The organism is Streptomyces sp. B93 (assembly GCF_018070565.1).
Lineage (GTDB): Bacteria > Actinomycetota > Actinomycetes > Streptomycetales > Streptomycetaceae > Streptomyces.
The window spans coordinates 115,344-170,165 of the sequence record NZ_JAGPXL010000005.1; the positions used below are offsets into that span (position 1 = coordinate 115,344).

At 73.7% G+C, this 54,822-nt stretch carries 58 protein-coding genes and 1 pseudogene (2 of these 59 running past the window's edge); 24 read left to right on the plus strand and 35 right to left on the minus strand.

All coding sequences use genetic code 11. The features are described from left to right. The 8 genes in view from KBY47_RS06855 to KBY47_RS06890 are tightly spaced (at most 19 nt apart) and all read right to left on the minus strand, a layout consistent with a single transcriptional unit that may run on beyond the window. On the minus strand, positions 1–816 hold the 5' portion of the coding sequence (locus KBY47_RS06855; RefSeq protein WP_247694324.1) for an NADH-quinone oxidoreductase subunit N. The gene continues 603 nt to the left of window position 1, outside the view; the window shows 816 of its 1,419 coding nt (coding positions 1–816); it begins with the start codon at positions 814–816; its stop codon lies off the left edge, out of view. Further along, a complete protein-coding gene (locus KBY47_RS06860; protein WP_210920185.1) occupies positions 813–2,321 on the minus strand; it encodes a NuoM family protein in 1,509 nt (502 codons plus the stop codon). Before KBY47_RS06860 ends, KBY47_RS06855 begins: the two co-directional genes overlap by 4 nt. 5 nt (positions 2,322–2,326) lie before the next feature. After that, the gene (locus tag KBY47_RS06865) at positions 2,327–4,264 is read right to left on the minus strand and encodes a proton-conducting transporter membrane subunit (RefSeq protein ID WP_210920042.1); all 1,938 of its coding nucleotides are present in this window, start codon (positions 4,262–4,264) and stop codon (positions 2,327–2,329) included. 7 nt (positions 4,265–4,271) lie between these two features. Further along, positions 4,272–4,577 (minus strand): NADH-quinone oxidoreductase subunit K, encoded by a 306-nt coding sequence (locus tag KBY47_RS06870; RefSeq protein WP_210920043.1) that lies wholly within the window; start codon positions 4,575–4,577, stop codon positions 4,272–4,274. Beyond that, on the minus strand, positions 4,574–5,137 hold the full coding sequence (locus KBY47_RS06875) for an NADH-quinone oxidoreductase subunit J (RefSeq protein ID WP_210920044.1): 564 nt from the start codon (positions 5,135–5,137) through the stop codon (positions 4,574–4,576). Before KBY47_RS06875 ends, KBY47_RS06870 begins: the two co-directional genes overlap by 4 nt. A 19-nt stretch (positions 5,138–5,156) precedes the next feature. Next, on the minus strand, positions 5,157–6,107 hold the full coding sequence (locus KBY47_RS06880) for an NADH-quinone oxidoreductase subunit H (protein WP_210920045.1): 951 nt from the start codon (positions 6,105–6,107) through the stop codon (positions 5,157–5,159). Then, positions 6,100–7,236 carry a hypothetical protein gene (locus KBY47_RS06885; protein WP_210920046.1) on the minus strand — a complete coding sequence of 379 codons (1,137 nt, stop codon included), beginning with the start codon at positions 7,234–7,236 and terminating at the stop codon, positions 6,100–6,102. Before KBY47_RS06885 ends, KBY47_RS06880 begins: the two co-directional genes overlap by 8 nt. Beyond that, on the minus strand, positions 7,227–7,577 hold the full coding sequence (locus KBY47_RS06890; RefSeq protein WP_210920047.1) for an NADH-quinone oxidoreductase subunit A: 351 nt from the start codon (positions 7,575–7,577) through the stop codon (positions 7,227–7,229). The genes KBY47_RS06885 and KBY47_RS06890 overlap by 10 nt, the downstream gene beginning before the upstream one ends. A 160-nt stretch (positions 7,578–7,737) precedes the next feature. Here KBY47_RS06890 and KBY47_RS06895 point away from each other — a divergent pair, with 160 nt between their 5' ends. After that, entirely contained in the window at positions 7,738–8,610 is an 873-nt protein-coding gene (locus KBY47_RS06895) for a trypsin-like serine protease (protein ID WP_210920048.1), read from the plus strand. Between the two features lie 272 nt (positions 8,611–8,882). After that, positions 8,883–9,980, plus strand: coding sequence for a serine/threonine-protein kinase (locus KBY47_RS06900; RefSeq protein ID WP_308405069.1), 1,098 nt, complete (start codon positions 8,883–8,885; stop codon positions 9,978–9,980). Positions 9,981–10,008: 28 nt separating this feature from the next. Here the strand turns inward: KBY47_RS06900 and KBY47_RS06905 are convergent, their stop codons facing one another. Both KBY47_RS06905 and KBY47_RS06910 read right to left on the minus strand, forming a co-directional pair. Then, the gene (locus KBY47_RS06905) at positions 10,009–10,704 is read right to left on the minus strand and encodes a type 1 glutamine amidotransferase domain-containing protein (protein WP_210920049.1); all 696 of its coding nucleotides are present in this window, start codon (positions 10,702–10,704) and stop codon (positions 10,009–10,011) included. A 194-nt stretch (positions 10,705–10,898) separates the two neighbouring features. Next, positions 10,899–11,219: a DUF2795 domain-containing protein gene (locus KBY47_RS06910; protein WP_210920050.1), complete on the minus strand. Its 321-nt coding sequence runs from the start codon at positions 11,217–11,219 to the stop codon at positions 10,899–10,901. A 176-nt stretch (positions 11,220–11,395) separates the two neighbouring features. Here KBY47_RS06910 and KBY47_RS06915 point away from each other — a divergent pair, with 176 nt between their 5' ends. Then, positions 11,396–11,797, plus strand: a complete 402-nt coding sequence (locus KBY47_RS06915; protein WP_210920051.1) for an SseB family protein — start codon at positions 11,396–11,398, stop codon at positions 11,795–11,797. A 7-nt stretch (positions 11,798–11,804) separates the two neighbouring features. Here the strand turns inward: KBY47_RS06915 and KBY47_RS06920 are convergent, their stop codons facing one another. The 6 genes from KBY47_RS06920 to KBY47_RS06945 form a co-directional block, all read right to left on the minus strand. After that, a complete protein-coding gene (locus KBY47_RS06920; RefSeq protein ID WP_210920052.1) occupies positions 11,805–12,194 on the minus strand; it encodes a MarR family winged helix-turn-helix transcriptional regulator in 390 nt (129 codons plus the stop codon). A 66-nt stretch (positions 12,195–12,260) separates the two neighbouring features. After that, positions 12,261–12,620: a VOC family protein gene (locus KBY47_RS06925; protein WP_210920053.1), complete on the minus strand. Its 360-nt coding sequence runs from the start codon at positions 12,618–12,620 to the stop codon at positions 12,261–12,263. A 118-nt stretch (positions 12,621–12,738) separates the two neighbouring features. After that, positions 12,739–13,773, minus strand: coding sequence for a LacI family DNA-binding transcriptional regulator (locus tag KBY47_RS06930; protein WP_210920054.1), 1,035 nt, complete (start codon positions 13,771–13,773; stop codon positions 12,739–12,741). Then, positions 13,770–14,675 carry a carbohydrate ABC transporter permease gene (locus tag KBY47_RS06935; protein WP_210920055.1) on the minus strand — a complete coding sequence of 302 codons (906 nt, stop codon included), beginning with the start codon at positions 14,673–14,675 and terminating at the stop codon, positions 13,770–13,772. The genes KBY47_RS06930 and KBY47_RS06935 overlap by 4 nt, the downstream gene beginning before the upstream one ends. Next, positions 14,672–15,598, minus strand: coding sequence for a carbohydrate ABC transporter permease (locus KBY47_RS06940; RefSeq protein ID WP_210920056.1), 927 nt, complete (start codon positions 15,596–15,598; stop codon positions 14,672–14,674). Before KBY47_RS06940 ends, KBY47_RS06935 begins: the two co-directional genes overlap by 4 nt. Beyond that, positions 15,595–16,911, minus strand: a complete 1,317-nt coding sequence (locus tag KBY47_RS06945) for an ABC transporter substrate-binding protein (RefSeq protein ID WP_210920057.1) — start codon at positions 16,909–16,911, stop codon at positions 15,595–15,597. Before KBY47_RS06945 ends, KBY47_RS06940 begins: the two co-directional genes overlap by 4 nt. A 184-nt stretch (positions 16,912–17,095) precedes the next feature. Here KBY47_RS06945 and KBY47_RS06950 point away from each other — a divergent pair, with 184 nt between their 5' ends. From KBY47_RS06950 to KBY47_RS06985, 8 genes are all read left to right on the plus strand, one after another. Beyond that, positions 17,096–19,114, plus strand: coding sequence for a beta-galactosidase (locus tag KBY47_RS06950; RefSeq protein ID WP_210920058.1), 2,019 nt, complete (start codon positions 17,096–17,098; stop codon positions 19,112–19,114). Positions 19,115–19,217: 103 nt separating this feature from the next. Further along, complete coding sequence (locus tag KBY47_RS06955; protein WP_210920059.1) at positions 19,218–20,777, plus strand: arabinogalactan endo-1,4-beta-galactosidase; 1,560 nt, start codon at positions 19,218–19,220, stop codon at positions 20,775–20,777. Positions 20,778–21,006: 229 nt separating this feature from the next. After that, entirely contained in the window at positions 21,007–21,294 is a 288-nt protein-coding gene (locus KBY47_RS06960) for a helix-turn-helix domain-containing protein (RefSeq protein ID WP_210920060.1), read from the plus strand. A gap of 190 nt (positions 21,295–21,484) precedes the next feature. After that, positions 21,485–21,946, plus strand: a complete 462-nt coding sequence (crcB, locus tag KBY47_RS06965; RefSeq protein WP_210920061.1) for a fluoride efflux transporter CrcB — start codon at positions 21,485–21,487, stop codon at positions 21,944–21,946. A gap of 31 nt (positions 21,947–21,977) precedes the next feature. Next, positions 21,978–22,325, plus strand: coding sequence for a DUF190 domain-containing protein (locus KBY47_RS06970; RefSeq protein ID WP_210920062.1), 348 nt, complete (start codon positions 21,978–21,980; stop codon positions 22,323–22,325). Next, on the plus strand, positions 22,322–22,696 hold the full coding sequence (crcB, locus tag KBY47_RS06975) for a fluoride efflux transporter CrcB (RefSeq protein ID WP_210920063.1): 375 nt from the start codon (positions 22,322–22,324) through the stop codon (positions 22,694–22,696). Before KBY47_RS06970 ends, crcB (KBY47_RS06975) begins: the two co-directional genes overlap by 4 nt. 137 nt (positions 22,697–22,833) lie before the next feature. Then, entirely contained in the window at positions 22,834–23,508 is a 675-nt protein-coding gene (locus KBY47_RS06980; RefSeq protein ID WP_210920188.1) for a FadR/GntR family transcriptional regulator, read from the plus strand. Continuing rightward, a complete protein-coding gene (locus tag KBY47_RS06985; RefSeq protein WP_210920189.1) occupies positions 23,508–24,527 on the plus strand; it encodes an asparaginase in 1,020 nt (339 codons plus the stop codon). Before KBY47_RS06980 ends, KBY47_RS06985 begins: the two co-directional genes overlap by 1 nt. Before the next feature lie 204 nt (positions 24,528–24,731). Here KBY47_RS06985 and KBY47_RS06990 read toward each other — a convergent pair whose 3' ends face one another. Both KBY47_RS06990 and KBY47_RS06995 read right to left on the minus strand, forming a co-directional pair. After that, positions 24,732–25,175: a PRC-barrel domain-containing protein gene (locus tag KBY47_RS06990; protein WP_210920064.1), complete on the minus strand. Its 444-nt coding sequence runs from the start codon at positions 25,173–25,175 to the stop codon at positions 24,732–24,734. Between the two features lie 5 nt (positions 25,176–25,180). Then, positions 25,181–25,750, minus strand: coding sequence for a PRC-barrel domain-containing protein (locus KBY47_RS06995; protein WP_210920065.1), 570 nt, complete (start codon positions 25,748–25,750; stop codon positions 25,181–25,183). 443 nt (positions 25,751–26,193) lie between these two features. On the opposite strand from KBY47_RS06995, the gene KBY47_RS07000 reads away from it, so the two are divergent. The 4 genes from KBY47_RS07000 to KBY47_RS07015 all read left to right on the plus strand — a co-directional run bounded on the left by KBY47_RS07000 (position 26,194) and on the right by KBY47_RS07015 (position 30,949). Continuing rightward, positions 26,194–26,613: a PRC-barrel domain-containing protein gene (locus KBY47_RS07000; RefSeq protein ID WP_210920066.1), complete on the plus strand. Its 420-nt coding sequence runs from the start codon at positions 26,194–26,196 to the stop codon at positions 26,611–26,613. A gap of 157 nt (positions 26,614–26,770) precedes the next feature. Beyond that, positions 26,771–27,790 (plus strand): AI-2E family transporter, encoded by a 1,020-nt coding sequence (locus KBY47_RS07005; protein ID WP_308405071.1) that lies wholly within the window; start codon positions 26,771–26,773, stop codon positions 27,788–27,790. 388 nt (positions 27,791–28,178) lie between these two features. Then, positions 28,179–29,573, plus strand: a complete 1,395-nt coding sequence (gene mptB, locus KBY47_RS07010; RefSeq protein WP_210920068.1) for a polyprenol phosphomannose-dependent alpha 1,6 mannosyltransferase MptB — start codon at positions 28,179–28,181, stop codon at positions 29,571–29,573. Further along, positions 29,570–30,949 carry a glycosyltransferase 87 family protein gene (locus tag KBY47_RS07015; RefSeq protein ID WP_210920069.1) on the plus strand — a complete coding sequence of 460 codons (1,380 nt, stop codon included), beginning with the start codon at positions 29,570–29,572 and terminating at the stop codon, positions 30,947–30,949. The genes mptB and KBY47_RS07015 overlap by 4 nt, the downstream gene beginning before the upstream one ends. A gap of 83 nt (positions 30,950–31,032) precedes the next feature. On the opposite strand, the pseudogene KBY47_RS36340 reads toward KBY47_RS07015, so the two are convergent. The 3 genes and pseudogenes from KBY47_RS36340 to KBY47_RS07025 form a co-directional block, all read right to left on the minus strand. Next, positions 31,033–31,869 (minus strand): annotated as a pseudogene (locus tag KBY47_RS36340) (D-alanyl-D-alanine carboxypeptidase family protein); the annotation flags it as partial. 93 nt (positions 31,870–31,962) lie between these two features. Then, positions 31,963–33,105, minus strand: a complete 1,143-nt coding sequence (gene rho, locus KBY47_RS07020; protein WP_210920070.1) for a transcription termination factor Rho — start codon at positions 33,103–33,105, stop codon at positions 31,963–31,965. A 302-nt stretch (positions 33,106–33,407) separates the two neighbouring features. Then, positions 33,408–34,235 carry a bifunctional 2-polyprenyl-6-hydroxyphenol methylase/3-demethylubiquinol 3-O-methyltransferase UbiG gene (locus KBY47_RS07025; RefSeq protein ID WP_210920071.1) on the minus strand — a complete coding sequence of 276 codons (828 nt, stop codon included), beginning with the start codon at positions 34,233–34,235 and terminating at the stop codon, positions 33,408–33,410. 113 nt (positions 34,236–34,348) lie between these two features. Between KBY47_RS07025 and KBY47_RS07030 the strand changes: the two genes are divergently transcribed. Continuing rightward, complete coding sequence (locus KBY47_RS07030) at positions 34,349–34,876, plus strand: GNAT family N-acetyltransferase (protein WP_247694325.1); 528 nt, start codon at positions 34,349–34,351, stop codon at positions 34,874–34,876. A 10-nt stretch (positions 34,877–34,886) separates the two neighbouring features. Here the strand turns inward: KBY47_RS07030 and KBY47_RS07035 are convergent, their stop codons facing one another. After that, entirely contained in the window at positions 34,887–35,276 is a 390-nt protein-coding gene (locus KBY47_RS07035) for a nuclear transport factor 2 family protein (RefSeq protein WP_210920073.1), read from the minus strand. A 91-nt stretch (positions 35,277–35,367) separates the two neighbouring features. Here KBY47_RS07035 and KBY47_RS07040 point away from each other — a divergent pair, with 91 nt between their 5' ends. Beyond that, on the plus strand, positions 35,368–36,120 hold the full coding sequence (locus KBY47_RS07040) for a class I SAM-dependent methyltransferase (protein ID WP_210920074.1): 753 nt from the start codon (positions 35,368–35,370) through the stop codon (positions 36,118–36,120). Here KBY47_RS07040 and KBY47_RS07045 read toward each other — a convergent pair. From KBY47_RS07045 to KBY47_RS07070, 6 genes are all read right to left on the minus strand, one after another. Next, positions 36,098–36,823, minus strand: a complete 726-nt coding sequence (locus tag KBY47_RS07045) for a GntR family transcriptional regulator (RefSeq protein WP_210920075.1) — start codon at positions 36,821–36,823, stop codon at positions 36,098–36,100. The genes KBY47_RS07040 and KBY47_RS07045 overlap by 23 nt on opposite strands. A gap of 129 nt (positions 36,824–36,952) precedes the next feature. After that, positions 36,953–38,122, minus strand: coding sequence for a serine hydrolase (locus KBY47_RS07050; protein WP_210920076.1), 1,170 nt, complete (start codon positions 38,120–38,122; stop codon positions 36,953–36,955). A gap of 121 nt (positions 38,123–38,243) precedes the next feature. Beyond that, the gene (locus KBY47_RS07055) at positions 38,244–39,215 is read right to left on the minus strand and encodes an acetylxylan esterase (protein ID WP_210920077.1); all 972 of its coding nucleotides are present in this window, start codon (positions 39,213–39,215) and stop codon (positions 38,244–38,246) included. Positions 39,216–39,647: 432 nt separating this feature from the next. Beyond that, positions 39,648–40,235: a hypothetical protein gene (locus KBY47_RS07060; RefSeq protein WP_210920078.1), complete on the minus strand. Its 588-nt coding sequence runs from the start codon at positions 40,233–40,235 to the stop codon at positions 39,648–39,650. Positions 40,236–40,333: 98 nt separating this feature from the next. Continuing rightward, complete coding sequence (locus KBY47_RS07065) at positions 40,334–41,098, minus strand: ferredoxin reductase (protein ID WP_210920079.1); 765 nt, start codon at positions 41,096–41,098, stop codon at positions 40,334–40,336. Then, entirely contained in the window at positions 41,085–41,690 is a 606-nt protein-coding gene (locus KBY47_RS07070) for a sulfite oxidase-like oxidoreductase (protein ID WP_210920080.1), read from the minus strand. Before KBY47_RS07070 ends, KBY47_RS07065 begins: the two co-directional genes overlap by 14 nt. Positions 41,691–41,933: 243 nt before the next feature. On the opposite strand from KBY47_RS07070, the gene KBY47_RS07075 reads away from it, so the two are divergent. Then, on the plus strand, positions 41,934–42,740 hold the full coding sequence (locus KBY47_RS07075) for a putative protein N(5)-glutamine methyltransferase (RefSeq protein ID WP_210920081.1): 807 nt from the start codon (positions 41,934–41,936) through the stop codon (positions 42,738–42,740). On the opposite strand, the gene KBY47_RS07080 is transcribed toward KBY47_RS07075, so the two are convergent. Continuing rightward, positions 42,712–44,790, minus strand: coding sequence for a SpoIIE family protein phosphatase (locus KBY47_RS07080; protein ID WP_210920082.1), 2,079 nt, complete (start codon positions 44,788–44,790; stop codon positions 42,712–42,714). The genes KBY47_RS07075 and KBY47_RS07080 overlap by 29 nt on opposite strands. A gap of 236 nt (positions 44,791–45,026) precedes the next feature. Between KBY47_RS07080 and KBY47_RS07085 the strand changes: the two genes are divergently transcribed. The 4 genes from KBY47_RS07085 to KBY47_RS07100 all read left to right on the plus strand — a co-directional run bounded on the left by KBY47_RS07085 (position 45,027) and on the right by KBY47_RS07100 (position 49,098). Then, positions 45,027–45,905 (plus strand): hypothetical protein, encoded by an 879-nt coding sequence (locus tag KBY47_RS07085; protein WP_210920083.1) that lies wholly within the window; start codon positions 45,027–45,029, stop codon positions 45,903–45,905. Between the two features lie 124 nt (positions 45,906–46,029). Beyond that, a complete protein-coding gene (locus KBY47_RS07090; RefSeq protein ID WP_247694326.1) occupies positions 46,030–46,428 on the plus strand; it encodes a hypothetical protein in 399 nt (132 codons plus the stop codon). A gap of 89 nt (positions 46,429–46,517) precedes the next feature. Continuing rightward, complete coding sequence (locus KBY47_RS07095; RefSeq protein ID WP_210920084.1) at positions 46,518–48,533, plus strand: NADPH-dependent 2,4-dienoyl-CoA reductase; 2,016 nt, start codon at positions 46,518–46,520, stop codon at positions 48,531–48,533. Between the two features lie 22 nt (positions 48,534–48,555). After that, entirely contained in the window at positions 48,556–49,098 is a 543-nt protein-coding gene (locus tag KBY47_RS07100; protein WP_210920085.1) for a PadR family transcriptional regulator, read from the plus strand. A gap of 9 nt (positions 49,099–49,107) precedes the next feature. Here the strand turns inward: KBY47_RS07100 and KBY47_RS07105 are convergent, their stop codons facing one another. Then, complete coding sequence (locus KBY47_RS07105; RefSeq protein WP_210920086.1) at positions 49,108–49,656, minus strand: hypothetical protein; 549 nt, start codon at positions 49,654–49,656, stop codon at positions 49,108–49,110. Positions 49,657–49,848: 192 nt separating this feature from the next. Beyond that, on the minus strand, positions 49,849–50,826 hold the full coding sequence (locus KBY47_RS07110; protein WP_308405073.1) for a fibronectin type III domain-containing protein: 978 nt from the start codon (positions 50,824–50,826) through the stop codon (positions 49,849–49,851). Positions 50,827–51,197: 371 nt separating this feature from the next. Here KBY47_RS07110 and KBY47_RS07115 point away from each other — a divergent pair, with 371 nt between their 5' ends. Next, positions 51,198–51,977, plus strand: a complete 780-nt coding sequence (locus KBY47_RS07115; protein ID WP_308405074.1) for a glycoside hydrolase family 75 protein — start codon at positions 51,198–51,200, stop codon at positions 51,975–51,977. A 73-nt stretch (positions 51,978–52,050) separates the two neighbouring features. On the opposite strand, the gene KBY47_RS07120 is transcribed toward KBY47_RS07115, so the two are convergent. Continuing rightward, on the minus strand, positions 52,051–52,812 hold the full coding sequence (locus KBY47_RS07120) for an SDR family NAD(P)-dependent oxidoreductase (protein WP_210920089.1): 762 nt from the start codon (positions 52,810–52,812) through the stop codon (positions 52,051–52,053). 168 nt (positions 52,813–52,980) lie between these two features. Here KBY47_RS07120 and KBY47_RS07125 point away from each other — a divergent pair, with 168 nt between their 5' ends. Next, on the plus strand, positions 52,981–53,607 hold the full coding sequence (locus KBY47_RS07125; protein WP_210920090.1) for a TetR/AcrR family transcriptional regulator: 627 nt from the start codon (positions 52,981–52,983) through the stop codon (positions 53,605–53,607). A 13-nt stretch (positions 53,608–53,620) separates the two neighbouring features. Here the strand turns inward: KBY47_RS07125 and KBY47_RS07130 are convergent, their stop codons facing one another. The 3 genes in view from KBY47_RS07130 to dhaK are tightly spaced (at most 46 nt apart) and all read right to left on the minus strand, a layout consistent with a single transcriptional unit that may run on beyond the window. Then, on the minus strand, positions 53,621–54,031 hold the full coding sequence (locus tag KBY47_RS07130) for a PTS fructose transporter subunit IIA (RefSeq protein WP_210920091.1): 411 nt from the start codon (positions 54,029–54,031) through the stop codon (positions 53,621–53,623). Beyond that, positions 54,024–54,623 carry a dihydroxyacetone kinase subunit DhaL gene (gene dhaL, locus KBY47_RS07135; RefSeq protein ID WP_210920092.1) on the minus strand — a complete coding sequence of 200 codons (600 nt, stop codon included), beginning with the start codon at positions 54,621–54,623 and terminating at the stop codon, positions 54,024–54,026. The genes KBY47_RS07130 and dhaL overlap by 8 nt, the downstream gene beginning before the upstream one ends. A gap of 46 nt (positions 54,624–54,669) precedes the next feature. Then, positions 54,670–54,822, minus strand: the 3' portion of a protein-coding gene (dhaK, locus tag KBY47_RS07140) for a dihydroxyacetone kinase subunit DhaK (protein ID WP_210920093.1). Its footprint extends 840 nt past the window's final position; 153 of the gene's 993 nt are visible here — the last part of the coding sequence; the start codon falls outside the window, past its right edge — the gene reads right to left on this strand; its stop codon occupies positions 54,670–54,672.

A 54,822-nucleotide genomic window follows, 5' to 3' on the forward strand; every position in this document is an offset into this window, starting at 1 on the left:
CGGGACGTCCGCGCCCGGCAGTACGTCCGCCCCCAGCCGGTACAGCGCCGCGAGCGCCCCGGCCTTCGGCAGCGTGCCGAGGAACGCCGCCACCGGAGCCGCACTGCCCTGCACCACGTCCGGCACCCAGAAGTGCCCCGGCACGCCACCCGCCTTGAACAGCAGCCCGGCGAGCAGCGCGACGACCCCGACGGCCGCCAGACCGTCCGGCGCCGAGGGCAGTCCGTCGCGCAGCAGCGGATACGACGTCCCGTGCCCGGCGGCGTACAGGACGGTGACCCCGGCCAGCATCAGCACACCGAGGAACGCCCCGACGACGTAGTACTTCAGCGCCGCCTCCGTCCCGTACGCGTCCTTGCCAAAGCCCGCCAGGACGTAACCCGGCACGCTCGCCAGCAGGTACGCCGCCGTCAGCAGCAGCAGATCGGCGGCACCGGCGAGCATCAGCGTGCCCAGCGAGGCGAGTTGGAGCAGGACGTAGAACTCGCTCTCCCGCGGGTGCGCCCGCAGGGGTACGGCGCTCAGGACCAGGACCAGCAGGGTGCCGCCCAGGACGGTGATCCGGGCGGTCGCGGTGACCTGGTCGACGACGAACGAGCCGTCGAACGCGGTGGTGGGCGGTGCCAGCGCCGCCGCCACGATCCCCGCCGCGCACACCGCCGCGGCCAGCGCGCCCACCAGCCACTGCCGGGCGCGCGGCAGCCACGACCCGAGCAGCAGCCCGAGCACGGCGGAGGCGGCGAGGAGGACCTCGGGCAGCAGTTCCAGCGGGTTCTCGTCCATCGCGGCGGCCGTGGCCTGGGAGAGCGGGGTCATCGCGCCAGCAGTTCCAGCACCCGCCGGGACGCGGGCTCGACGACGTCCAGCAGGAACCGGGGAGCGAGACCGATCACCACCCCCAGGGCGAGCAGCGGCACCACGGCGGCACTCTCGTGGGCCCGCAGATCGGGGAACGGCCGGTCCGCGCCCGGCGCCGCCAACGGCAGCCGCAGCGGCCCGAGGAAGATCTGCTGGAGGGCGCGCAGGAAGAGCCCGGCGGTGATCAGGATGCCGGTCACGGCCAGCGCGGTGGCGACCGGCCGCGGACCGAGGCTGCCGGTGAAGATCTGGAACTCGGCGATGAAGCCGGAGAACCCGGGCAGCCCCAGGGAGGCGAACGCCGCCACGCCTGTGCACGCGGCGAGCACCGGGGCCCGCGCGGCGACCCCCGAGTAGGCGGCCATGTCGTAGGTCCGGCCCCGCTCGTACAGCGTGCCCGCGAGCAGGAACAGCGCGCCGGTGAGCAGCCCGTGACTGACCATCTGCACCACCGACCCGGTCACCGCGAGCTGCCGGGCCTCCTCCCGCCCGCCGCCCACGGTCCCGGCGGCGCCGACCGCCAGCACGATGTACCCCATGTGGTTGACCGAGGTGTAGGCGACCATCCGTTTGAAGTCGGTCTGCGCGAGCGCGACCAGCGCCCCGTGGAGCACCGACACCACCCCGACCACGACGAACACCACGGCGTACGTCCGCCACGCCTCCGGCAGCACCGGCAGGGCGATCCGCAGGAAGCCGTACGTGCCCATCTTCAACAGCACCCCGGCGAGGATCGCCGAACCTGCGGCGGGCGCCTCGGTGTGCGCGGGCGGCAGCCAGGTGTGGAACGGCACGGTCGGTGTCTTCACCGCCAGCCCGACCGCCACCGCGAGCAGCACCAGCGCCCCGTACAGGGAACGGCCCGCGAGGGGGTTCTGCCGGGTCAGCTCGACGATGTCGAAGGTGTGCGGCTCGGCGGCGAGGTACAGCCCGATGAAGCCGAGCAGCAGGGCCAGCGACCCGATGAACGTGTACAGGAAGAACTTCAGGGCGGCACGGGCGGCGTCCCGGTGGCCCCAACCGGCGATCACGAAGTACATCGCCACGATCGACAGGTCGAAGAAGAGGAAGAACAGGATCAGGTCGAGGGCCACGAAGAGTCCGAGGCAGGTCGTCTGGAGGAAGAGGAACAGCGCCGCGAACTCCCTGATCCGGCGCGCGTCGCGGACCGAGTACAGCGCGCACGCCAGGGACAGCACGCAGGTCAGCGCGACCAGCGGCAACGACAGCCCGTCCACGCCGACGTGGTAGCTCACCCCGGCGCTCGGCATCCAGCGGGCCCGGGTCTCGTACTGTAGGCCGCCGTCCTCGCGGTACCCGGCCCACAGCGTGACGGCGAGGGCGAGTTCCACGGCGGTGGCCGTCACCCACGTCCAGCGGAACAGACCGGGCGGTGCCGTGCGCGGCACGCACAGCAGCAGGACGGCCACGACGGTCGGCAGCAGGACGACAACGGTCAGCAAGGCGGTCACCTCACGAGGACGAGGACGACGGCGAGCACGGTGAGGGCCGCGACGGCCTGGGCGAGGTACTGGTGCAACTGCCCGGTCTGCGGGCGCCGCGCCCAGCGGCCGAGCCCTCGGGCGGCGGACGCGATCCCTTCCACTGCCGCGTCGGCGAGCCCTTGTTCTACATGCCGGTCGGTGCGCGCGGCCAGCCGCACCACACCGTGCGCGGCGCCGTCCACACCCGCGTCGAGGAGCCCTCGCTCCACATGCCGGTCGGTTCCCCGGGCCAGCCGGAGCACACCGCGCGCCGCCGCCTCCGCCCCCCGGTCCAGCACCCGGTCGTCGAACGCGGCCAGCGCCCGCGCGAGCCCGAGGACCGGCCGTACGACGACGGCCCGGGCGAGCTCCTCCAGGCTCAGCCAGTCCCGCAACCACCCCCGCACACGCGCGTGCGGCACCGGCACCGTCCGCGCGCCCCACATCCACGCGGCACCGGACGCGGCCACGGCCAGCGCGGCGGAGGCGAGCAGCTCCCAGGTGTGCGGGGCTGTCCCGGCGCCGTACCCGACCATGCGGACCAGAGCGTCCCGCACCGGCGGGAACGCGGGCACGGTCAGCGCGGCGCACGCCACCGCGAGTCCGGCGAGCGGTACGGCGGCCAGAGGCGTTGGGCCGCCCCGGTCCCCGGCGGGCCCCTCGTCCGGCCGCCACACGAACCACAGTGCCTTCACGGCGTACGCCGCCGACACCACCGCCGCCGCCAGCCCCGCCGCGTACAGCCAGGGGCTCTCCTCCAGGGCGGCGGCGAGCAGTACGTCCTTGGCCGCCCACAGCGACAGCGGCGGCACACCGGCCAGCGTCAGCGCGGCGACCGTGAACGTGACCCCCGCCGTACGGTGCCGTCGCGCCGCACCCCGCAGCGCGGGCAGCGCCTTCGTGCCGAGCAGGGCCAGCCAGGCACCCGCGGCGAGGAAGGCGAGGCTCTTGGCTGCGGCGTGCGCCATCAGCTGGAGCGCGCCCCCCGCGGTGGCGTGGGCCCCGGCGGCCAGCACCATGAAGCCGATCTGGGCGCAACTGGACGCCGCGAGCAGCTGCTTGAGGTCGCGCTGCGCCACGGCGACCAGACCGAGCAGGACCGCGGTCGCGGCGCCGGTCCAGGCGACGGCCGGGCCGCCCCAGCCGGAGGCGGTGAGCAGCGGTTCCAGCCGCAGCAGCAGATACGCCCCGGCCACCACCATCGTCGCGGAGTGCAGCAGCGCCGAGACGGGGCTCGGGCCGCTCATCGCCCGGGACAGCCAGAACGAGAAGGGAAGTTGCGCGGACTTGCCCAGCGCCGCCACCACCACGCCCGCGGTGATCAGGGACAGCCACGGGTCGGCGGCCTCGTCGAGCCGGTCCAGCGCGAGCGACCCGGGCCGCCCGGCCGCCAGCGCGGCACCGGCGGCCAGATACAGGCCGAGGTCCGCGGTCCTCGTCGTCAGGAACGCCGTGTTCGCCGCCCGCACCCGGTCGGCGTCCGGCCACCAGTAGCCGATCAGCGCCCACGACAGCGCGCCCATGACCTCCCACGCCATCAGCAGCGTCACCAGGTCGGCGGCGGTGACCGTCGCGAGCATCGCACCGGAGAACAGCAGCATCAGCCCGAAGAACCGGCCGCGGGACTCACCGGGACCGATGTCCCAGACGGCGAAGGCCAGCACGGCGAGGCTGACCGCGGCGACGGTGACCACGAGCAGCGCCGAGAGCCCGTCGACCCGCAGCCCCAGCGGCAGCCCGGCGAGCAGCGGGGCCTCGACGGCCGGCCGGCCGACGGCGGCGGCACAGGCGAGGGCGAGACCGGCGGCGGCCACGGTGACGGCGACGGCCGGGGCCACGCGGTCGGCGGGCCGACCGGCGAGGGCGAGCAGCACGCCCGCCACCGAGGGCAGGGCGATCAGCGTCCACAGCACCACGCTCACCGGCCGCTCACTCCCGCAGCTCCGCCGCCATGTCGGTCATGTCGACCTCACGCGCCCGGAACAGCGCCGTCACCACGGCGAACCCGACCGCCATCTCGACCGCCATGACGGTGACCAGGACGACGATCAGCACCTGCCCGTCCGTCGCGGCGGGGGAGAGGTGGTGCCACACCGCGGCGGCCCCGACGATCAGCCCGCCCAGCATCAGCTCCAGGCCCATCATCAGCATCACGACCGACTGCTGGGTCAGGGCGCCGAACAGACCGACGCAGAACAGGGCGGCGGCCAGCAGCAGAACCGTCTCCAGGATCATCGCCCGACCCCTCCCCGGGTGGCGTCGTCGGCCCGGCGGGCGGTGAGACCGTCGCCGAACCGGTCGTAGCGGCCACGGCGGGTGGCGAGCACGACGGTGCCGACGATGGTGGCGAACAGGGCCATGCCCAAGGTCATCATGGTGAGCATCTGAGGACCCATCAGCGACATGCCGAGCGCCTCGGTGGGATCCGCGGGCGGCCCGCCGCGCCGCCGCGGCCAGTCGGTGAGGAGGATGCCGGAGGCCAGCGCGGCGAACACGGCCACCGAGATCACGGCCGCGCCCCTGGTGTTGTGGACCATGGCCATCGGCATCAGACCGGCCGGGTTCATCATGAACATCACCATGAAGACCGCCATCAGGGCCATTTCGATCGTCATCATCAGCACGATCACGACCCCCAGGTAGTCCAGCCCCAGCAGCAGCACCTCACCGCCCGCGCAGAGCAGCGCGGTCAGCAGGGCGTAGGTGGCGCGCGCCATGGAGTCGAAGCGGAACACCTGCACGGCGGCGCCGACGGCGACCACCGCCAGCACCCAGAAGACCACGTCCGTGAGCATGTGAAGCTGCCTCCGGTTCTCAGGCGCCCTGCCGCAGTACGACGACGGCGACGACGAGTGCTTGCAGCAGTACGGCGGGGACGAGTACCAACCAGGCCGCCTCCAGATACCGGTCCATGCGCAGCGAGGGCAGCGACCGCCGCCCCACCACCAACAGCCCCAGCACCGCCGCCGTCTTGACCAGCGTCCACAGCCAGCCGGGCAGCAGCGGACCGTGCCCGCCACCGAGGAACAGCGGCACGCTGAACGCGGCCGTCACCACCAGCAGCACCCACCGCCCGCCCAGCAGCACCAGCCGGTCCACGCCCGACAGCTCGGCCGCCGCCCCGCCCGCGAGGTCGCGTCCGGCCGGCTGGTCGAAGGGACCCCAGAACGACATGGCCAGCGCGCTCGCCAGATAGACCACGAACGCCACCGGCATCCACACCGCGAACCACAGCCCCCGCTGGGCGTCGACGACTTCCCCCACCCGCAGCGACTCGGCGCCCAGCGCGGCCGTGGTGATGGCGAGCATGTGCGGCAGCTCGTAGGCGAGCCCCTGGGCGAGGAAGCGGTACCCGCCGACCAGCGACAGCACCGAGTTCGGCCCCCAGCCCGTCAGCCACACCGCCGCCCAGGCCAGCGCCTCCATCGCGTTGAACCACACGACGCCGACACCGAGATCGCTGACCGAGGTGAATCCGAGGGGCAGGACGACCGCCGCCATCATGGCCGCGACCGGGACGAGGACGACACCGACCCGGGTGAGCGCCGTGTCGGCGGCGGCCGTGCGGCGGGGCTGTCGCACCAGCAGCCGCAGCGCCTCCCGGGGCGGCGCCATGGCCCGGCCGAGCAGTTGCCGGGGTGAGGCGGTCCGTCCCCGGGCGGCCGAGGCGTGCAGCACGGCGTCCAGACCGGCGGCCACCAGCGCCGCCCCCACCAGCAGCGGCGGCAGCACGAACACGGGCCACAGGGGCGCCGGGTCAGCCATACGGAACCTCCCGGGCCGGTACGGCGGCCAGTTCGTCGACGTCGGGATCGAGGCTGGCGACGATCAGCCGCGCCGCCCCGAACTCGGCGCCCCGCAGCAGCTCGGGCAGGGCGTCGAGCAGCGCGGCGGAAGGCGGACGGGGCCCGTCCACCCGGCCCCGGGGCCCGTCCGTGTCGGCGGCGGTGAGCGGCGTCCGGTCCTCGAACGCGGCCACCGCCCGCGCCACCTCGTCGAGCCACACCCGCACCCGGTCGTGTACGTCGCCTACCCGGTCGGGTACGTCGCCGCCCGCCGCCAGCGCCGGACCCGAGACCCCCAGGTGCCGGGCGCGTGCGGCGGGGAGCGGACCGACCCCGGCGGTCAGCCAGCGCAGGGTGCGGGACCGGGACACCCGGCGCACCAGCCGCAGCACTTCCGCCCGGTGCGATCCGTCCGCCGGAGCCGTGTCCCGCAGCCGTCGCGCACGGGCCGCGGCATCCCGCCAACCGGCCACCGCGAGGAACCGGCCCAGACTGTCCAGGTGCGCCGCGCACCGACGGCGTTCCGCCTCACCCCGGGTGACCTCGGCGCCCCGTGCGGCCCGCAGCCACGGCCCGTTCCAGTACGAGCCGGACCCGGCGGGCACGGGGAGACGGTCGACCTCCACGTCCTGCACCACATCGCCTTGCAGCGCCGTCCGCAGCACCAGGCCGCACGGCCAGTCGGGGAGGGCGGGCCCGAACGGCACATGGAGGCGGTCCAGACGCAGCCCGTCGCGGTCGTCGGCGCGGTCGGCCATCGGCAGGCCGTGGTCGTCGGGATCGTCGTCCTCGGGCACCTGAGAGGACGTCAGCCGGGCGGCGGCCGTGTCCAGCCGGTGCGCCAGGCCGTCCGTGCCGGGCAGGTCGACACGCGCCCTTGGCCAGGACAGCTGCCGCCACACCGCGTCGAGCGGATCGCCTCCGGTGCCGCGGGCGTCGCCCGCGACGACCAGCAGATCGGCGGCGGCGGGGCTCAGGGCCCGCGGCCAGCCGCGCCGCCGCAGTTCGGCCTCGGCCGCCAGCCGGACGGCGGTCGCCCCGGGCAGCGGCACCAGCAGGACGGCCGGACGAGCCAGCGCCGTACGCCGCAGCACGTCCCTCACACCCATCGGAACGCACCCTCACGCCAGGCGTAGAGCACCCCCGCGAACAGGATGCCGAGGAACAGGAACATCTCCACGACGGCGCTCGTCCCGACCTCGGACACCACCCTGACCCACGGGTACATGAAGAGCATCTCCATGTCGAAGGCCAGGAAGACCATGGTGACGGGGTACCAGCGCACATGGAACCGGGAGAACGCGTGCTCACGCGGGGCCCCGCCGCCGCTGAACGGCCCCGTCCGCAGGGGTCTTCCCGCCTCCGAGAGCCAGGCGCCCCACGCGTACAGGACCGCGACACCCCCCACGACCACGCCCAGGAGGGCCGCCACCGGCTGCCATCCACTCATCCGTCCATGGTGCGCCCCCGCCGGGCCGACGAGCGGCAGACGCGCCCGGCGACCGCCGCCGACGCCCGGCCCGCCCCTTGCCGAAGATCGCGTCAGGCGCTTCACTTGGCCCACCTCCCACAGGAGAACTCCCGCTCCACCAGCAGAAGGGTCAGTTCTTTTGTCAGCCATACGCGCCACCGCCGTCACCGCGGCGGCAGTCGCGGCCGTGCTCACCACCGCACTGCCGTCCTCGGCCGTCAACTCCTACAACGCGACGCCCGCCCCGGAACGCACCGAGGTCGGCGCGCTCGTCGCCACGTGGGACAACGACGCCGACCCCACCACCCCGGACCGGGTCGACTGGGTCTGCTCCGGCACCATGATCGACGCGGACACCTTCCTCACCGCCGCCCACTGCACCACCGACTGGCCGGAGAACGTCAGGTTCTACGTATCCCTGGACCAGGACGTGCAGGCCGGACTCGACGCCGCCGCCCAGCGCTACCCGGGCGACCCGGCCGCCCAGGCCAGGGCGGTCGCCGTGCGGGGCACCGCGCACAGCCACCCCGGCTACCCGGGACCCGCCTCCGACACCCGTGACATCTCGGTGGTCGAACTGCCCGCCGCCGAGGTCGGGTCCCGCTGGGACTTCACCCCGGCCGCCCTGCCGACCGCGGGCCAGCTGGGCGCGCTCGGCCCGCGCGGGCTGAACTCCACCGACTGGTTCGTCGCGGGCTACGGCACCCAGGAGGCCGCCCGTGGCCCCGGCGGGCACACCCACCCCGGCGGCGGCGTCCGGATGAAGGCGCCCGTCACCTTCGACGCCCTCAACAACGCCTGGGTACGCCTGGCGATGACCGCCCCGCAGGGCAACGGCGGCGCCTGCTACGGCGATTCGGGCGGCCCGAACTTCGCGGTGCTGGACGGCCGTACCGTCCTCGCGGCCACCACGATCACCGGCGACTCCCCGTGCTACGCCACGAATGTGACGTACCGCCTGGACACCCCTGGCGCCCGCGCGTTCCTGGCGCCGTTCACACAGCTGCCGTAGACCGCCGTCGCCGTGACCGCCGTGGTCCGGTGGGCGCCTTCCCGAAGGCCGCCGGACCACGGCCGGTGTTTGCCGGGGTGCGGGTGTGACACCCGTAGGGAACGGTGCGCTGTACCGGGTGGGTCGTGACCACGGCCCGACGGGACCCGCCTCCTCCCTCCCGGCGGGTCCTCGCGCCCGGGGTGGGCAGGGGACAACTTCCCCCGTCGTCTGCCCACCCCGCGCGCTCCGGGGCGTCGGTGTGATGGCTTCAGGAACGAGGTGGGTGGCGCGTGCTCGTGGCGGAGCGGTACCGGTTGGGCGAGCCCCTGGGACGCGGCGCGATGGGCGAGGTGTGGCGCGGCACCGATCAGGTCATGGGACGGCCGGTCGCCGTGAAACTGCTGGCCGCCGGCGGTGTCACGACGGATGCCGCGGACGCCGAACGCTTCTGTCTCGAGGCCCAGACGGCCGCCCGGGTGAGCCATCCCAACCTGGTGCGCGTCTACGACTTCGGCGCCCACGACGGCCGCCCGTACCTCGTCATGGAACTCGTCGACGGGCGCAGCCTCGCCGAGGAGCGCGACCGGCACACGGTGTTCGCCCCCGAGGAGGCCGCCGACATCGCCGCGCAGATGGCCGCGGGACTCGCGGCGGCCCACCGGCACCGGGTCGTGCACCGCGACATCAAGCCCGGCAACGTGATGCTCACCGCCGACCGCACCGCGAAGATCACCGACTTCGGGATCGCCCGCTTCACCGACACCGCCGCCCGCTCCCTGACCGCCACCGGCAAGATCATCGGCTCCGCGGCCTATCTGGCCCCCGAACGCGCCGTGGGCCGCTGCGGCAGGCCGTCCTCGGACGTGTACGCGCTCGGCTGTGTGCTCTACGAACTCCTCACCGGGCGCCCGCCGTTCGTCGGCACCTCCCTGGCGGTGGTCCAGCAGCACGTGGACGCCGCCCCCACCCCGCCCCGTGCCCTGCGGCCCGCGCTCACCGGCCCGCTGGCCGACTACGTCCTTCGGCTGCTGGCCAAGGACCCGGAGCAGCGCCCGACGGCGGAGGAGGCGGCACTCTGGCTCGCCGCCGGGCGCTACGACGATCCCGCGCCGGAAACGGTCGTGCCGCACCGGCAGACACCCCTGGCCCCGACCGCGGTACTGCCGGTGGCGAAGGCCCGCCCCGCGCGTCCGGTGAAGGGCGTCGCCGCCCTGACCGGGGCCGCGGTGCTCGCAGGGGCGCTCGGGCTGGGCGCCGGTCTCACCTCGTCCCCGGGCGGCGGCGCCCCGTCGGCCCCGGCCCCCGCCGACCGGCAGTCCACGTCCGTACCGGAACCCGGCGGCGGCCACGGCGGAGGCGCCGAGCGCGGCGGGAAGGGCAAGGGGTGACCAGCCCTCCGCTCAGCCCTGCTTCTGCTCAGCCCAGCTTCTTCAGCAGTTCCGCGGCGAGCGGCGCGGAGGACGCCGGGTTCTGGCCGGTGACCAGACAGCGGTCGACGACCACGTTCGGCACCCACGGCGCACCGGCCGCCACCTCGACGCCAGCGTCCCGCAGCCGCGTCTCCAGCAGCCACTTCGCCCGGTCGGCGAGCCCGCCCATGGTCTCCTCGGCATTGGTGAAGGCGGCCACCCGGTAGCCCGCGAAGGCGTTGCCGCCCTCCGCGCGCTCCGCGGCCAGCAGCGCCGCCGGGCCGTGGCAGACCACACCCAGCGGCTTGCCCGAGGCCAGCGCGTCGATCAGCAGGCGGCCCGACACCTCGTCGACGGCGAGGTCCTCCATCGGGCCGTGGCCGCCCGGGTAGAAGACGGCGGCGTAGTCGTCGAGGTCGACCTCCGCCAGCTTCACCGGGTGCTCCAGCTCGGTCATCGCGGCGAGGGCGGCCGCGATCCGGTCGGCGTTCTCCCGGCCGCCGTTGACCTCGGCGGCGAGGCTGGCCCGGTCGACGGTGGGGACGACGCCGCCGGGGGTGGCGACGACGATCTCATGACCGGCGGCCCGGAACGCCTCGTAGGGGGCGACGGCCTCCTCGGCCCAGAAGCCGGTCGGGTGCGTGGTGCCGTCGGCGAGGGTCCAGTGGTCGGCGCCGGTCAACACGAAAAGGATCTTGGACATCGGGCCTCTCCCGGAGCGTGCCCGGCCTCCCGGCCGGGACTGCGGTCGCCGACGCTCCGGAGCCGGACCGTCGGCGCGGTGACGTGATCGACCGTAGGCCCGGCGATCCATACGTAACCAATGGGGAAGCCAATGGCTGCCATCGGAATCCCAATGGGTCCGGGGCTCACCGCGAGGCCGCTCCGGTGCCCGCCTCAGGGCTCCAGCTCGTCCTGCACCGGCGGTTTCGGCACCTCCCGCAGGTGCTGCGACTGACCGGGCCTGCCGCCCTTGCGGGCCTGCTCCGCCCGCTGCGCCTCGCTCAGACCCAGGTCGGAGTCCGGGGCCACGCGCACCGAGCGGGCGACCTCCTCCCGGTTGGCGTACGACTCACGCGGCATGCCACGCAGCGCCGCGACCACGTCGTGCGAGGCACCCGCCCGCTTCGCCGCGTCGACCAGCTCGTCCTTGCCCGCCGGGAAGTCGGCGTCCCTGACGGCCTTCACCACGTCCTGGGCACTCGTCGTGCGGTCCATGAGTGCCACCTCCTGTAGCTCGGGTCACTGTCTCCCGGGTAACCACGAGCGCCCCGCCACTCACCGTGGCGGGGCAGGATTGCCCGGCGCCCGAACGGGTACGCGTCGGGTCACCGCACCGGGTGGCGATCATGCCCGGGCGGGGCCGTACGACCCCACTATCAGGGAATTGCGCCATGGACACACCCGCGAACGACCCGCACGCCACACCGGCCAGGCAGGCGCTGGACGCGCTGGTCGTCAACACCGAGGACCAGGCGGCGCTGGACACGCTCGCGAGCAGCGACGTACTGGTGCCGGTGCCCGACGACGTCGCCGACGACGTCGCCACCGATCCGGCGGCCGTGGCGCTGCCGGTCCTCGAGCAACCCGGCGGCGAACCGGTGGTGCCGGTGTTCACCTCGGAGCCGGAGATGGCCGACCTGCTGCCGTTCGTCTCCCGCTACCGCATGGTGCCGCTGGGCGCCCTCGCCTCGCAGTGGCCGTCCGACGAGCTGTCGCTCACCATCGACGCCAGCTCCGACCACGGTCTGACGCTTACCTCCGAGGGTGTGCGCAACCTGCTGGCCAGGCCGTAGCCGGTGGTCACTCGCCGAGCATCCGCCTGAGCACCGCCCGCTGCACCGGCAGCACCTCGGCGTGCAGCGCGCGGCCCTTGTCGGTCGGGCGCACCCATACGCCGCGGCGGTCGTCGGTGCAGACCGAGCGTTCCACCAGGCCGTCCTTCTCCAGGCGGCCGATGAGGCGGGACAGCGCGCTCTGACTGAGGTGCACCCGTCCGACCAGGTTCTGCACCCGGCACTGGGTGTCCTCGTCGAGGGCCTCCGTGGTGAGCACGTCGAGCACCTCGAAGTCGCTCGCGCCGATGCCGTACGGATGCAGGGCCCGGTCGATCTCGGCCACGGTGCGCGCGTGCACGCCGAGGATCTCCCGCCACCGTTCCACGAGGCCCGCGTCGGCCGTCTTCACTGCCATACACGCACGGTAACACCGATCCCGCCAATCGTTGAGTGTGCAACTAGTGCGGGTGGCGGCCGTGGCTCAGGCGGACGCCCCGGGCGGGTCCTGGGTCAGCCCCACCAGGTTGCCGTCCGCGTCCTTCACGAAGGCGATCAGCTTGCCGCCGCCGACGTCCTGCACATCGTGCACGGGCTCCGCCCCGGCCGCCAGCAGCGCCGCGAGGCTCTCCCTGATGTCGGCCACCGGCCAGTAGGGGACCGGCCCGGTCATGCCCTTGGCGTGCCCGTTGGGGTCGAGCCCGACGTCCTGCCCGCCGACCCGGTACCCCACGTAGTAGGACTCGTCCGCATACGGCTCCACCCCGAGCAGCGCGCCGAACAGCGCCTTCGCCCGGTCCAGGTCCTTGACGGGGTAGATGATCGTGTTCGCGGCCTCGGTCATGACGTACTCCTCCGTACGAGCTGTGAGAGCTGTCCGGCGCCCGAATCGCGCCGGTGACCTCACGCTAGGCCGGGGGAGCGGGGGCCGCTTCTCGAATCCTGACCGGTTGCCCGACCGGTCAGGTCGACTCCCGCACCACCAGCTCCGTCGGCAGGATCACCGCCGCCGGGGCCTCGCCGCCCATCTGGGCGAGCAGCACCCGGACCATCTCGGCGCTGATGCGGTCCCACGGTTGCCGGATGGTCGTCAGCTCCGGGCTGACGGAGACCGCGGCGGGCGAGTCGTCGAAGCCGCCGACCGCGACGTCCTCGGGCACCCGCCGCCCGGCCCGCTGGAGCGCGGCCAGCACGCCCTGTGCCATCAGGTCGGAGGCGACGAACACCGCGTCGACGTCCGGGGCCTGGGCGAGCAGCCGCTCGGCGCCCGCCTCACCGCTGGCCCGGCTGTAGTCGCCGGAGACCACGAGCCGCTCGTCGGTCGCGATGCCCGCCTCGGCGAGCACCTCCCGGTAACCGGCGAGGCGCTCCACCCCGCCGGGGGTGTCCAGCGGACCGGTGACCACGCCGATCCGCCGTCGCCCCAGCGACAGCAGGTGCCGCACCATGTCCCGGGCGCCGTCCCGGTCGTCGGCGGCGACATAGCTGACCTTGGAGCCGAGCCCGATCGGCTTGCCGCACGCCACCAGCGGTACGCCCGCCTCGCGCAGTTCCTGCGCCACCGGGTCGCCGGAGTGGCTGGAGACCAGCAGCACCCCGTCGACGTGTCCGGCGGTGATGTACCGGGCGATGCGCCGCCGTTCGTCCTCGGTGCCCGCCAGCATCAGCAGCAGCGCGATGTCGTGCGCGGCCAGTGCCTGGGTGCAGCCGCGCAGCAGCACGTTGAAGTTGGGGTCCTCGAAGAACCGCTCCTGCGGTTCGGTGAGCAGGAAGCCGACCGAGTCGCTGCGCCCGGTGATCAGCGAGCGGGCGTGCCGGTTGACGACGTAACCCGTCCTGCGGATCGCCGCGTTGACCGCCTCCTGCGCGGCCGGGCTGACGTAGTGACCGCCGTTGAGGACCCGTGAGACGGTGCCGCGCGAGACCCCCGCCTCGCGCGCCACGTCGTGAATCGTCGGCGGTCTGCGCCGACCCCCCGTGGTGTTGCTCATGGTCATGACTTTACGGCCCCGGAGAGCAGATCCAGGCTCCAGAACCGTTGCACGACCAGGAAGAGCGCGACCAGCGGCAGCACCGCGAGGAACGCGCCGGTGATCACCAGCGTGTACAGCGCGGGTGTGTTGGAACCTTGCTCGAGCAGGGTGTGCAGACCGAGCGTGATCGGGAACTTCTCGTCGTCGCTGAGCATGATGTACGGCAGCAGGAAGTTGTTCCAGATCGCCACGAACTGGAACAGGAACACCGTCACCAGACCCGGGACCATCATCGGCAGCGCGACCCGGGTGAAGATCCGCCACTCGCCCGCCCCGTCCATCCGCCCGGCCTCCACCACGTCGGCGGGCACGGCCGCGGCGGCGTAGATCCGCGACAGGTAGACGCCGTACGGCGACAGGATCTGCGGCAGCAGCACGGACAGGTAGGAGTCCGTGAGGTCCGCCTTCGCCAGCAGCAGGTACTGCGGGATGGCGAGGATCACCGGCGGCATCAGCACGCCCGCCAGCAGCACGTTGAACATCGACTCCCGGCCGCGGAACCGGTAGGTCGCCAGCGCGTAGCCGCTGACCGACGACACGGCCGTCGACAGCAGCGCGCCGAGGCCCGCGTAGAGGGCGGAGTTGCCCATCCACTGCCAGTACACGCCGTCGCGGTAGGCGTTGAGGTCCGTGAGGTTCTCGGTGAAGCCGCTGCCCGGCAGGAAGGTGAAGGTGGAGAACAGTTCGCTGCCGGACTTGGTGGACGCGATCACCACCCAGGCGACGGGCAGCAGACAGTAGACGGCGCCCAGCAGCAGCGCGACCGTCGGGACCAGCGCGACACGGCGGCGCGGCGGCGGCCCCTGGGCGGTGCCCGGGGTGGTGCCCGCCGCCGGGGCGGCCTTGCGGACGGCGACGGAACTCATCGGCCTGCCTCCTGCCGGGTGTGGCGGTTCGCGGCGCGCAGGAACCCGAACGACAGGGCCAGAGTGACCAGCGCGATCAGCGTCGCCTGGGCGGCGGCCGCGTAGATGTCGCCCTTGCCGAAGGCGTCCTGGTACACCTTCATCAGCGGACTCCAGGTGGTGGAGACGGAGTTGGTGAGCGGTTTGAGGGTGGTCGGTTCGCTGAACACCTGGAGCGTCGCGATGATCGAGAAGAAGAACGTCAGCACCAGCGAGGGCGCCACCATCGGGATCTTGATCCGCAGCGCGATCTGCAACGGCGTGGCACCGTCCAGCTTCGCCGCCTCGTAGACCTCGGCCGGGATCGCCTGGAGCGAGGTGTAGATGACGATCATGTTGAAGCCGGTGCCGCCCCAGACGGCGATGTTCGACAGGGCCAGATAGAGCGGCCCGCCGTCCAGCAGGTCCGGCTGCGGCAGACCCAGCCTGTCCAGCACGAAGTAGAACGGGCTGACGTCCGGCAGATAGAGGAAGCCCCACAGCAGCGCCGCCACCACCCCGGGGATGGCGTACGGCAGGAAGATCGCCAGCCGGGTGAAGCGGGCGAGGCGGACCCGGTCGGAGTCCAGCATCAGCGCGAACAGCAGGGCGAGGCCCAGCATGACGGGGACGACGATGCAGCCGTAGCCGAGCACGCGCAGCGCACCGGCGAGCAGTTCGCTGTCGCCGAGGGCGTCGGTGTAGTTCTGGAACCCCGCCCAGACTTCGGTGCGCGCCCCGGAGCCCAGCCCCAGCCCGGACACCTTCACCTTGCGGAAGCTGAGCCAGACCGCGTAGCCGATGGGCAGGGCGAAGAAGAGGAGGAACAGGACGGTCGCGGGGAGCAGGAAACCGTACGGGGCCGCCTTGACCCCGTACGACCTCCGGCCTGCTGTGGTTCTCACTCCGCGACCTCGAAGCCCTGCTTCTTCATGTCGGCGACCGTGTCCTCCTGCATGGTGTCCAGGGCGGCGGTGAAGTCCGACTTGTTCTTGGCGGCGGCGCCGAAGGCGTCCTTGAAGGTGGTGTAGGCGACGTTCACGTTCGGGCCCCAGGCCGAGGGCGCGGTGGTCTTCGCGATCTCGGCGGCCTCGGTGTAGAAGTCGGCCTGGTTGGAGAAGTACTCCGGCGGCGTGGTGAAGGCGCCGCTGAGCTGGGCGGCGGAGGAGGCCGGGTAGATGCCGCTCTCCTTGGCCAGCGCGTTGAGGGCGTCCCCGTCGGTGTTCAGCCAGGCGGCGAACTTTGCGGCGGCGTCCTGGTTCTTCGAGTCGGTGGTCACCGCCGTGGAGGAGCCGCCCCAGCTGCCGGTGACGTTCTCGCTGTCGGTCCACTGGGGGAGCGGGGCCATGGCCCACTTGCCCTTGGTGTCCGGCGCGGCGGTGGTCAGGGTGCCCGGCGCCCAGACCGCGCTCACCCAGGCGATCTGCCGGCCCGTGTTCAGCGCCTTGTTCCAGGCCGGGGTGTACATCGGCTGGTTGTCGATGGCGCCCTCCTTCACCAGGCCGCCCCAGAACTCGGCGACCTTCTTCGTCGCCGCGTCGTTGATGCCGACCTTCCACTGCTCGCCCTCGGTGGTCCACCACCGGGCGCCCGCCTGCTGGGCGAGGCCCGCGAAGAGGCCGGAGTCGTTGGCGGAGAAGGTGGTCAGGTCCTTGTCGGGGGCCTTCTTCTTCAGCGCGCGGGCGGTCTCGGCGAACTCGTCCCAGGTGTGCGGGACCTTCAGGCCGTACTCCTCGAACAGGTCCTCGCGGTAGTAGAACATCATCGGCCCGATGTCCTGCGGCACCGCGTAGACCGCGTCCGTGCCCAGCGTGGTCTGCTGCCAGACGCCCTCGGCGAACTTGTCCTGGGCGTCACCGACCTTGTCGGATATGTCGGCCAGGGCGTCATTGCTGACCAGCGTCGGCAGGGCCTGGTACTCGGCCTGGACCAGGTCGGGTGCCTTGCCCGCCTTGTGCGCGGTGAGGATCTTGGTGACGAGGGTGTCGCCGGAGGCCTGCTTCTTCACCGTGACGGTGATCTGCTGCTCCTTGCCCGGCCCCTCGTTCCACAGGTCGACGACCTTGTCCATCCCGGGCGTCCAGGTCCAGTACGTCAGCGAGACGGGCCCGGACTGGGCGTCCCCGTCGTCGGACGAGCCGCAGGCGGTGAGGGCGGTGGCGCCGAGGGCGACGGCGACGGACATCGTCACGAGGCGACGGCGCATCGTGTTGGGCATGGATTTCTCCCCTGACCTGGGGCCCTCGCCTGCTGCGGGGGCCTGCCATGCTGTCTGTGAGCGTTCACAGTAGAGAAACATCCCGGACACTTGTCAATGGTTGTTGCTGTGCGGTTATGTTGGCATCGCACCGCATCCGCTGTGTGTGCACGTTCCCAAATGATCGATTGACCGGGAGAGATCCATGCCGGAGACCACGCCCAAGGGCCTCACGAGGCTCGCCTTCGGTGGGGACTACAACCCCGAGCAGTGGCCGGAAAGCGTCTGGCAGGAGGACGTCCGGCTGATGCGGGAGGCCGGGGTCTCCATGGTGAGCGTCGGGATCTTCTCCTGGGCGCTGCTGGAACCCGAGCCCGGGCGGTACGACTTCGGCTGGCTGGACCGCGTCCTGGACCTGCTGCACGAGAACGGCGTCCGCGTCGACCTCGGCACCCCCACCGTCGTACCGCCCGCCTGGTTCTACGACGCCCACCCCGACGCCCTGCCCGTCACCGCCGACGGCACCCGCTACGCGTTCGGCTCGCGCGGCGCCATCTGCCACAGCAACGCCGACTACCGCGCCGCCGCCGCAAACATCACCACCAAGCTCGCCGAGCGCTACGGCGACCACCCGGCGCTGGCGATGTGGCACGTCCACAACGAGTACGGCGTCCCCGTCTCCGCCTGCTACTGCGAGTCCTGCGCCGCCCACTTCCGCCGCTGGCTGACCACCGTGTACGGCACCGTCGACGCGGTCAACGAGGCATGGGGAACCGCTTTCTGGGGACAGCGCTACTCAACCGTTGAGCAGATCAACCCACCGCGCCTCACCCCGACCGTAGGCAACCCCGCCCAGGCGCTGGACTACCGGCGCTTCGCCGACGCCACCATCCGCGAGAACTTCCGTACGGAACGGGACATCCTGCACCGGCTCTCCCCGGGCGTCCCGGTCACCACCAACTTCATGACCGCCCTCAGCCAGTGCGACTCCATCGACTACTGGGCCTGGGGCCGCGAGGTCGACCTCGTCACCAACGACCACTACCTGATCACTGACGGCCGCCGCACCCACGTCAACCTCGCGATGGCCGCCGACCTCACCCGCTCCGTCGCCGGCGGCGCCCCGTGGCTGCTGCTCGAACACTCCACCTCCGGCGTCAACTGGCAGCCCCGCAACCCGGCCAAGGCACCCGGCCAGATGGCCCGCAACTCCCTCGCCCACGTGGCGCGCGGCTCCGAGGGCGCCATGTTCTTCCAGTGGCGGCAGTCCCGGCGCGGTGCCGAGAAGTTCCACTCGGCGATGGTCCCGCACGGCGGCACCGACACCCGGGTGTGGCGCGAGGTCGTCGAACTCGGCGCCGCCCTGGAATCGCTGGACGTCATCCGCGGCACCCGCACCGTCGCCGACGCGGCCGTCCTGTGGGACTGGCACTCCTGGTGGGCGCAGTCCCTCGACTGGCGGCCCAGCGAGGATCACGACGCCCGCGAACGCGCCGACACCTTCTACGAGGCGCTCTACGACCGTCACCTCACCGTCGACTTCGCCCACCCGGAAGCCGACTTGTCGGCCTATCCCCTTGTCGTCGTGCCCGCCCTGTACCTGATGACGGAGGCGGCCGGAGCCAACCTGAAGCGGTACGTCGAGGGCGGCGGCACGCTGGTGGTGTCGTACTTCTCCGGCATCGTCGACGAGCACGACGCCGTGCACGAGGGCGCCTGCCCGGGCGCGCTGCGGGACGTCCTCGGACTCACCGTCGAGGAGTTCTCGCCGCTGCTGGCGGGCGAGCGGGTACGGCTCACCGGCCCGGAGGGCGAGCTGGACGCCGACGTGTGGACGGAGTTCGTGGTGCCGCGCGGCGCCGAGACCGTGTGGACGTACGCCGACGGGCTGACCGCGGGCCGCCCCGCCGTCACCCGGCACCGCCTCGGCGACGGCACCGCCTGGTACGTCTCCACCCGGCTCGGCACCGAGGGCCTCGACGCCGTGCTGGCGCTCGCCGGACAGGACGCCCGCATCGCCCCGCGCGCCGGTGTGCCGCGCGACGTCGAGGTCGTCCGCCGCACCGGCGAGCGCGGCAGCTACCTGTTCGCCCTCAACCACACCGCCACCGACGCCAAGGTGCCGCTCGACGGACCCGGCACCGAGCTGCTGACCGGTGAACGCGCCGCGGGCCGCCTCGCGGTCCCGGCGGGAGCCGTACGGGTCGTGCGACTCGACGGCTGAGCCGACTCCCCTCCGCCCGTGCGAGCCGGACGAGCCGCGGGCGGAGGGGCCGCCCTCGCGAAGGGCTTCAACCCCCACCACGTCGAAGGGACGACGGACGACGATGTTCCATCCCAGACGCACACTCAAGGCCCTGCTGCTGCCCCTCACGGCCGGGCTCGCCCTCACCGCCCTGCCCGCCCAGAGCGCCCAGGCCGCCAGCACCCTCACCAACGGCGGCTTCGAGGCGGACGGCGCGGGCGCCGCCGTACCCGGCGGCTGGTCCGAGTACGGCTCGACGGCGGCCTCCTACACCGAGGCAGGTGGCCGCAGCGGCGGGTACCGGCTCAGCCACTGGTCGTCGTCCGCGTACAAGGTGGAGACCTACCAGTACCTGTCCGGGCTGGCCAACGGCAGCTACAAGCTGACCGCGTGGGTCCGTTCCGGCGGCGGTCAGAACGCCGCTTACATAGCGTTGAAGAACTGCGGCGGGGCGGAGCAGCGCACGGATCTGCCGGTCTCCTCGACGGGGTGGATCCGTATCGTCGTGCCGGTCAATGTCACCGGCAACCAGTGCACCATCAGCATCAACAGTGACGCGAACGCGGGCAACTGGATCAACGTTGACGACCTGACCTTCACATCCGGTTCGTCAAGTACCGCGATCAAGGGCGCCGACATCTCCTCCCTCGCCAAGAGCGAGGCCAAGGGCGGCGTCTACCGCAACGCCACCGGCGCCACGGGCGACGCCCTGGCCATCCTCCGGTCGAACGGCATGAACTACGCCCGTCTGAAGGTCTGGGTGAACCCCGCCGACGGCTACAACGACAAGGCCCGCGTGCTCGCCATGGCCAAGCGGATCAAGGCACAGGGCATGAGGCTCCTGGTCGACTTCCACTACTCGGACACCTGGGCCGACCCGGGCCACCAGACAAAACCGGCCGCCTGGACGGGCCATTCGTACGGTCAACTCAAGACGGACGTGTACCACCACACCCACGACGTGTTGAGCGCGTTGAAGGCCCAGGGCACCACCGCCGACATGGTCCAGGTCGGCAACGAGATCAACGGCGGCATGCTGTGGAACGAGGGATCCACCAGCAACTGGCCCCAGCTCGCCGGTCTGCTCAACTCCGGCCACGACGCCGTCAAGGCGGTCGACCCGTCCACCACCGTCGCCCTGCACCTCGCCGAGGGCGGCGACCTCGACGGCACCCGCTGGTGGTTCGACAACGCGCTCGCCCACGGCGTGAGGTTCGACGTGATCGGGCTGTCGTACTACGGCTACTGGCACGGCACCCTGTACGACTTCCAGACCACCCTGGACGACACGGCCACCCGCTACGGCAAGCCGGTCTTCGTCGCCGAGACGGCCTACCCCTTCCGGCTCGACAGCGAGGACGCGCACGAGAACATCATCGACCTCAGCGGTGAACTGGTCCCCGGCTACCCCGCCACCACGTCCGGGCAGACCCGCTGGATGAACGACATCGCCAGCATCGTGGAGGCCGTCCCCAACGGCCTCGGCCTCGGCGTCTTCTACTGGGAGGCCACCTGGACCGCCGTCGGCGGCAACGGCTGGGACCCGGCCGACCCCGCCTCCGGCAACGGCTGGGAGAACCAGGCCCTGTTCGGCTACGACGACCGGGCCCTCCCGGCGATGGCCTGGTTCCGCCACCGCTGATCACCCCCGGGGCACGGGTCCGGCCGCGCGGCACGACAACCGCCGCGCGGCCGGACCCTCGCCGCCCGTCCGGCCCGCCGCACCCCCACGACGGGCGCCCCCGCGTCAATCCGCCGTCCGGTCCCGGACAAGGACCGCCGAGTCCGGGGACGCGGAGGCTGCCCGCCGCCACAGTGGGAAGCCGGTGAGAGGGCCCCACGACCGGGGCCGGAGCGAGAGGGATGACGAGATGCTGAGGAATCCCGTCACGGGCGTGCGCCTGGAGATCCTGGAGTGGCTGAAGGACCCGGCCGCCGACCTCCCGACCGGACGGCACACTGACCCCCGCACCGACGGTGTCACCGCGGACGCCGTCGCCGCCCGGCTCGGCCTCGCCCGCCCGGTGGCCGAACGCCACCTCGCCCTCCTCACCGCGATCGGCCTGCTGCGCGCCAGGCGCGTCCGCCGCCGCCTGCGCTACCGCCGCGACGAGGTCCGTATCGCCGAGGTCGCCCGGATGTTCGAGAAGGGCTGGTGAGCGCGAGGGCCTGGCCCTCGACGTGACCGCCCCCGGGCACCGGAGTTACCCTGTTGCCCGGCCGCGATCACCAGCGCGGCGCGGCGGTGGGGCCCGCCGTACCCGAACCGCGGCACCGGTGCCGCCGACGGTCCCTCCTCGCGACGACAGGCGCCCGCATCAGGGCCCGGCGAGTAGGAGTCGTACGACCGTGACAGCCCCCGAGGCCGACAGCCTCCCCCTGGACACCCGCCCCGCACGGCGGTCGGTCTGGCGGGCGCAACTGCCCGTCGTCGCGGCGGTCTCCCTCGGCGGCGGAGCGGGCGCGGCGGCCCGGTACGCGGCGACGCTGCGCTGGCCCACCGAGCCGGGCGGTTTCCCCTGGGCCGTCTTCTGGGCCAACGTCATCGGCTGTGCCGTGATCGGCGTGTTCCTGGTGGCCGTCACCGAGGTCCGCCCCGCCCACCCCCTGGTCCGCCCGTTCTTCGGCACCGGCGTCCTCGGCGGCTTCACCACCTTCTCCACGTACGCCGTCGACATCCGCGACCTGGTGGACGCGGGCCGCCCCGGCACCGCGCTGGCCTACCTCGCCGCGACCCTCGGCGGGGCGCTCGTGGCGGTGTGGCTGGCGGCGACCGCGGCCCGCCGCCTCCTGCTCGGCGGGCGGCCGTGAACCCCGTGAACACGACGCTGCGGAGGCGACGATGACCAGGCTGACCGGGCGCGCCCTGCGCGTGACCGTCTTCGTCGGGGAGAACGACACCTGGCAGCACCGGCCGCTCTATTCGGAGATCGTGCACCGCGCCCGCCGGGCCGGACTCGCGGGCGCCAGCGTCTTCCGCGGCATCGAGGGGTTCGGCGCGTCCTCGCTGATCCACACCTCCCGGCTGCTCTCCCTGAGCGAGGACCTGCCGGTCGCCGTCGTGATCGTCGACACCGAGGAGCGGGTCCGGGCCTTCCTGCCCCAGCTCGACGAACTCGTCACCGAGGGCATGGTCATCCTCGACGACTGCGAGGTCATCCGGTATATCGGCCGCGAGGGCGCCGAGTGAACTGGCTGCTGGTCGTCGCGGGCGGCATGGTCGGCGCCCCGCTGCGGTACCTCACCGACCGGGTGGTCCAGTCCCGCCACGACTCCGTCCTCCCCTGGGGCACCTTCGCGGCCAACGTCACCGGCTGTCTGCTGCTGGGCCTGCTCACCGGCGCCGCCGTCGCCGGGGCCGCCGACTCCGACGTACTGCTGTTCCTCGGCACCGGCCTGTGCGGGGCGCTGACGACGTACTCGACCTTCTCCTACGAGACCCTGCGGCTGGCGGAGACCGGGGCGCGGCTGTACGCCGCCGCGAACGCCGCCGGGAGCGTGGCGGCGGGGCTGGGTGCCGCGTTCGCGGGCGTGGCGGTGGGACAGGCGGTGTGGGGCTGACGAGGAGCGGCTGAGACCGGTCGTCTCCCGCCGTCCCCGGCCACCGCTTGACACTGGTCCGGCGCGCCCCGCACCATCGGCCCGTGAACCTGTCAGACAGCCAGACAGCCGGGGTGCCGCCGCGCCGCGTCAGCGCCATGGAGGCGGTGCTCGCGCACCTGCGCGCGGCCATCGAGCGCGGCGAGTACGCCATCGGGGACAAGCTGCCCTCAGAGGCGGAACTCGGCCGCACCCTGGAGGTCTCCCGCCCCGTGCTGCGGGAGGCGCTGCGCGCGCTCCAGACCATGGGCCTGACGGTGTCCAGGACCGGCAAGGGCACCTTCGTGGTGGCCAGCGCGGTCGAGGACCCCACCTTCGGCGACTACACGGCCAGCGACCTGCTGGAGGTGCGCCGCCATGTGGAGATCCCCGTCGCCGGGTACGCGGCCCGCCGCCGTACGGCCGAGAACCTCGACCGTCTGACCCATCTGCTGGACCGGATGGAACGGGAGACCGACACCACCGCGTGGGTCGCGATGGACACCCTCTTCCACCTCACCGTGGCCGAGGCCGCCCAGAACCCCGTCTTCCGCCGGGTCATCGAGGAGATCCGCGACGCGCTGGCCCGCCAGTCGGCGTTCCTCAACGAACTCGGCGGGCGCCGCGAGCAGTCCGACCGCGAGCACCGGGCCCTCGTCGAGGCGCTGATCGACGGCAGCGAACAGGACGCGCGGCAGGCCATGGCCCACCACATCGACCGCGTCGAGACCAGCCTCACCGACATCGTGCGCGCCACGCGCAAGGACCGAACGCAAGGACCCGACAGCAAGTGATCCACAGCAGCTCCCCCGCGGAGGCACCCCCCGTCCGCGAACCCCGCCACGCCCCCGTCGCCCACCTGATACGCGGCGGGGTCGTCGAGGGCGTCCACCACGGCTCCGTCGTCGTCCTCGGCACGGACGGCCGCGTCGAGTTCCAGCTCGGCGACACCGAGGCCGCGTGCTACCCGCGCTCGGCCCTCAAGCCGGTCCAGGCCACCGCCATGGTCCGCGCCGGTCTCCCGCTCGACGGCGCCCTGCTCTCGCTCGCCGCGGCCAGCCACTCCGGCGAGGAACGCCACATCGAGGGCGCCCGCCGCATCCTCGCCCTCGCCGGGCTCACCGAGGACGACCTGCGCAACGTGCCCGACCTGCCGCTCGGCCCGGCGGTCCGCGACACCTGGGTCCGCGAGGGCCGCGCCCCCTCCCGGCTCGCCCAGAACTGCTCCGGCAAGCACGCCGCCATGCTCCACACCGCCCGGCTCAACGACTGGCCCCCGGACGACTACCTCGACCCCGGGCACCCCCTCCAGCGGGCCGTCGCGGAGACCGTGGAGGACCTCACCGGACAACGCATCGCCCAGGTCACCGTCGACGGCTGCGGCGCCCCCCTGTTCGCCGTCTCCCTGACCGGGCTGGCCCGCGCCGCCGCCCGGATCACCACCGCGCCGCCCGGCACCCCTGAGGCGCGGGTCGCCGACGCGATGCGCGAGCACGCCGAGATGGCGTCCGGCTCCGGCCGCGACGTGGCCGACCTGATGCACGCCGTTCCCGGGCTGCTCGCCAAGGACGGCTACGAGGGCGTCCAGGTCGCCGCGCTGCCCGACGGCCGCGCCGTCGCCGTCAAGATCGCCGACGGCGCCTCCCGCGCCCGCGTCCCGGTCACCGCCGCGGCCCTCGCCCTCGCCGGCGTCGACCCCGCCCTGCTCACCCCGTTCGCGGGCGAACCCCTCCTGGGGGGCGGCAAGCCGGTCGGCCACATCCGCCCGGCCCCCTCCCTGACCACGACACCACGGCTCACGGCTTCGGCCTGACGGGGCGGGGCGCCCAGCAGGCCGGCCACCGCCGTGCCGAGCGACGCCGCCAGGACACCGTGGCGAGCGGGCGGCACAGTACGGGTGATAGCCGCTCAAGGCGAGCGGTCCGACGGGCCCGCGCCGGTGACGAGCACCGTGCGCGGACCGGACCGGGAACGCGCCAGGGCGCGGCCGTGGTCGGCGCGGTCCCGGACCGGAGTGTCACTCCGGATGGTCGGTCACGACCACCGCGTAGCTGCCGACGCCGAGGAGCGCGTCGCCCGGGATCTGTTCCCCGTCCGTCAGCAGGTGACGGACGCGCCCTGAGCGCTCGTCGAACTCGATGTCGGTCACGGTGCCCCTGCGCAGGCCCGTTTCGGTCAGCACGGCTTTCCCGACGGGGTCGTGGGTAGCATGGGCGGGCTCGCCCGGGCCCATGGTCTTCTCGTCGCGGATCGAGTCGGCCCCTTCGACGGCGACCGCGTCCGGGCCGAACGACTGGACGTTCGCCCACTCCAGGGTGTGGTGTCCGCGGCCTCGGGTCTTGAGGCGCAGCCCTGCGATGCGGGCCGGTGACGGTGCGACCGTGCACGCCGTGACGGTGGCGACCGTGTCGGCCGATGTGAGGTCCATGACGGCCTGGCCCCGGGCTTCGCTGAACAGCATCGTGGTCAGTCCTCCCGCGCCTCGTGCTGGAGGCGGTCGCGCAGGGCTTGTGCGGCGGCGCCGAAACCTTCCAGGTCGCCGGCGCTGTGTTCGGCGGTGGCGTCCGGCACGAGCATCCGTTCCTTGGAGACGGTGACGGGACCGGTCACCGGCAGCAGAACGTGACGACGCTCCGCGGTGTCGATCTCGTAGCCGGCCACGACCGGTGCCCTGCCCGTCTCGACGACGGCGTCGACGACGGTGCCCAGCCGTGTGCCGCTCCGGGTGGTGACCGCGACTCCCAGTACGTCGGCCCCGCCCTGCTCGTCCCGTTCCGACCGGGCGGCCGTGTCGTCCTCCTCCAGCGCGGCCTCGTCCCGCACCATGACCGCGTCCGGCCCCAGGGCATGGACCTTCTCCCACAGCAGGGCGCGGTGCAGCGGGCCCGAGAACAGTCCGCGGCCGGCCAGGGTGAAGCAGCGGATACTGCCCGTCGACGCGTCGAAGACGATGTCCTTGACCTGACCGACGTCCTCTCCCGCCAGGGTCACCACTGGCGTCTTGGTGATGTCGCTGGCTCGCAGGTAGACGGTCACGAACGCTGCCCTCCTCCGCGCGGCGGTCGGGGACGGCCCTGGGCTATCACTCCGCCGGAGCGGCGCCTCGCCTGCATCGACATCAAGGAGGCGGCGACGAGCGCGACGGCCGCGACAGCGATGATCAGCCAGATCCACCATTCCATCCCGGTGCCCCTTTGCTCGCGTCACTCGCGGCTTCCGTCGCTGTCGGGGTTCCCGGTACTGCCCTGGCCATGCCTGGCACGGCCAGGGAGGAGGCCCGGCAAACACCCCCGTCGAGCCCGCCGACGACGGGGCGCGTGGCGTGGGCCCGGCCAGGACGGTGAAGGGGCCGCCAGGCGGTGGTCGGCTCCGGGGCACACGCATGGGGCGGCAGGGGGAGGGAACTGGGGCGGAGTGGCACGCCCGGGCCCACCCGCCCGGCTGCCCGGCATCACATGACATTCGAGGGAGGAGGCTCCATGACCTCTGGTGACATTCCCGTGCTGACCAGGCTCTCCGACTCGCAGCAGACGATCCCGTCCGCCGAGGAGGACGTGCGGGGCCGGAAGGTGACCGACCGCTCCGGCAACGAACTCGGAAAGGTGAGCGACCTGATCATCGACGAGGAGGAGCGCAAGGTGCGCTTCCTGCTCATGGAGTACGGCGGGTTCCTGGGCATCGGGGAGAAGAAGAGCTACATCCCGGTCGACGCCGTGGCCGACGTGACCGACGACGCGCTCCGCATCGACCGCACCCGCGACGACGTCGTCGACGCGCCCGAGTACGACCCGGAACTCGTGGACCAGCGCGAGTACTCCGACCGGGTCTACACCCACTACGGCTACGCCCCCTTCTGGGGGACCGGCTACATCCCCCCGCGCTTCCCCTACCGTCCGTGAGCACCCGACGCGCGGTCCGCCGCACGCCGCCCGTGCCCGCATCCCGCCGGTCGGCCGAGCACCGTCACGGGCTCGTCGTTCGCTCAGGAGAGTACGGCCGGTGGTAGGCCGCGAGCTGCTTCCGGGGCCGGTCCGCAGGCTGGCTGCCTGGTGCCTTGTGATCTTGTTGGTCGCCGGGGTCGCCTACGTCGGGATCCAGGTGTGTGTGGCGCTCCGGCCGGCCGTCGTCCCGGTACTGCTGGCCCTGCTCGGCACCGCGTTGCTCCTCCCGATGCACCGGTGGCTGCTGAAGGCGAAGGTGAACCGGTCCGTTTCGGCCGGGCTCACCTGTGCCGCGGTCCTCGGCGTGGTGGGCGGGGCCGTGTACCTCGTCACGGTGGCGCTGGTCGACACCTGGGACCAGATCGTCGCCTCGCTGCGCAGGGCGGTCCGGGAACTGGCCGACCGGTTCGGCGCCTCCGGCACCTCGCTGGAGGACCTCGCCGACGATGGCCTCGACCTGCTGGGCAGGTTCGGCGGGACGGCCGCCTCCGGTGTGGTCACCGGGGTCAGCGTCGCCGCCCAGGCCCTCGGCATGGCGGTCCTGGCGCTGCTGTTGGTCTTCTTCTTCCTGCGCGACTCCGACCGGGCCGTCGGCGCCCTGCGTTCCCTCGTCCCGGGGGACGGCGCGGACACCGTCGAGGCGATGGCCCGCAGGGCCTTCGAGGGCGTCGAGGGGTTCATGCGGGGCACGACCGTGGTCGCGCTCATCGACGCGGTCTGCATCACCGCCGGACTGCTGGTCCTGCGGGTGCCGGGTGCCTTCGGACTCGGGGCGATCGTCTTCATCGGCGCCTACGTCCCCTATGTGGGTGCCTTCGTCTCCGGAGCCGCGGCGGTGCTGGTCGCGCTCGCGGACCGGGGGCTCGCCATCGCCCTGTGGACGCTCGGCGTGGTGCTCGCGGTCCAGGCGCTCGAGGGGAACGTATTCCAGCCGATGGTCCAGAGCCGGACCGTGCGGCTCCACCCCGCCGTGATCCTGGTCGCGCTCACCGCGGGGGCGTCGCTGGCCGGGATCATCGGAGTGCTCCTCGCGGTGCCGACCACCGCCGCCGCCGTCGGCGTCGTCCACGAACTGCGCGCCCGCTCCCGGGCGTCGGGGGAACCGCCCGCCGCGGAGTCGGCGGCGGACTCGTAGCGCTGGAACAGCCGGAACGGACCGGACCCGGGGGACACGGCGAACGGAAGGGCGACGTTCGCGCAGGTCGCCGGGAGGTAACCCGCCGGGCGCTCAGGGCGGTACCCGCCTGGGCGGACAAGGCTTGCTCACTGAACGCGGGAGAGGCGATGGCGGACATGAAGATATCCGACTACATCCCTCAGACGTTGCGTGAATGGGGGGTCGACCACGTCTTCCCCACCCCGCGTGGGGTCCCCGGACCCGGCCCGAGGCGGTGATGTGCCCGCTGCGCGGGGTGGCGGCCCTCGCGGCATGAGCACGCACCGGACACACCCGCGCTTCCGTCCGGAAGGCCCGCCGTCGCCTTCCGGCCATCCGTCGTCGTCAGGCTGAGCGAGTGTTGGCCATGGCTTTTCCCGTCGATCTCCGCCGCTGCCAGTTGCTCGGTCTGGCCGGGACCGTCGTCCTCGCGGCGGGCGGTGAGACCGCCGGAGCCCTGCCCGTGCGGGAGTTGCTGGCGCCGTCCGACGCGGGCGCCGCCCTCGGCCTGGTCGGCGTCTACTTCGGCCTCGTCCTGCTGATCGCGGCCTGGGTGCTGCTCGGCCGACTGCTGCGCGGCCCCGAGCCGCCCACCCCGCGCGCCCTGCTGCTGGCGCTCGCCCTGTGGGCGACCCCGCTGCTGCTCGCGCCGCCGTTGTTCAGCCGGGACGTCTACAGCTACCTCGCGCAGGGCGCCATGGTCGACGCCCGCCTCGACGTCTACACGCACGGCCCCTCCCAGCTCGGCGGCCCGCTCGCCGACGAGGTCGCCCCGCTGTGGCAGCACACGGCGGCCCCGTACGGCCCGGTCTTCCTCGCCGTCGCCTCCGCGTTGTCCGGGCTGACCCGGGGTGAGGTCCCCGCGGGGCTGATGGGCATGCGGCTGGTGGCACTGCTCGGGGTGGCGCTGATGGCCGCCGCGCTGCCCCGGCTGGCCCGGCACAGCGGAGCCGACCCGGCCGCCGCGCTCTGGCTGGGCGCGCTGAACCCCCTGGTCCTGCTGCACCTGGTCGCCGGTGCGCACAACGACGCCCTGATGCTCGGGCTGCTCGGCGCCGGACTGGTGGCGGCGCTGGGCCGGTGGCCGGTCCTGGGCGCCGTACTCGTCACGCTCGCCGCGCTGGTGAAGGCGCCCGCCGTGCTCGGGCTCGCCGCGGTGGTGGTGCTCCAGGTGCGCGCGGGCCGCCGCCCGGCACCGGCCGTGCTGTCGACCGCCGGGGCCGCCGCCGCGACCACCGTCACCGCCACGGCCGCCGCGGGCACCGGCTACGGCTGGATAGCCGCCCTCGACACCCCGGTCTCCCCGCACAACTGGGCCCTCACCAGCCTGCTCGGCCGCGCCACCCGCGCCCTGCTGGAACGGCTCGGCAGCGATCTCGCGCCGCTCGCCGTCCCGGCCTGGCACGCCCTCGGACTCGCCCTCACCGCCGTGCTGATCGTCGCCATCTGGTGGCGGCTGCGCCCACGGCCCGTCTACGCGCTCGGCCTCAGCCTCGCCGCCGTCGCCGCCTTCGGCCCCGCGATCCGCCCCTGGTACGCGCTGTGGGGACTGTTCCTCATCGCCGCCGCCGCGCCCAGTGCCTCGCTGCGGCACCGGCTGGCGGCCGTGCCGGGGGTCCTGGCGCTCGCCGCCCTGCCCAGCGGCGCCCCCGCGGACCTCGCCCAACTCGTCCTCGCCGGCTGCGGCGGGGTGCTCGCCGTCGTCGTCCTGTGGCAGGCCCATCAGACGGCACGCACCCCGGCGCTGGGGCGCACGGCATGACCGACCCGTACCGCGTCGGCCCGCCCCGCACCGACCGGGGCCGACTGCTCCTCGTCCTCGCCCTCGGTGTCGCGGTGACCGTCTTCACCGCGACCGTGCCGCTGCTGCGCGACTGGTTCGACCTGCGCGTCTACCACGGCAGCGTCGACCACTGGCTCAACCGCGGCGGGCGGCTCTACGACTACCGGGTGCCGGGGACGGAGTACGGCTTCACCTATCCGCCGTTCGCCGCCCTGGTCATGTCCCCGATGGCCCTGGTCGGACTGCGCTCCGCCGTCGCGCTCACCCTGCTGCTCGACCTGGCGGCCCTGGCGGTGGCGCTGCACGTGCTGACCGACGGGGCGTGGCGGCGCTACGGCTGGTACGGCGGCGCCCTGGGCGCCTGCCTGCTCGCGCTCTACGAACCGCTGCGCGACACCGTCAGCTTCGGCCAGGTCAACCTGCTGCTGCTGGCCCTCGTCCTGGTCGACGCCCGGCTGCTCGCCACCGGACGGACCCGCTGGGCGGGCGTCGGCACCGGCCTGGCGGCGGCCGTCAAGCTGACCCCCGTGATCTTCATCGGCCTGCTGCTGCTCGCCCGGCGCTGGCGGGCGGCGGCGGTGGCGACGGGCGTCACGGCCGGGGCGACGGTCCTGACGGCACTGGTCGCGCCGGACGCGTCCCGCTTCTACTGGACGCACGCGCTGTGGGACACGTCCCGGATCGGCCGCCTGGACTATGTCTCGAACCAGTCGGTGCAGGGCGTTCTGGCCAGGCTGGCGCAGGGCGAGCCGAGCCGTGCGCTGTGGGGGGCGGGCGTCCTCGTGGTGCTGTGCGTGTGGGGGTGGCGGGCCCGCCGGGCGGTGGCCGCCGGGGACTGGCCGGCGGCCTTCGCGCTGACGGGGCTGACGGCGTGCCTCGTCAGCCCGGTCACGTGGGTGCACCATCTCGTGTGGCTGCTGCCGTCGTTCGCGGTGCTGCTGCGCGCCGGGCACACGCGCGTGGCGGGCGCGCTGTACGCCGTGCTGTGCACGAGCGTGGTGTGGCTGTGGTTCGACGACGCCTCCGGCATCGACGGGTTCCTCGGCGCCAACGCGTACACCTGGGTCACCCTGGGCCTGCTGCTGTGGCTGCCGCGGCGTCAGACGGGCGCCGCCCGCCGGTCCTTGAGCCGCAGCGCCAGCGCCACGGCCGCGCCGCCCACCGCCGCCGCGCCCGCGATCGCGGCCGTCTCCCGCCAGCCGGGCCCCGGTGCGGGCGCGGTGGCCGCGGCGACGGGCGTCGTCCCCGGCCCGGGCGCCGGTGCGGCCGGGGACGGCGGCACCAGCGACCCGACGGGGGAGACCCGTCCGGCGACGGCGAACCCCCAGTCGAGCAGCGCGCGGGCCTCCTCGTAGACGGTGTGCGGGCCGCCCGACCGCGGGTTCATCACGGTGACCACCAGGGTGCGGCCCTCGCGCCGCGCCGCAGCGATCAGGGTGTGTCCCGCCTTGCTGGTGTAGCCGTTCTTCACACCGACTAGGCCCGGGTAGCGGGCCACTCCGTCGGCGCCGGTCAGGAGCCGGTTGGTGTTGCGGATGGGGTACGCCCGTCCGTCGCGGCCCGGGAACTCGGCCGTCGCGGTGGCGCAGTAGCGCGCGAAGTCGGCGTTGCGCAGCCCCGCCCGGCCGAACACCGCCAGGTCGTACGCCGACGACACCTGGCCCGGCGCGTCATATCCGTCGGGCGACACCACGCGGGTGTCCCGCGCCCCCAGCGCGCGGGCCCTGTCCTGCATCCGCCGGGCCGTGCCGCGCCAGCCGCCGGTCATCTCGGCCAGGACGTGCACCGCGTCGTTGCCCGAGCTGAGGAAGACCCCGCGCCACAGATCGGCGACCCGGTACGCGCGGCCCTCCGCGACGCCGACCAGGCTGCTGCCCGACCCGATGCCCTTGAGGTCGCCCGGCCGCACCGTGTGCCGGATGCCGCCGGGCAGGACCGGCAGCACGGTGAGCGCGAAGAGGGCCTTGAGGGTGCTGGCGGGCGGCAGCTTGCGGTGCGCGTCGTGGGCGGCGAGCACCGCGCCGCTGTGGGCGTCGGCCACCACCCAGGACAGCGCCGAGACCGAGGGCACGCCCGGCACTCCGGCGGGCCGCCGGACCTGGGTGCCGGGCCGGTGCAGCGGGTCCGGCCGCGGTGCCACCGCCCGGGAGCCGTCCGCCGCGCCGGGGTCGGCTCCGCCCTGGGTGCCCGCCGCGTTCGGGGCGAGCCCCAGCACCCCCACCGCGCAGAGCGCGCAGGTCGCCGCGAAGACGCGGGAAGAGAATGTGACGATCATATGAGAAACGTAGGAATGCGTCCGTCCCGCACCCCGCTGCCCGGGCCGTACGCCCGGCGCGAGCACCCGGATGGCGGCCCTCCCGCGAGCGGCTCAGTCCATGGGCAGCGTCGGCTGGACGCGCCGCAGGAACGTGGCGTTGTCCGGGGTCTCGCGCATGCGCTTGAGCAGGGTCTCCACCTGGGCCTCCCCGCTGTGCGGCGCGAGGGCGCGGCGCAGCCCGCGTACGGCGGTGGACTCGGCGGGGGAGAGCAGCAGTTCCTCGCGGCGGGTGCCGGACGCGGCGATGTCGACGGCGGGGAAGATCCGGCGGGTGGCCAGTTCACGGCTCAGCCGCAACTCCATGTTGCCGGTGCTCTTCAGCTCCTCGAAGTAGAAGTCGTCGGCACGGGAACCGGTTTCGACCAGGGCGGTGGCGAGGACGGTGAGCGAACCGCCCTCCTCGGCCAGCCGGGCGGCGCCGAAGAACCGCTTGGGCCCCAGCAGCGCGGTCGCGTCCACACCGCCGCTGAGGGTGCGGCCACCGGCGGCGGCCGCGTTGTTGTGGGCCCTGCACAGCCGGGTGAGGGAGTCCAGCAGGATCACGACGTCCTCACCGGCCTCGACGAGCCGCTTGGCCCGTTCGATGACCAGCTCGGCCAGCGCGATGTGGTGCTTCGGCGTCCGGTCGAAGGTGGAGGCGTACACCTCGCCGCGCACCGAGCGCCGCATCTCGGTGACTTCCTCGGGGCGTTCGTCGAGGAGCACCACCATCAGACGGGCCTCGGGGTGGTTGCCGGTGACGGCGGCGGCGAGTTGCTGGAGCAGCACGGTCTTGCCGGTCTTGGGCGGGGCCACGATCAGTCCGCGCTGCCCCTTGCCGACCGGGGCGATCAGGTCGGTGACGCGCCCGGTCAGCCCGGACGCGGGGTGTTCCAGGCGCAGCCGCTCGCGGGGGTGCAGCGGGGTGAGGTCGTGGAAGTGCGGCCTGCCGCGCAGGGCGTCCGGCGTACGGCCGCCCACGCGGGCTACGGCGGTCAGTTCGCGCCGCTCGCCGCGGACGGCCTCGACGAGGTCGCCCTTGCGCAGGCCGTGACGGCGGATCAGCGCGGGCGGCACCTGCGGGTCGGAGGACGTCGGCAGGAGGTCCGGGGGCCGCAGTCGGCCGCCCTTCCCACTCGCGTCGATGTCGAGGACGCCGGTGACGATGCGGCTGGACTGCTGTTGTTCCACGGGGGGTTCGAGTGTGGTGGTCATGGTGGTCGGTCCTTTCACGGACGGAAGTCATGGGTCATGCGGAAGGGAAGGGAAGCCGCCAGGAACGGAGGGCCCTGTGGGCGCGCCTCCGGGCGGCGGGAACAGCACCTCGGACACGGCGTGCGCCTGGAAACGAGGTGGTGTGGGAAGCCGGAGTGCCCGGCCGGAGAGTCGGCGGGCGGTTCGGCCGGCGGAAGAGGCGCCGAGGAGACAACGAGCACCGGCGCCGGAGAACCGAGCGCGAGACAGGTGCTGCCCGCACCGTACCACGGGCCACGGCGGTGAGTCCCGGGAAACCGGGCTCAGCGTTCGGCGAGCAGACCGTAGAGCAACGGGATCCGCGGCGCGGGCAGCCGCCACCAGCCGGACGCCGTACGGATCATGTGCGGCCAGCGCGGCCAGGGCAGTTCGTCGCTCTCGCGCAGCCGCCGCACGGTCAGTCCCGCCCCCGTCAACGCGCCGATGACCTCTCCTATTCCGTGCATCCACTCATAGCTGTCGGTGGCGCCCTCGACGGCCGGGCCGTCGGTGTAGGTGTGGGTGCCGTCCCGGCGCACGGGGCCCGCGCCGCCGAGGTAGTCGTGGCGCAGCAGCAGTTCGGTGCCCTCGCCGGGGGCGGGCTTGGGACCCAGCGAGTTCAGCAGCGGATGGAACTCGACGATGTACAGCAGGCCCCCCGGCCGCAGCAGCCGGGCGGCCACCTCGGCCCAGCGGTCCAGGTCGGGCAGGTAGCACAGGGCGCCCTTGCCGGTGTAGACGACGTCGAAGCGCCGCCCGTCCAGGGCCCGCCCGGCGTCGTAGACATTGGCGTGCACGTAGTCGACGTGGACGCCCGCGCGGGCCGCGACGCCGGCCGCGGCGGAGACGGACGCCGCCGAGAAGTCGAGACCGACGGCGCGGGCGCCGCGCTGGGCGAAGGCGATCGTCTCGGTGCCCAGATGGCACTGGAGGTGCAGCACGTCGCGCCCGGCCGGGTCGCCCATGTCCTCCCACTCCCACGGGGCGAACCACCGCGACGGGTCCGGGTCGCCGTCGAGCCCGTAGAAGCGGCTGGCCAGGTGGACGGGGGTACGGGCGTCCCAGTTGGCCTGGTTGGCCCGCATGAGCCGGTCGTGCTCGTCGCTGGTCATGGGGCCATCCAAGCGCACCCGTCGCCGCTCCCGTCCGGAAGAGACCGGATCCGGCCGGTGTTGCACCAACGGAACGCCGAGGCAACGGCACCACGGAGGGATGCGGTATGGACATGCCCCTGACGACCGACCGGCTCGTGATCCGCGACTGGAGCGTCGACGACGCCGAGGCCGCGCTGGAGATCTACGGCTCCCCGGACGTGGCGCACTGGCTCACCCCGGCGATGGAACGGGTGCGGGACGCCGCGGCCATGCGCTCGGTGCTCCAGTCCTGGCAGGAGAGCCAGCCGAACCTGATCCCGCCGCGTGGCCGCTGGGCGGTCGAACGACGGTCGGACGGCGCGGTCGTCGGCGGCCTCGGCATCCGGCTGCTGCCGCCGTACGAGGACGATCTCGAGGTGAGCTGGCAGCTCGCCCCGGCCGCCTGGGGCCACGGCTACGCGGTCGAGGCGGCGCGTGCCCTGGTGGAGTGGGCGTTCACCCAGGACACCGACGAGCTGTTCGCCGTCGCCCGCCCCGCGAACGAGCGGGCCGTCGCCACCGCGAAACGGCTCGGCATGCAGTGGGTCGGCGAGACCACCAAGTACTACGACCTGCGCCTCCAGGTCTACCGGGTCCGCCCCGCCGACCTGGTCCCCTGACCGGTCGGGGTCAGCCGCGCGCCCGCTCGGCGATCCGGTCGAAGCGTGCGCCCATCGCCGCCGCCAGGGCCTGCGCCCCGGACAGCGGGCGGACCATCACGGTGAGGGCGTCGATCAGGCCGTCGTCGCCGACGTGCAGGAAGTCGCAGCCCTCGATGGCGCGGTCGTCGACCCGCGCGGTGAACACCAGCGCGTGGTCGCGCTCGTCGGCGCCGTGCAGCTCACGGACGTAGCGGAAGTCCTCGAAGACCTCGATGACCTCGCGCAGGATCGCCGCCGTGATCGCCCTGCCCTCGTACGGCTTGAACACCACCGGGCTGGTGAAGACCACGTTCTCGGCCAGCAGTGCCTCGACGGCGTCGAGGTCCCGCCGCTCGACCGCCTCACGGAATGCGCGCATCGGAGCCACCCTCATAGTCAATTCGATGAATAGGTGCCGATGACACTAGCCACCCCCCGTCGGCCTGTCCACATGCCGTAGGGTGGCGCCGGTGTTCAGCCCCGAGGGTCCCCGTCTGCGTGAACTCGCCGTCCAGGCGCTGTCCTCCGTCGAGCGCGGCTACGACCTGCTCGCGCCGAAGTTCGACCACACCCCCTTCCGCACGCCGGACTCGGTGCTGGACGCCGTCGCGGCGGCCCTGCGGCGGCTCGGACCCTTCGGTGCCGGGCTCGACCTGTGCTGCGGCACGGGCGCCGGGATGCGGGTGCTCGCCCCGGTGTGCCGGGAGCGGATCACGGGCGTCGACTTCAGCGCGGGCATGCTGGACGTCGCCCGGCGCCGGCGGCCGCCCGCCACGGGACCGCGGGTGACCTGGGTCCGGGCGGACGCGCGGGCGCTGCCGTTCGGACCCGGCTTCGACCTGGTGGTCAGCTTCGGCGCGTTTGGGCACTTCCTGCCGCGCGAGATCCCCGGACTGTTCGCCCAGGTGCGCTCGGTGCTGCGGCCCGGGGGCACCTTCGCCTTCCCCGTGGTCGCCCCGCCCCCGCCCACCTCCCTGGCGTACTGGATGCTGCTGGGCTTCGACACGGTGATGCGGGTGCGCAACGCCGTGTGGCGGCCGCCGTTCGTCATGTACTACCGGGCCGTCGGGTTCGGGGACATGCTGCGGGAACTCCGGCACGCCGGGTTCGCCACGGAACTGCACGACCTCCCCGAGTTCGGGCGGCGCACCGACGGGAGCCCCCGGGTGCGGCTGGTCACCGCCCGCGTGCCCGCCCGGGTCAGCGCGCCGCGGGCTGGGTGAACTCGTAGACCAGCGTCTCCCGCCGGGCGTCCACGACGAGGTCGGTGATCTCCAGTGGCCGGGCGTACTGGTCGTGCACGAGCCGGGTCACCCGCACCGAGGGCCGGTCCACCAGGCGGGTGATCGCGTCCCGGTGGTGCAGGGTCAGGCCCGCCCGGCGCATCCAGTCGTAGGCCCGCTCCAGATGGGCCGCCGCGGTGCCGTCGGCCCGGTCGCGGTACCGGCCCAGTTCGTCGACCTCGGCGAGCGCCACCGCCGAGAAGGACGTGACGGCGGTCCGCAGATCCGCACCGTCGGCGCCGAAGGACTCGTAACGGTGCATCAGTGTCGGCCGGTGCGGGGCGAGTCCCAGCGCGGCGGCGTGCTCGGCCGGGGGTGGCCGCCAGCTGACGGTCGCCCGGTCGACGGCCGCCGGGTCGGGCGTGCGGGCGCCCACCGGGAAGCTCAGCGGGGAGAGGTGTCCGACGGGCGGTCCGGGCAGGGCGGTGTGGCTGCCGCGCCGGTCGGTGCTGACCAGGCCGTCACGGCGGAGCAGTTCCAGCGCCTGTCGTACGGTCTCCCTGCTGACGCCGAAGTGCTCGGCCAACTGCCGCTCGCCCGGCAGGCGTTCGCCGGGCGGGACAGCGCCGTCGCGCAGCTCACTGAGGAGTTCGGAGGCGACCCTGCGGTACAGGGGCCGGTCGTGCGGGGTGGTGCGGGCCATGCCGCGCCTCCTGTTGATGACGTTCCGTAGCCGTGCGGGCTCGTTGCGCCACCAGATCTAGCATTGGTCTAAACCACCAGGGAAGGGCGGCCGGGTGGTTCGGCCGGAAACGGACGGTGGCGGGGCGGGTCAGAGCGCGCTGTAGACGGCCTCGACCAGCGCCATCTTCCGCGGGTCGTCCGCGATGTGAGGACCCATCAGGTTCATCGTGTAGCCCAGCGACAGCCCCGCCTCCGGATCGGCGAGACCGCAGGAGCCGCCGAAGCCGTCATGGCCGAATGCCCGCGGGTTGGGGCCGTAGCTCCCGCGCGGCCCGCTCAGCCACAGGCCGAGTCCGATCTCCGTGTCGGCGCCGAGGCCCGCGCCCAGCACCAGGTCGCGGCACGCGCCCTGCCCCTCCCGCGCCCGCTCGACCGCCTCCGCGGACAGCACCCGGTGGCCGTCGTACGACCCCCGCCCGGCGAAGATCCCGTACAGCGCGGCGACGGCCCGGGCGGTGCCGTGCCCGTTGGCCGCGGGTATCTCGGCGGACCGCCACCGCGGTGTGCAGGCCCCCGCCGCGCCGACCGCCGGGTTGGCCAGCGCGGCCAGCGGCAGCGGCGGCAACTGGCCGGGGGACTCGGGGCGTTCGGCGGAGGCCGGGGGTACGGCGTGGACCAGCTCCGCCGCCCGGCCCCACTCCGACTCCGGCAGCCCCAGGGTGAAGTCGATGCCGAGCGGGCCGGTCACCTCCCGCGCGAGGAAGGCGCCGGGCAGCAGCCCGGAGACCCGGCGCACGACCTCCCCGACGAGATGGCCGTAGGTCAGCGCGTGGTACCCGGACCGGGTGCCCGGCTCCCACCAGGGCTCCGTCGCCGCGAGCCGGTCGGCCGTCAACTGCCAGTCGCACAGCTGCTCGAGGGAGAGCGGCTCCCGCAGCCCCGCGAGGCCCGCCCGGTGCGACAGCAGGTGCCGGACCAGGACCTTCTCCTTGCCCGCCGCCGCGAACTCCGGCCAGTACGCGGCCACCGGGGCGTCCAGGTCCAGCAGGCCCCGGTCGGCGAGCAGGTGCGCGCAGAGCGCGACCGGGCCCTTGGTCGTCGACCACACGTTGACCAGTGTGTCCCGCTCCCAGGGCCGGGTGCGCGCCGCGTCCGCCCAGCCGCCCCACAGGTCGACCACCGTCTCGCCGTCCACCGTGACGGCGACCGCCGCGCCCAGTTCGCCCCGCTCCCGGAAGTTCTCCTCGAACGCGGCGCGCACGGCCGTGAAACGGGGGTCGCAGTGGCCGTGCACGGCCAGGTGTGCGGACGCGGACATGGGTCCTCCCAGGTCGACGAAGAGGTCGGCGTAAAGCCCGGGCCGCGACACGGCGACCCGGGCGTGATGAACGTACCGACTGGTCGGACTGGAGGGAAGGGGCGGTCGTCGGCCCGCCCGCTCAGAGCTGGTGCGAGCGCAGCCAGCGCATCTTCGCCCCGTCGTGGAAGGGCCCGCCGCCCTCGTGGTCGTTGAACTCGTACACCTCGATCGCCCGGTCCTCGTGCGCCCAGGCGTTGTACGCCGCGAACACCGTCGAGGGCGGGCAGGTCTGGTCCTCCAGGGCCACCGAGAACAGCGCCGGGGTCCGGGCGCGGGCGGCGAAGTGCACACCGTCGAAGTACGACAGGGTGCGCCGGACCTCGTCGGCGCGGCCCCGGTGCGTCTTCAGCCAGAGGGCGATCTCGCGGTACGGGTTGCGGTCGGTGATCGTCGTCGCGCGCGGGAAGTCGCACAGGAACGGCACGTCCGGCAGGACCGCGACCAGGTCCGGGACCAGCCCCGCGACCGCGACGGTGATGCCGCCGCCCTGGCTCGCCCCCATCGCCGCGGTCCGGGAGGCGTCCGTCAGCGGATGCGACCGGGCCGCCTCCACCGCGCGCACGGCGTCCGTGAACACCCGGCGGTAGTAGTAGTTCTCCGGCGCGTCGATGCCCCGGGTCATGAACCCGGGGAAGGCGGGCCCGCCGCCCACCGGGTCGGGGGTGTCGCCGCCCCCGCCCCAGGCGCTGCCCTGGCCCCGGGTGTCCATCACGAAGTGCGCCCGGCCGGTGGACGCCCACAGCAGGTGCTCGTGCGGCAGGCCGCGCCCGCCGCCGTAGCCGACGTACTCCACCAGCAGCGGCAGCGGCTCCTCGGCCCCGGCGGGCAGGGTCAGCCAGCCCTTCACCGGATGTCCGCCGAACCCGGTGAACGTCACGTCGAACACCTGGAGGGTGGACAGCCCCGTGTCGACCGGTTCGAAGCGGGCGTCCAGGTCGAACTCGCGCACCTCGGCGAGCGTCTTGGCCCAGAAGGCGTCGAAGTCCTCGGGCTCGACGGAGGCGCTCCGGTGCTCGCGGAGTTCCTCGATCGGTAGGTCGAACAGGGCCATGTATGACCGCCTTTGTGCGGAGAACGGTAGGTGATCACACCGTAGACGGCGGCACCGGTCGATCACCATAGCCAGCGATAGAAAGCGCTGTCACGGATCGGGCGTCACGCGGGTCCGACGGCTGTCCCGCCGCCGAGACGTCACGGGGCGATCAACGGATCGCAGCTCGCGCAGCCCAGCGACGGGCCGAACGACAGCTCCCGTGGGCCGACGCCGTCGGCGCCCAGATCGGCGGCGCGGGCGGTACGTGCCGCCGCTCACGGGCTCGCGGATCAGGGGCATGCGCAGGGACGGCACGGTGCCGACGACGACCGGCAGGACCAACGGCGTGAAGGTGCCCTTTCCCGGGAAGACCGGACGCCGCCCCGCGAGCGCCGGGACCGGTCACCGCGCCAGGCCCGGCCCCGACGGGTCGTCGCCACGCCGGCCGCCTCACACCCCGCGGCGCGACCACTCGGGCTCCGTCAGCGCCCACTCGCGCTCCCACTCCGCCAGCCGCCGCCGGGTGGCCGCCCGCCGTACCACGGCGTGACCGAGGAGTACGACGGCGACGGCGCCCCCGGTGGCGCACACCCCCACGGCCACGGCGTGCTCCCGGACCGCGGTGCCGTCCGGCGGCGCGGGCACCGGGCGGTCGCGCGAGTCCAGCCAGACGGGGACCACGTCACCGGTGCGGGTGCCGCCCGGGACCCGCGCGGTGGCGGTCCGCGCCCGCTCGCCCGGCCGCTCCGCCCAGCGCACGGTCGCCCGGTAGGTGCTCTCCTGGCCGCCGTGTGCCGTCGGCAGCGCCTGCGACGCCCGGCCGACCACCTCGGCCTCGATCTGCCGCCGCTCGGCACGCAGCCCCGCCGCCGCCGACCGCGCCTCCGCGTGCGCCCACCGGGCCGCCGCCAGCCCCGCCAGCGGCGCCCCCACCAGCAGCAGTACGGCGATCACCAGTACCGTCCATGCCTCGACGACGTCCGACCGGCGGCGCAGCGGATTGGGCCGCCACCGCCAGCCGCGCACCCGGGTCCGCATGTCCGCCTCCGCGCGGTGTGTACGCGTGCGTTGCCTACCAGGGCCGCGTACCCACGACTGCGGACATTGCTCACGGTGGCCGGGCGCCCCCGCGTCCGTCAGCCGAAGCGTTCGATCCTGATCCGGTCCACCGGCTGCCCGGCGGCGACCAGCAGCCGGGAGGCGTGCTCGGCGAAGCCGTCCGAGCCGCAGACATAGGCCTCCCACCCACCGGGCGGCCGCTCGGCCAGCAGCGGCGCCAGATGCGCCGCCGACAGCCGGCCCACCGGGTGTCCCTCGGGAGCGCGGCGGGTGAAGACCGGCGTCGTCTCGGCGCCGTACTCCCGCGCGTAGATCAGCTCCTCGGGGCGGCGCGCCGACACCAGCAGCCGCAGCGGCACCGAGAGCCCGCGCGCCCGGTGGTGGCGCACCATCGACATCAGCGGTACGACACCGGAACCGCCGCCGACGAGCAGCGCGGGCCGGTCGCCGGGCCAGGCGAAGAAACCGCTCACCGGGCCGCGGACCTCGACCCGGTCCCCGGGGCGGGCCTCGGTGTGGAACCAGCCGGAGACCTCACCGCCCTCGATGTGGTCCAGGGTCAGCTCGATGTGCCCGGAGCCGTCGTCCGCGGAGGCGATCGAGTAGTGCCGCTGTGCGGTGTAGCCGTCCTCGGCGGTCAGCCGCAGCATCAGGTGCTGGCCGGGCACGTGCCCCGGCCACTCGGGCACCGCGAACCGGAACGTGGCCGCGCGTGGGGTCTCGCGCCGGATCGACGTGAGCGTCGCCGTCTGCCAGCGGGCCGCGGCGGGCGCGCTCACCTCGATGCGGCCGGGCACGGCGAACCGGGTGGGCGGTGCGAAGGAGGCCTCAGTCGCCCGCATAGCGCTGCTCCTCCCAGGGGTTGCCGCGGTCGTGGTAGCCGTTGCGCTCCCAGAAGCCGGGCTCGTCGTGGTCGAGGAGGCGCAGGCCCGCGATCCACTTGGCGCTCTTCCAGAAGTACAGGTGCGGCACCAGCAGCCGCGCCGGGCCGCCGTGCTCCGGGGCGAGCGGCCGGCCGTCGTACTCCCAGACGATCCAGGCGCGCCCGCCGGTGAGGTCCGCGAGCGGCAGGTTGGTGGTGTAGCCGGTGTGCGACCAGGCGACCGCGTGGGTGGCGGACGGCAGCGGGCGGGCCTCGGCCAGGAACGCGTCCAGCAAGACGCCCCCGAAGCGCACGCCGAACTTGGACCAGCTGGTCACGCAGTGGATGTCACCCTCGTACACCGACCCGGGCAGCGCGTGGGCCTCGGCCCAGTTCCAGGTGCGCGGCGCCTCGGCGAGCCCGTCGATCCGGAACGTCCACTCCTCGGGCGTCAGCTCGGGGGTGACCTCCGCGGACAGGACGGGCCAGTCGTCGCCCGCGTCGTACTGTCCGGGCGGCAGCCCGGGGTTGGGGACGCGCGGGCGCCCGGTGAAGCCTCGGGTGACGTTCATACGGGTGGTGCCTTCCAGGTGTGCTTGCGACTTCAACCGTACGTGGCCGAGGGACCGGCCCGGTGCGCCACCGCCCGTGTTCGACCGGTGAGGTACAGTGACGCCCGGCCGCGGACGGTCCCGGCCATGACCTTGGGGAGGTGAGACCCATCACCGCTGTATCGGTTCGGGCCCTCTCACCTCGTCCCCGGCGGTAGCCGGATCCGAGAGCGCCCTTCGGCTTTCGAAAGGCTCCCGGCTCCCATGCCCCTTCCCGACCCCCGTCCCGCCGTCGTCGCCGCCCTCCGCGCGGCGGGCTGCGTCTTCGCCGAGGACGAGGCGGAACTGCTCCTCGGCGCCGCCCGCACCCCCGGTGAACTGGCGGACCTGATGGACCGCCGCACCCGTGGCCTGCCGCTGGAACTCGTCCTCGGCTGGGCCGGGTTCCGCGGTCTGCGGGTCACCGTCGAACCCGGCGTGTTCGTGCCCCGGCGGCGCACCGAGTTCCTGGTCGAACAGGCGCTCGCCCAGGCACCCGGCGCGTCCGTCGTCGTCGACCTGTGCTGCGGCTCCGGCGCGGTCGGCGCCGCGCTCGCCGACGCCCTCGGCCCGGTCGAGCTGCACGCCGCCGACATCGATCCGGCCGCGGTGCGCTGCGCCCGCCGCAATGTCGCCCGGTACGGCGGCCAGGTGCACCGGGGCGACCTGTTCGAGGCCCTCCCCGACGACCTGCGCGGCCGGGTCGACGTGCTCGCGGCGAACGTGCCCTACGTCCCCACCGGCGAGGTCGGACGGCTCCCGGCCGAGGCCCGCGACCATGAACCGCTGATCGCCCTGGACGGCGGCGCCGACGGCCTCGACGTGCTGCGCCGGGTCGCCGCCGGGGCCGCCCACTGGCTCGCGCCCGGCGGCCGTCTCCTGGTGGAGACCAGTGAGCGCCAGGCCCCGACCGCGCTGGCGATCTTCGAGGACGCCGGGCTGGGCGCCCGCGTGGCGGTCTCCGAGGAGTGGAGCGCCCATGTGGTGATCGGGACCCCGGGGTTCAGTCCTCCGGCCGTGCCCGGGCGATGAGCACCGCCACGTCGTCGTGGTTGTCGGGCTGGTGCAGTGTCCGCAGCAGCAGGTCGCAGACGTCGTCCAGGGCGTCGGCGGGGTCGGCCAGCAGCTCCAGCAGGGCGTCGAGCCGTTCGTCGAGGGACTGGCGGCGCGTCTCGACCAGCCCGTCGGTGTAGAGGAGCAGCCGGTCGCCGGGGGTGAAGTCGAAGACGGTGGTGGCGAAGGCGACCCCGCCGACGCCCAGGGGTGCCCCGGTCGGCAGGTCGAGCAGGCGCGGGGCGTGGCCGGACCGGATCAGGGCGGGCGGCAGATGCCCGGCGTTGGCGATCCGCAGCTGTCCGGGGGCGGGGTCGTGGACGGCGTACAGGCAGGTGGCGATGGAGTCGTCCAGCTCCGAGGCGATCTTGTCGAGGTGGTCGAGGACCCGGGCGGGGTCGAGGCCGAGCGAGGCCAGGGTGGTGGTCGCGGTGCGCAGCCGCCCCATGGTCGCGGCGGCGCTGATGCCGCTGCCCATCACGTCGCCCACGACGAGCGCGGTCCGGCCGCCGTCCAGCGCGATGACGTCGAACCAGTCGCCGCCGACCTCGGTGGTGGCCCCGGCGGGCTGGTAGCGCGAGGCGACCTCCAGGCCGCCGGTGACGGGCGGATGGCTGGGCAGCAGGCTGCGCTGGAGGGTGAGGGCGGTGTCGCGGGCGCTCTGGTACCAGCGGGCGTTGTCGATCTGCACGGCGGCGCGGGCGGCGAGTTCCCGGGCGAGCAGCAGGTCGTCGTGGCTGAACGGCAGCGGGTTGCGGGTGCGTTTGAGGTCGAGGGCGCCGAGGACCTCGCCGCGGGCGATCAGCGGGACGGCGAGGTACGAGTGCACGCCCGCCCGCCCGAGCAGCACCGCCGCCTCCGGTGAGCGGGCGATGCGCGGCAGGTCGTCGTCCTTCACCTGGGCCACCAGGACCGGCTCCCCGGTGCGTACGCACTCGGTGACCAGCCGGTCGGGGCCGTAGCGGGCGATCCGACCGGGCGGGTCGGCCGCCCGCAGCGCCTCCGGGGACTCGTCGGCGCGGACCGCCAGGGCCCGGATCATCGCGGACTGCGCCGGGCCGAGGCTGCTGCGGCGGCCCGCCATCACCGCCTCCAGCAGGTCCACGGCGGCGATGTCGGCCAGCTCCGGCACGGCGACGTCGGCGAGTTCCGCCGCGGTGCGGTCCAGGTCCAGGCTGGTGCCGATGCGGGCGGAGGCGTCGGCGACGAGCGCGAGCCGCCGTCGTGCGGCCTCCGCCTCGACGCCCGCCCGGTACTGCTCGGTGACGTCCGCGACGGACGCGGCGACGCCCAGCACGGTGCCGTGGGCGTCCTCCAGCCGGTACAGCGAGACGGTCCAGGTGTGGTCGTGGTCGGGGTCGGCGGGGGTGCGCCCGGTGGCCCGCTGGTCGACGAGGGGCGTGCCGCTGGCCAGCACCCGGCGGGCCGCGGCCTCCAGCGGTCCGGCGTCCAGCGAGGGCAGCACCTCGTGGATCCGGCGTCCGGTGTGCCGCTCGGCCGGGATGCCGTTGATCCGCGCCAGGGCGGGGTTGACCGAGACGAACCGCAGCGCGGTGTCCAGGACGGCGAGTCCGGTCGGCGACTGGGACACCATGCGGGAGGACAGCGCCACGTCCCGCTCCAGGCGCCGCACGGTCTCCTGATCGGCGGCGAGCCCGAGGGCGTACACGTCGCCGTGGTCGTCCATCAGGCGCATGTTGCGGAACTCCACCAGCCGGGTGCTGCCGTCCTTGTGCCGGACCGGGAACGCCCCGGCCCAGCTCTGCCCGGTGGACATCACGTCGGCGAAGAGCTTGGCGACCAGGTCGAGATGGCGTTCGTGGACCATGATCCGGGCGGCGTAGCGGCCGAGGGCCTCCCCGGCGGTGTAGCCGAAGAGTTCCTCGGCCTGCGGGCTCCACAGCACGATGCGGCCCTCGGCGTCCAGTACCACCGAGGCCATTCCCAGCACGTCGAGCAGCCCGCTGGGCGGTACGGGGCCACGGAGCTGCCCGTTGTCCTCGGTCACTGGTGGACCGGCTGATCCCATCCCACGCACCGCCCTCGTCAGACCGCCCGCGCACGCCGTCCGCCGTGTCGCTTTCTGCCAGTTGTATCGCGCTCAACGAATTCTTCCGGGTCACTTTCGCCCACCTCCACCATCCCTCAACACGGCGGTGGCTGTCGGGAGATGTGACCGGATTGGTCTGTACATGACTAGGTGGGGCGGGCCAGACTGTGCGCCGAACGCCTCCGCACCCCCCACCCCCGAGGAGCAGCCTCGCCATGCCCGCGCGCGCCCGGAAACGTTGTCATCCCGCCCTGGCCGGTCTCGTCGCCCTCGCGGCCACCGCCGCCGCCGTACTCTCCGCCGCCCCGCCCGCCGCCGCTGCCGACACCTGGACCGAGGTGGGCTCCGACCGCGCCGATCCGCTCACCGAGAGCCAGGGCCTGGCCTCCGTGGAGGTCCCGGCCGGGAGCCCCAACCGCTACACCGGCATCGGCACCATCCCGCTCGGCCTGAGCCTGCGCGGCTGGAACCACGTCGGCGACCCCGACGCCACCTACGACGGCCACTACATCGAGCCCTACCAGCGGGACTCCGGCACCACCAAGATGTTCCGGGTCCAGTCGCCCGGCGGCGGCTGGTCGGAGTACGTCCACACGCTCGGCGCCGGGGAGGCGCTGAACAACTCCTGGGTCGCCGTCTCGCCCGACAGCCAGTGGATGCTGGCGGGGGAGTGGGGCACCATGAACCGGCTCCAGGTCTTCCCCACCCCGGGGGTGCACCCCGGCACCTCGCCCTCCGCCGACCTGCCGCAGGTCTCCGACGTCCGGCTCGACCGCCCCGTCCGGGACGTCCAGGGCTGCGACTTCTCCGGCCCCACCACCCTGCTGTGCTCCTCCGACGACCCGGCCGGCGACCTCTTCGGCATGACCAAGCCGCTGCTCCAGATCGACCTCTCCGCCGCGCCCGGCACCACCGACGTCACCGGACGCGTCACCGCTCTGCGCCAACTCCCGCTGCGCAGCGGCTGCTCCGGCGGCTTCGAGGCCGAGGGCGTCGACTACGACCGCCGTACCGGCACCCTGCGGGTGATCGTGCTGTCGCCGGGCTTCTGTCTGCTCACCGACAGCAAGACCTACCGCTTCACCCGCGGCTGACGTACGGAGCTGTGTATCCCGGAATGTGGTGGTTTTCTGGGAGTGCGGCACGGTTCGGGAGTGCGCACGGTGCCGCCGGGAACCCGCGCGGTACCGCGGCACGGCCATGAGAGGAGCGTTCACCATGGACAGGATGGACACGCGTGACACCGGCGGCGGCGGGCGTCCGCGGCACCCCGAGTCCGTTTCCGTCGAGATCAGCGGATGCAGCAAGGAGGACGCCCGCGTCGTCTTCGACACCCTGTGCGCGTGCTTCTCCTCCGACCGGTGCGACGACGACGTGCCGCAGGAGTGGTCCGACACCCGTCCGACCGTGTGGCTGGGCACGTTCGACGTCTCCGACCCGCACGAGGGTGCCCGCCCCGCGCGGCTGGGCGCCTCCGTGGAGGCCGACGCACACGGCGGCTACTGGGCGATCGACCGCTTCCGCACCACCCTCGACTCCCTCTTCCGGGTGCAGGACCTCAGCACCGCCTCCGGGGACCAGGAGCGCGAACTGCACGTACGCCTGGAGAGTCGTTAGTCACCGGGGCCCCCTTGTGCAACTAGTTGCATAAACCGTGCGCGGTCCTCTACAACTACGGAGGTACGACACCGCGCACGGAGGGCCCCATGAGCCGTTACCCGCATCTGCTGAGCCCGCTCGACCTGGGCTTCACCACCCTTCCCAACCGCGTGCTCATGGGCTCCATGCACGTGGGCCTGGAGGAGGCCGAGCGCGGCTTCGAGCGGATGGCGGAGTTCTACGCCGCCCGCGCCCGCGGCGGCGTCGGCCTGATCGTCACCGGCGGCATCGCCCCCAACGAGGAGGGCCGCCCCTACGAGGGCGGTGCCAAGCTCACCACCGAGGCGGAGGCCGAGCGGCACCGCACCGTCACCGACGCCGTGCACCGCGCGGGCGGCCGGATAGCCATGCAGATCCTGCACTTCGGCCGGTACGCCTACCACCGCGACCTTGTCGCCCCCAGCCCCCTGAAGGCGCCGATCAGCCCGTTCGCGCCCCGGGAACTCACCGACGCCGAGGTCGAGCGGACCGTCGAGGACTACGCCCGCGCCGCCCGCCTCGCCCGCCACGCCGGGTACGACGGCGTGGAGATCATGGGCTCCGAGGGCTACCTGATCAACGAGTTCACCGCCGCGGGCACCAACCACCGCACCGACCGCTGGGGCGGCTCGTACGAGAACCGGATGCGCTTCCCCGTCGAGATCGTCCGCCGGGTGCGTGAGGCGGTCGGCGAGGACTTCATCGTCGTCTACCGGCTGTCGATGCTGGACCTGGTCCCCGGCGGCTCGACGCTCGACGAGGTGATCACCCTCGCCAGGGCCGTCGAGGCCGCGGGTGCCACCCTCATCAACACCGGCATCGGCTGGCACGAGGCCCGCATCCCCACCATCGCCACCTCCGTGCCGCGCGGCGCCTACACCTGGGTCACCAAGCGGCTGATGGGCGAGGTGTCCATCCCCCTGGTGACCACCAACCGCATCAACACCCCCGAACTCGCCGAGGAACTGCTGGCGGACGGCTGCGCGGACATGGTCTCGATGGCCCGCCCGATGCTCGCCGACCCCGACTTCGTCGCCAAGGCCGCCGCCGGGCGCCCCGAGGCCATCAACACCTGCATCGGCTGCAACCAGGCCTGCCTCGACCACACCTTCAGCGGCCAGATCACCTCCTGCCTGGTCAACCCGCGTGCCTGCCACGAGACCGAGCTGGTGCTCTCCCCGACCCGACGGCGCAGGAAGGTCGCCGTCGTCGGCGCGGGCCCGGCGGGCCTGGCCTGCGCCGTCGGCGCCGCCGAACGCGGCCACGAGGTCACCCTGTACGACGCCGCGGCGGAGATCGGCGGCCAGCTCAACGTCGCCCGCAAGGTCCCCGGCAAGCAGGAGTTCGACGAGACGCTGCGCTACTTCCGCCACCGGCTCGCCGAGCAGGGGGTGGACGTACGCCTGAACACCTGGGTGACCGCCGCCGACCTCACCGGCCACGACGAGGTGGTGATCGCCACCGGCGTCACCCCGCGCACCCCCGACATCCCCGGCGTCGACCACCCCAGCGTCCTCGGCTACCTCGACGTGCTGCGCGACGGCGCCCCCGTCGGCGACCGGGTCGCCGTCCTCGGCGCGGGCGGCATCGGCTTCGACGTCGCCGAGTACCTCACCGACGGCGGCGACAAGGCCCACGAGGACCCGGCGACGTACTTCCGCCGCTGGGGCGTCGACCTGGACTACACGGCACCCGGCGGCCTCACCGCCCCCGAGCACCCCGCCCCGCCGCGCACCGTCCACCTCCTCCAGCGCAAGACCAGCAAGGTCGGCGCGGGCCTCGGCAAGACCACCGGCTGGATCCACCGCGCCGAACTCAAGCACCGCGGCGTCACCATGGTCCCGGGCGTGCGCTACGACCGCATCGACGACGCCGGACTGCACATCACCGTCGACGGCGAGAGCACCGTCCTCGAGGTCGACACCATCGTGCTGTGCACCGGCCAGGAACCGCGCCGCGACCTCTACGAGGAGCTGCTCGCCGCCGGGCGCCGGGCGCACCTCATCGGAGGCGCCGACGTGGCCGCCGAACTCGACGCCAAGCGGGCCGTCAAGCAGGGCACGGAGGTCGCGGCAGCCCTGTGAGGGCCGTCCCTAGGATGACCCCATGTCACTCCCGCACGCGATCCTCACCGCCCTGCTCGAGAAGCCGTCGTCGGGCCTGGAGCTGACCCGCCGCTTCGACCGGTCGATCGGCTACTTCTGGTCGGCGACGCACCAGCAGATCTATCGCGAGCTGGGAAGACTGGAGACCGGGGGGCTGATCCGGGCACTGCCCGCCGAGCAGCCCGCCCGCGGGCAGAAGAAGGCTTACGAGGTCCTGCCGGCGGGCCGCGCCGAACTGGCCCGCTGGACCGCCGCGTCCCAGGACCCCAAGCCGCAGCGCGACGCCCTGCTGCTGCGGCTGCGCGCGGCGGCCGTGGTCGGCACGGCGGGCATCGAGGCCGATCTGCGCCGCCATCTCGACCTGCACCTCAAGCAGCTGGCCGAGTACGAGGAGATCGAGCGGCGGCACTTCCCGCCCGGCCGGGACAGCCCCGAGGACCGGCTGCGGCACCTGGTGCTGCGCGCGGGCATCGACCTGGAGACCTTCTGGACCCGCTGGCTCACGCAGGCCCTGGAGGAGTTCGCCGAGGTGCCGGGCGGCTGAGCCGCCGTCTCAGAGGCGGTACGGCCTGGAGGCGCGGCGGCGCAGGAACCAGGCCGTGGCTCCGGCACCGGCCGCCACCAGGACACCGCCCGCCACCAGGGTGACGGTGCCGTAGTCCCTGGTGGTGCTCCCGAAGCCGCCCATCACCCCGCGCGAGGGGGAGGCGGTCGCGGTCGGCGTCGGGCTGACCGGCGGCGAGGAGACGATCACGGACTGGGTGCCCGCCGTGGTGCTGTCGGCGCAGATCACGATGACCGTGTACGTGCCCGGGCTGACGTTGGACCAGGCGGCCGACTGGAGCGCGCTCGTCCCCGACAGCGGGACCTGGCGGCCCTGGGAGAAGTTCGCCTGGCTGCTGTTGAGCAGGGAGGCGGTGCCCCAGTTGCCGCCGATCTGGTTGTTGCAGGCGCTGGTGGTCACCGACACGGTGGAGCCGCTGGTGCTGACCGAGATGCCCGAGGCGGCGGTCGCGGTCGGCACGGCGGCCAGGGCGAGGGGCAGCGCGGCGGCGGCTGCCACGGTCAGACCGGTACGGGTGAGTGGCTTGATGGTTCGCATGGGAGTGTCCTCCGGCGGCACGGTTGGCGGTACATCCCTTGCGCCGCCGAGATCGGGGAACGCCCGTGCTGCCTCAGGGGCAGCCAATGCGCCCGGGCCGCGTCCCGCATCCGGACCGCCCCCGGCCAGGTGACTGATTCCTTCGTCCAGCGGTCGGGGGTTGCCGGATCGGCCGGGAGGTGGTTCGGCCTGTCAGGGACCCGTCGTGACCCGGCGCTCCGCCGACCAGCCGCCCCAGGTGCCGTCCGGCAGCTTGGCGCGGATCCGCACCCGGTGGCTCACCCCGGCCTCCTGCCCGGCGTAGAAGCCGTACGTGGCCCGGTCGCGCGGCGGAGCGCCGCCGAAGACGAGCGAGGTGGCCGTACGTCCGTCCAGCTGGACCTCGTACTCGGTGACGACCCCGTCGGCGCGCGGCGGCACCCAGGACAGGTCGATGTGCCAGGCCCCGTCGGCGTGCCGGGTCGCCGCCCGGAAGTCGGTGGGCGCGGTGCCGCGGCCGTCGTCGGAGCCCGGCGCGGTGGTGAGACGTACGGCCGTGCTCGCGGGGGAGACGTTGTCCGCCGCGTCCCGGGCCCGGACGGTGAACACATAGCGGGTGCCCGGCCGCAGCCCCGTCACCGCGGCCGCGGTCTGCCCCCCGCCCACACTGTGGATCTTGCTCTCCCCCTGGAAGACGTCGTACGAGGCCACCCCCCGGTCGTCCGTGGACGCCGTCCACGTCAGCTGCGCGGCCCGGCTGCCGACGGCCCGGCCGCTGAGCGAGCCCGGACGGGTCGGCGCCGAGCCGTCGGCCGCGACCGCCGCGGGCGTGGTGGCCCTGACCTCCCGGCTGCGCGGGCCGAGCCGCCCCTCGGTGTCCCGGGCCCGCACGGTGAAGACATGGGTGGTGCCGGGGGCCAGCCGGGTGACGTCGACCATGTGCGCGGAGCCGGGCACGTCCTCGACCTTGGTGCCGCCGCGGTACACCTCGTACCCGGCGACGCCGTCCTCGGCGGTGACGGCGTTCCACATGACGTGGACGCTGGTGGCGCTGCCCGCCTCGGCGGTGACGCCCGTGGGCGCCCCGGGCGGCCGTTCACCCGTGCCGCCGGGGTCCGCGCTCCAGGCGCAACCGGAGACCAGCAACAGGGCGCAGCAGACCACGAACGGAGGAACTCCAGCGTGTCGCACGACTCTGCCTCCCGGGCGAACTGACCGGCAATGGTCCGGACCAATAGCGTGCGTCAATGACGCGGCCACATCAAGAGGGTGGGTGTTGTCGGGCATCCCCGGGCGTTACGTATGCTGAGACCTCTCGTGGTGCGAACTCTCCAAGAGGGCTGGGGAGTTCGCACCCCATGGCGCGGACCGCTGTCGTCGCTGAAGCCGCGCCGGCACGGGCGGCCGGGCGGCCGGGCCCTGACTCGGGCTCAGGCCCCCGGCCCCTGCGCCAAGTTCGCGCGGCGCCCGTCGGCCCGCGCGTCATCGGTGGCCGAGCGCCCGGATCGACGACACATTGGCCGGGTGACCGTCACCGTCCCCGACGGAAGGGCCCTCTCATCGTGCGTGTGCAGTCGCTGACCCTGGCCGCGGCGAGCGTCGCTCTCCTCGCCCCGGCCGCGTTCCCCGCCGCCGCGGACGCGGACCGACCGGACCCGGCACGCCCGGACCCGGGGCCGGTCGTACGCGACGCGGGCGAGGTGCGGGACGCGGGCGGGGCGGGGGACGAGAGTGAGGTGCGGGACGCGGGCGGGGTGCGCGCGGCGGACCTGCTGGCCCGGGTGGAGGAGTGCGACCAGATCTCCAAGGGCCGCTACCGCACCGACGCCGGGGCGCCCGAGACCGTCCCCGTCTGCGGCACCGAGGAGGCCGTCTTCTGGAAGGCGGACCTGGACATCGACTGCGACGGCCGCCCCGGCCCGCTCTGCAACCGCCGCACCGACCCCTACTTCTCCGACACCACCGCGTTCACGCAGTCCGACGGCCGCTATCTGGACGCCGAACGCCTGCCGTACATCGTCGTCCCCGTGCCGAGCCGCCGCTGGGACCACGGTGCGCACGGCGTGCGCGGCGGATCGGTCGCGGCGGTCGTGTACGAGGACCGGGTGCGCTACGCGGTCGTCGGCGACCGGGGGCCGCACGACATCATCGGCGAGGCGTCGTACGCCGCCGCGGCGGCCCTCGGTATCCGGCCCGACCCGCGCGGCGGCGGCACCGACTCCGGCGTCACCTACATCGTCTTCAAGGACTCCCGGGTCTCGCCCATCGAGGACATCGCCGCCGCGGTGGCGACGGGGGAGCGGCTGGCGCGGAAGTTCATCGCCGCCGCGGACGGTCCCTGAACGGGCGTGGCACCGGGGTCGTACGGGCATGGCGCGGGGGTTGAACGGGTATGGTGCGGGGGTTGAACGGCCGTCAGACCGCCGCCCAGCCGTTGTCCACCGGCAGGATCGCGCCGTTGACGTTGCTCGCGGCGTCGGAAGCGAGGAACACGATGGCGGCGGCCTGCTCCTCGGGCCGCGACACCGCACCCACATTGCCGAAGTAGGGCCCGAGCGCGGCCGGTCCATGGGCGCCCTCGTCGACCTGCACGCTGATGCCGGTCGCCGTGCCGCCCGGCGCGATGGCGTTCGAGCGGATGCCCTGCCCCCGGTACATCACGGCGAGCGACTTGGTCAGGCCGACCACACCGTGCTTCGAGGCGGTGTACGCGGCGCCCGCCGCGCTGCCCCGCAGACCCGCCTCCGAGGCGGTGTTGACGATCGCCCCGCGCCCCGCCGCGAGCATGTGCGGCAGCACCGCGCGGGTGAGCAGGAACGGCGCCGTCAGATTGACCCTCAGCACCCGCTCCCACTCGGCGTCGGTGATGTCCGCGACCGCGTTCATCCGGTCCATGATCCCGGCGTTGTTCACCAGCACGTCCACCGAGCCGAACCGCTCGACGGCGGTGGCGACCACCCGGTCCACGACCTCCTGCTCGCTCAGGTCGCCCGCGACGGCCACGGCGGAACCGCCCGTCTCCGCGATCTCCCCGACGACCGCGTCCGCGCCCTCGGCGTTCAGGTCGGCAACGACGACCCGTGCCCCCTCGGCGGCGAAGGCCAGCGCGGCGGCCCGGCCGATGCCCGAGCCCGCTCCGGTGACGATGACGCCGCGCCCGTCCAGTCCGGTGGTCATGAGGTGCTCCTCTTCCGCGACGGGGCGCGCTGTCACGCCCTCACACCCCCACCGTACGACTTAATGTCTTCCAGCGACAAAAAGTCGTGCCGGAAGTCCGCGGAACCGCCGTAAGGTCGGGGATCGAGAACGCGGAAGCAGGACCGACCGACCCACAGACGGAGCGCCATGACACGCACGGGCCGACCGCCCCTCACCGAGGAGCGCAGGGCCGAGATCCGGCTGGAGATCGCCCGCGCGGCCGTCGACCTCTTCGTTCGCCAGGGTGTCACCGGGACCACCGGGGATCAGATCGGCCAGGCAGTCGGCATGTCCGCCCGGACCCTGTGGCGGTACTTCCCCAGCAAGGAGAGCTGCGTACGGCCGCTGCTGACGGCCGGGATCGACGTCATCGCCGCCTGTCTGCGCGACTGGCTCCCCGGCCAGCCGGTCGAGGAGGCCTTCGCCCGGGTGCTCCACACCGAGGGCCGTGTGGTGGCCGGACCCGAACCCGCCGCCGTAGGGGCACTGGTACGCCTCACCCGCACCGAGCCGGGACTGCGCGCCGTCTGGCTCCAGGCCCACGACGAGGCCGAACCCGCCTTCGCCCACGCCCTCGCCGCCCGCTCCGGCCTCCCCGCCGACGACCTGCGGCCCGCCCTCCGCGCGGCCATGCTCAACGCGGCCCTGCGCGTGGCCGTCGAACACTACGCCTGGCACACGGCCGGTCCCGGCCAGGACCCCGCCACGGCCGAGGCCGAGCTGACGGCGAGCATCCGCTCGGCCCTGGCGGTGGCGGCGGAGGGGCTGAGATGAGCAGCCCCTGGCCTCAGACCTTCCGATAGGTGTACGCGTCCGCCGCCGCGGCGGCCACCGCGTCCAGGCCGGCCCCCGTGGCCGCCGTGACGACCGCCGCGACCGCGCCCTCCACGAACGGGGCGTCGATCAGACGGGTGCCGTCGGGCAGTTCGTCGCCCTCGGCGAGCAGGGCCTTGACGGTGAGGACGGCGCTGCCCAGATCGGTCAGGACGGCCACCCCGGCACCCCGGTCGACGGACGCGGCCGCGGCGGCGACCAGTTCGGCGCTGGTGCCGAGACCACCGCCCTCGGTGCCGCCCGCCGGGGCCACGGGCACCGCGGCGCCCCCGCCCGCCAGCCCCTTCGCCAGCTCCGCCACCGAGGCGGCCACCTCGGCGCTGTGCGACACCAGCACGATCCCGACCACCTTCTCGTCACTCACCGGCGGCCTCCGCGAGAGCGGCGACCAGCAGCGCGGCCGAGGTCGCGCCCGGGTCCTGGTGCCCGATGCTGCGCTCACCGAGATAACTGGCCCGGCCCTTGCGGGCCTGCAACGGCGTGGTGGCCAGGGCGCCCTGCTCGGCGGCGGTCCGGGCGGCCCCGAACGACCCACCGAGCGCGTCCACCGCGGGCACCAGCGCGTCGATCATCGTCTTGTCCCCGGGAGCGGCCCCGCCCAGCTGCATCACCGCGTCCACCCCGGCCCGCAGCGCCTCGGCCAGCCGCGCCTCGTCGACCTCGGCGTCGTCGCCGAGCGCCTTGCCGGTGCGGCGCAGCAGCGTGCCGTACAGCGGCCCCGAGGCACCGCCGACGGTGGAAATCAACTGCCGCCCGGCGAGGACGAGTACGGCACCCGGGGTCCGCGGGTCCTCCTTCTCGACCGCCGCCACCACGGCGGTGAACCCCCGTTGCAGATTGCTGCCGTGGTCGGCGTCCCCGATGGGGGAGTCGAGGGCGGTGAGCCGGTCCGCCTCACGGTCGACGGACGCGGCGGTCGCCGTCATCCAACGGCGGAAGAAATCGGCGTCGAGCACTGGATCTCCTTGCCTGGTAGGTACGTTGCCCGCGCTGGCCGTCGTGTCACATGCCCCAGCGCAGCCCCGCCGTCCGCACCGGAGCGTCCCACAGCCGCAGCAGCTCCTCGTCGATCTGGCAGAGGGTGACGGAGGCGCCCGCCATGTCGAGCGAGGTGACGTAGTCGCCGACGAGGGTGCGGGCGACGGCGACCCCGCG

Bases quoted from the DNA above. Each gene is read 5' to 3' on its own strand.
- KBY47_RS06870 (WP_210920043.1), bottom strand. From the start codon at position 4,577: ATGATCCTGGAGACGGTTCTGCTGCTGGCCGCCGCCCTGTTCTGCGTC.
- KBY47_RS06875 (WP_210920044.1), bottom strand. From the start codon at position 5,137: ATGCTCACGGACGTGGTCTTCTGGGTGCTGGCGGTGGTCGCCGTCGGC.
- KBY47_RS06880 (WP_210920045.1), bottom strand. From the start codon at position 6,107: ATGGCTGACCCGGCGCCCCTGTGGCCCGTGTTCGTGCTGCCGCCGCTG.
- KBY47_RS06885 (WP_210920046.1), bottom strand. From the start codon at position 7,236: ATGGGTGTGAGGGACGTGCTGCGGCGTACGGCGCTGGCTCGTCCGGCC.
- KBY47_RS06890 (WP_210920047.1), bottom strand. From the start codon at position 7,577: ATGAGTGGATGGCAGCCGGTGGCGGCCCTCCTGGGCGTGGTCGTGGGG.
- KBY47_RS06905 (WP_210920049.1), bottom strand. From the start codon at position 10,704: ATGTCCAAGATCCTTTTCGTGTTGACCGGCGCCGACCACTGGACCCTC.
- KBY47_RS06910 (WP_210920050.1), bottom strand. From the start codon at position 11,219: ATGGACCGCACGACGAGTGCCCAGGACGTGGTGAAGGCCGTCAGGGAC.
- KBY47_RS06915 (WP_210920051.1), top strand. From the start codon at position 11,396: ATGGACACACCCGCGAACGACCCGCACGCCACACCGGCCAGGCAGGCG.
- KBY47_RS06920 (WP_210920052.1), bottom strand. From the start codon at position 12,194: ATGGCAGTGAAGACGGCCGACGCGGGCCTCGTGGAACGGTGGCGGGAG.
- KBY47_RS06925 (WP_210920053.1), bottom strand. From the start codon at position 12,620: ATGACCGAGGCCGCGAACACGATCATCTACCCCGTCAAGGACCTGGAC.
- KBY47_RS06930 (WP_210920054.1), bottom strand. From the start codon at position 13,773: ATGACCATGAGCAACACCACGGGGGGTCGGCGCAGACCGCCGACGATT.
- KBY47_RS06935 (WP_210920055.1), bottom strand. From the start codon at position 14,675: ATGAGTTCCGTCGCCGTCCGCAAGGCCGCCCCGGCGGCGGGCACCACC.
- KBY47_RS06945 (WP_210920057.1), bottom strand. From the start codon at position 16,911: ATGCCCAACACGATGCGCCGTCGCCTCGTGACGATGTCCGTCGCCGTC.
- KBY47_RS06950 (WP_210920058.1), top strand. From the start codon at position 17,096: ATGCCGGAGACCACGCCCAAGGGCCTCACGAGGCTCGCCTTCGGTGGG.
- KBY47_RS06955 (WP_210920059.1), top strand. From the start codon at position 19,218: ATGTTCCATCCCAGACGCACACTCAAGGCCCTGCTGCTGCCCCTCACG.
- KBY47_RS06960 (WP_210920060.1), top strand. From the start codon at position 21,007: ATGCTGAGGAATCCCGTCACGGGCGTGCGCCTGGAGATCCTGGAGTGG.
- KBY47_RS06970 (WP_210920062.1), top strand. From the start codon at position 21,978: ATGACCAGGCTGACCGGGCGCGCCCTGCGCGTGACCGTCTTCGTCGGG.
- KBY47_RS06980 (WP_210920188.1), top strand. From the start codon at position 22,834: ATGGAGGCGGTGCTCGCGCACCTGCGCGCGGCCATCGAGCGCGGCGAG.
- KBY47_RS06990 (WP_210920064.1), bottom strand. From the start codon at position 25,175: ATGCTGTTCAGCGAAGCCCGGGGCCAGGCCGTCATGGACCTCACATCG.
- KBY47_RS07000 (WP_210920066.1), top strand. From the start codon at position 26,194: ATGACCTCTGGTGACATTCCCGTGCTGACCAGGCTCTCCGACTCGCAG.
- mptB (WP_210920068.1), top strand. From the start codon at position 28,179: ATGGCTTTTCCCGTCGATCTCCGCCGCTGCCAGTTGCTCGGTCTGGCC.
- KBY47_RS07015 (WP_210920069.1), top strand. From the start codon at position 29,570: ATGACCGACCCGTACCGCGTCGGCCCGCCCCGCACCGACCGGGGCCGA.
- rho (WP_210920070.1), bottom strand. From the start codon at position 33,105: ATGACCACCACACTCGAACCCCCCGTGGAACAACAGCAGTCCAGCCGC.
- KBY47_RS07025 (WP_210920071.1), bottom strand. From the start codon at position 34,235: ATGACCAGCGACGAGCACGACCGGCTCATGCGGGCCAACCAGGCCAAC.
- KBY47_RS07030 (WP_247694325.1), top strand. From the start codon at position 34,349: ATGCCCCTGACGACCGACCGGCTCGTGATCCGCGACTGGAGCGTCGAC.
- KBY47_RS07035 (WP_210920073.1), bottom strand. From the start codon at position 35,276: ATGCGCGCATTCCGTGAGGCGGTCGAGCGGCGGGACCTCGACGCCGTC.
- KBY47_RS07045 (WP_210920075.1), bottom strand. From the start codon at position 36,823: ATGGCCCGCACCACCCCGCACGACCGGCCCCTGTACCGCAGGGTCGCC.
- KBY47_RS07050 (WP_210920076.1), bottom strand. From the start codon at position 38,122: ATGTCCGCGTCCGCACACCTGGCCGTGCACGGCCACTGCGACCCCCGT.
- KBY47_RS07055 (WP_210920077.1), bottom strand. From the start codon at position 39,215: ATGGCCCTGTTCGACCTACCGATCGAGGAACTCCGCGAGCACCGGAGC.
- KBY47_RS07060 (WP_210920078.1), bottom strand. From the start codon at position 40,235: ATGCGGACCCGGGTGCGCGGCTGGCGGTGGCGGCCCAATCCGCTGCGC.
- KBY47_RS07065 (WP_210920079.1), bottom strand. From the start codon at position 41,098: ATGCGGGCGACTGAGGCCTCCTTCGCACCGCCCACCCGGTTCGCCGTG.
- KBY47_RS07070 (WP_210920080.1), bottom strand. From the start codon at position 41,690: ATGAACGTCACCCGAGGCTTCACCGGGCGCCCGCGCGTCCCCAACCCC.
- KBY47_RS07075 (WP_210920081.1), top strand. From the start codon at position 41,934: ATGCCCCTTCCCGACCCCCGTCCCGCCGTCGTCGCCGCCCTCCGCGCG.
- KBY47_RS07080 (WP_210920082.1), bottom strand. From the start codon at position 44,790: ATGGGATCAGCCGGTCCACCAGTGACCGAGGACAACGGGCAGCTCCGT.
- KBY47_RS07085 (WP_210920083.1), top strand. From the start codon at position 45,027: ATGCCCGCGCGCGCCCGGAAACGTTGTCATCCCGCCCTGGCCGGTCTC.
- KBY47_RS07090 (WP_247694326.1), top strand. From the start codon at position 46,030: ATGGACAGGATGGACACGCGTGACACCGGCGGCGGCGGGCGTCCGCGG.
- KBY47_RS07095 (WP_210920084.1), top strand. From the start codon at position 46,518: ATGAGCCGTTACCCGCATCTGCTGAGCCCGCTCGACCTGGGCTTCACC.
- KBY47_RS07100 (WP_210920085.1), top strand. From the start codon at position 48,556: ATGTCACTCCCGCACGCGATCCTCACCGCCCTGCTCGAGAAGCCGTCG.
- KBY47_RS07105 (WP_210920086.1), bottom strand. From the start codon at position 49,656: ATGCGAACCATCAAGCCACTCACCCGTACCGGTCTGACCGTGGCAGCC.
- KBY47_RS07120 (WP_210920089.1), bottom strand. From the start codon at position 52,812: ATGACCACCGGACTGGACGGGCGCGGCGTCATCGTCACCGGAGCGGGC.
- KBY47_RS07125 (WP_210920090.1), top strand. From the start codon at position 52,981: ATGACACGCACGGGCCGACCGCCCCTCACCGAGGAGCGCAGGGCCGAG.